Origin of the sequence: Longimicrobium sp. (genome assembly GCA_036377595.1) — a bacterium.
Classification (GTDB): Bacteria; Gemmatimonadota; Gemmatimonadetes; order Longimicrobiales; family Longimicrobiaceae; genus Longimicrobium.
On sequence record DASUYB010000150.1, the window covers coordinates 1 to 56,678 of the forward strand.

Genomic DNA, 56,678 nt, shown 5'->3' on the forward strand with positions numbered 1-56,678 from the left:
AATCGGATCGGATATCGGATGTCATTCCGAGTGGCGCCGCCGCTCCGGATCTTCAACCGCGCGGATGCCGGGCGGCGCCCGAGGAATCTGTAGCCTGCGTCCGAGCGACAGGCGACCTGTGGCTCGGAAGCCGGCCACAGAGTCCTCGGGCGCCACGGCTTCGGCATGAAAGACAGGGCGGCGCAGCGCCTTCGGAATGACATTCCTTCCCGGCAATGCACAGTCGATCCGGAGATTCAGCATCACACCCGGAGCGGCTCGCGTTCGATGGGCTCGCGGCCGACCGGCTCGAGATCCGGCTCGTAGTCGTCCGGCGGGGGCGGCGGGGGCGGCGCGCCCTGCGCCGCCGCGGCCGCCGCGCCGATCGCCTGGAAGGAGAGCTTCACCGAGCTGTGGTTCTGGAAGTGCACCGTCCCCGGCCGCGCGAACGCGTGCTTCAGCACCCGGTACGCCCAGTTGTCGAGGTCGTTGCGCGCCCGCTCGGTGCCGATGGACACCACCTCGTCGTAGCCCAGCGTGGTGCGCACCTGCCCGTCGCGCCGATACAGGGTGACCTTCGTTCCCGACGTGCCCGGGTACGTCTGCGGCGCGTCGAGGACGGCGTCGGTGGAGAAGACCAGCGCCTTGCCGCGGTGTCGGCCACCGTGCTCGGTGACGCGCGCCTGGATGCTGTCGCGGTCGTAGCGCGGCAGGTGCGTGGTGCCGCAGTGCGCCTCGCCCACGCTCCCCGCGGGGTAGCCGGTGAGGCCGTGGTAGGAGATGGCGTCGAGCTCCGCGTACCCGGCCAGCTCGCCGCGCGCGGCCCAGGTGTCCACGTCCAGCGCGGCGCCGTCCACCGGCGGCGCGGCGTTGGCGGAGATCAGCGGCCGCCAGTCGTTCCCGTTCCGCGCGCACCAGTCGGTGATCCACCCCGTGGCCAGGTTCAGCCACCGGGCCTGGTACACGCCCGGGTCGGGCGCCGCGGGATGCGCCGTGTCGGCAAGCAGCTGCGGCTCGTTGATCAGCTCCACGATCACGTTGCCGTACGGCTTCACCGCGGCCAGCACCTTCTCCACGATCCGCTTCTGCACCGCCATCAGCCCGAGCCGGCCGGTGTTCAGGAAGTCCTGGCTGCGCAGGCGCGCCTTCATCCTCTCGTCGAGCCCCTGCCCCTCGGTGTTCACGCTCACCAGGTTCGCCTTCCCCCACTCGGGCGCGTCGATCTGCGCCGGGTTCCACCACGAGTGCGGCCAGTAGCTGAAGGTGACCGGCTGCGGCGTGTTCCTCATGTCGTGGAAGGAGAAGAGGCAGAGCTGCAGCGCCACGCCGCGCGCGTCGGCGTCGGCCACGAACGAGCGCAGCCGGTCGAACCAGGGCTGCGACCAGGCGGTGGGGTCGTTGTCGCGGATGGCCGCGGCCACGCGCCAGGCGCCGTTCGCCCGCGCGAACGGGTACAGCCCCGTCACGGCGCCGTTGGCGAGGGTAACGCCGTTGGAGAGGAAGACGCGCAGCAGGTTGCACCCGTACGCCTTGAGCGCGTCGAGCATGGCCGTGCGGCTGCGCCAGGCACGCGGCAGGAGCTGGGGAGACGTGTGGTCGCGAAAGCACCCATCGGGGTTGGGATCGGCGCCGGGCTGCGGAAAGGTCACCACGAAGGGCTGCACGCCGTTCTCCAGCAGCTGCCCCCAGTACTCGAGGATGCTTCCGAAGGGGCTGGCCGCTCCGCCGCACAGCACGATCGACGTGCCGTTGTCGCGGATGGTTCCGGTCGAGCGTTCGCGCGTGAGCAGCATGGCCATGGTCGTCGCTCCATCTTTGAGGTGAGATGATGAGGGGACCTGCAAAGGTCCTGCACGCGCCGTCGCAGGCAAGCGCTGCGCCGTACGCGGAGTGATATCGTAAGCCATGAAGTGACAAAGAGTTGGGTGATGAATGGGAGGACTGGAGGAGTGCGATGACTGGGACGCGCATACCCGGCACTGCGGCGCCCCCGCCGCATCCCGCGCCGTCCCCACCGACGTCAATGGTCCGCGAGGTACACGGCCGCGCACGGCGGCGAAGATGGCCTCACGCGAAGACGCGGAAGACGGAACGGAGTTCTCCGCGTCTTGGCGTGAGGCCGAACCGGTCCTGCATCAGATGACCAGGGGAGCAGGGGGAGCGATGCGTCGTCCCCCTGCGCTGCGCTTTCAATCCTTTGATTTTTCTCATGCAGAGTTAGCAGTTGAACAGCTGTTTTAAACTGCTGACCCTGCCAACTCTGCGTCACGGCCCTTTTATTTGACGCGGCCCCAGTGCGGTGGAGTGTACATCTTTGTCAGCCATGATTCTAAACTTGGTTAATTGCGCCTCGTATTGCCGAGCGACGGCGATTTTCGATACGTTTCACCACGTCACGCGCAATCTCCGCGACTTCTGTAGCCACATCAACGTGATCACCGATCAGATAATGGATTGCAACAACGAGCGGCTCAAACGTTTCGGCCTGACCAGTTGACTGAATAATTTCGAGAACCTCAGCTTGGTGGCCGACTGCCACAGCATCGATCAAAAAGTCGATACTCTCATCCAAAGAGTCGCTCAAAAAACGTTCGTCTCTCAAGAATACTGTTGCCTGTTGAAGCGCATCTCCCCACTTGCCCTGTCTTCCTAAGATACTCGCATACGTATGACAAAACGACCCATTGGTATCCAATTCCTCCACAGCATGTCGTGCCCATGTTTCGGCTTCTGAAAGGTCGTCATCATAGCCAAGCACAAATACTGCCCATGCTAGGTCATTAAGCAGATCAGGGGACACCCCGTCTTGTCCAGCAAACTGTCGCGCCGCATGCATGGCATCGTCGTGACGACCTGTTTCGAACAGAAGTTCAACCAACGCATTTTTCGCGTTCGAGTCCGGCAAGTCCAGCGCAATAGCCTCCCTAAAGTCTTCTTCGGCATTCTCCATCCTATGGAATTGGCGGTGCAGCAAGCCGCGCGCGAGCAGTATTGCTGAGGATCTCGGGTACCGCGAAAGCGCCTTGTCAAACGAATCGAAAGCCTCTTGTGCTCTCCCGAGATGTGCGAACGTGGTTCCCATTCTGATCCAAGCATCAGCATCATCTGCATTCAATTCTGACGCACGAATATAGGATTCCACTGCATCCTCTTTGCGTCCGAGGCCTAGGAGCGCATCGCCTCTCAGGCGCCATATGGTTGAACTGTTCGGATTTATGGCAAGCGCACGCTCATACGAAGATAATGCATCACCATTGCGCCCCAAGTCGCTGAGGGCGTCTCCCATGCCGCGCCAAACAACTGAATCTGCTCGGTCAAGAGCCAAGCAACGCTCGAATGATCCCAGTGCCTCCTCTGCACGCCCGAGTAGGATTAGCGTAAACCCTCGGACAACCCATCCCCCAGCATCGTTCGGATTAAGATTCAGCCCACGGTCATAAGACTCGAGCGCAGCCGCTTCACGTCCGAGTTCGCTGAGCAGAACTCCCCTAATGAACCATCCAGCAGCTTCCTGAGAATTCAATTGCAGAGCGCGGTCGTAGGCCTCGAGTGCTTCTTTGTCACGCTCCAAGCTACGTAGCGTATTCCCCTTCATGAACCAGCCATAAGAATTCTCTGGCTCAAGGGCAAGTGCCCGATCATACGACTCTAGCGCCATATGATGACGATCCATATGATCAAGCGTATAACCTCGAGCCAGCCATGCTTCTGGATCGTTGGAGTTCAGAATCAGCGCATGCTCAAAGGATTCTAGCGCTTCTTCGAAAGAGCTTAAACTATTCAGCGCTTTACCCCTGTTAACCCAGGCATCGACCATGTCCGAATGTAGAGATAGTGAATGGTCGTACGCCTCGACTGCTTCCACGTAGCGTCCTAGGTTAGCAAGGGCGCCACCTTTGTTGAACCATGTATCCGCATCCTCCGAGTCTAGAGCAATCGCATGTTCAAACGAATCGACAGCCTCTTCATAACGAGCTAAATCTGCCAATATAATACCCCGATTGCTCCAAGCTTGAGTCGCGTTTGCATCCAGCACCAACGCTCGATCAAATGATTCGAGCGCTTCTGCATTACGATCAAGGAAACTCAGCGAAACACCTCTGTTGACCCAAGCGCTACACATCTGTGGACTGAGAAGCAGTGCACGCTCAAAGGAATTTAGTGCCTCCTCAAAGCGGCCCAGTAGACCGAGTACTGTTCCTCGATCATGCCACACCTCGGCATCGTCTGGATTGAGAGCAAGCGCATCATCATACGCCTTCAGAGCTAGCTCGCTGCCGGTGCCGCTATGGTTGCTGGACGGCGCAGCTTCCACTTCGAGATTCAGGAGCTTCAGCAGTGATGCAGGCACGTCGGGCATTGTCTTGAATGCATACCGAGTTACCTCAACGATCTTTTGAGTTACCTGTACCTTTCCAACCATTTGCACGATCGCTTCATAAGCAGCAAAGTGTTCCCGCCGCTGGCCTGCCGTGAGCCGACGCGCCTCCTCAACAAGTGACCTTGTGGTCTGCACCAGTTCTTCACCTCGGTACAAGCTCACCATAAACCGCACGACGGCGTGCACTCGGCTAGCGCTCGGCCCTCTGCGACGCATCAGGTGGTAAACGTTGTACATCCGCTCTGCAACTTGATAAAATTGGGTTCGACCGCGTTTGTATGGTGCAGTCACAGCCCCCCGTTCGGTCAGACGCTTCAGAAGGGCACTGGCGATGTTGACATCCACTCGCGCCGCTCCGGCAACCGTCCGCGCTGTCGACGGATCCCAGAGGTCTGCTAAAACGACGAACACCTTTCGTTCTTGGGGGGGGAGGTTGTCGAGGTGGTGCTTGAAATATTCCGTGTGCGCGTCCACCAGATGGGTTAGGTCGTCCATCAGAGAACGGAACGACGTCTTCGCAGCAAATTCCGAGAGGATACGGATGAGACGGGGGTTGCCCCCGGTGAGAATCTGTAGCGGACGAATGCGGTTGATATGAGCTTTCTGTCCTGTGTTGGAGGCCCACAAAGCCTGCGTCTCTTCCTGTTCGAGCGGTTGGAGCTCGATAATCCGGAACAGTTCATACAGTGCTTGGTTGTAGTCATCAATCGCGTCAAAACGGCTTGTGGCGGTTCCTAATAGCATCAGGCGCGGCTCATTCATCAGCGCCTGCCGCAAAGCCCATGCATCGTTCTCGCTGATCTGAGCCCCAATCAGCATGTTCAGGTTTTCCACTATCAGCAGCAGGCGTTTCCCTTGCTCGTCTGCGAAGTCCATCAGTTGCGCGATGGCTCGCGCCCGCAGCCGCACTTCATCACCTTCCTGAAGCAATTCCTCGTAAGCCTGCTTCCAGCGTGGCTCGCCGGTCTGCTCACCAAGGTGGAAGAGTGCTTCCAACCAGAACTCCCCTGGCGTGCTGACCTGGTAAGTCTCCTCGCCAAACACTACAGGATACCACGCCGCACTCAGGATCGGGTCGATGCGCGTCTCCGCGGCAGACCTGAGCACGAGTGTCGTCTTGCCGATCCCCCTTGGACCGATGACGAGTACGTGCTGATTCGAAACGCCGGTGTTCTCCCGGAGCACCTCCAAAATCCGGTCGAGATCCGAATTCCGAGCTACGAACGTCCGGATGAGTGTCTCGTCGTCGAGAAACGCCGGGTTGTACTTCATCGAGTTCGGAAGCATGGCTCAGGCTCCTCTCTCCAGGGCCGGCGTGAACCCGAACGCGCCGAACCGGCGGCACCACCAGTCCCGCAACAGACGGGAGACGAAGGTGAACTCGCCGGGTCCGTCCTGCAGGTATCCATCGTGGGTGAGGATCTCCAGCACCTCACGCGTCTGGTCCATTCCCTCGCGCCCGTCCAGCCCGAACTCCTGCCGGAGAACCGCGATCGCGTCCGGCGTGAGACGGCCCACCACCGCAGTCTCGGTGATCAGGTCCAGCACGAACGGAAGGATGGCCGTGCCCACCATCAGCTTCAGCCGTTCCTCGAAGGTGCTCAGCTCGGCATGCCCGCGGGTGCTCAGCATCCGCTCCTCGTAAACACGATCCACAACTTCCGTCGAACAGGTCAGATTGCCGCGTCTGGTGCACATCTCGTGGATGTGCCCGAAGAACATCTGCACGTGGTGGGGAATGCAGGAGCCGAGACGCTCCACCACGCGCTCGGATGCGCCGGGGAGGAACTCGACCCTGTAGTTCGCCGCGAGCGCGTTTAGGCATCCGATCGCGGTCGCCGGCTCCCAGGGCTCCAGTGGAAATGCGCGGAAGTTGTTGATGGTCGCGCTCAAGCCCGCTTGGCGAAGAATCGGCTCGAATCCGATGGAGCCGGTGACGACAAAGCGGATCTTGCCGTTGTGACAGATGCTCTGCGCGCGGAGCCACGACATGAAGGCTTCCGTCGCCGCCGCGCGCTCGGGCGTGATCTCGAGCGCATTGACGTCGGTGCCCTTCAGGATTCGGTTTACGAGGATTGGGACTTCGTCCATGAACAGGACCACCGGTCGGTCGGAGGCAGCCAGCCCTGCCAGCAGCTGCGCTCCCTTCGCCTCCCAGTTCCCGTGGACGAGGCCTTCCCGGATCTTCAGCTGCAACTCGCTGATCTGGAGCGTGTCGATCGCTTCGGCGGCGGCGCCGAGCACGTTGCCGAACACCTCCCGCGTCTTCGTCCACAGGGATTTGTGCGGATGTGTGGCTGCGCTGAGCGCGGCGATGAAGTCGGGAGCGGAACTCGCATCCTGGAGATCGAGGTGCAGGCATGTGTAGCGGTCGCCGATCCGTCGCGACACCTCGCGCATGAGGCTGGTCTTGCCGATCCGGCGTTGCGCCACCAGGTACATGCTGGCGCCCTCGTCCAGATACTGCGTGAAGAGCGCAATCTCCGCGTCGCGATTCCAGAACCGGTCCGCGCCCGCCACCCAGTTGCCGTGTGCCTGCTTGAGAGTCGCCATCACTCCTCCTCACTGATTGCCAACAAATCTGTTGACAACAATTTTGTTGGTGATCTCCCGGACTGTCAAGGTTGGGCAGATGTGAAGAGAGGCCCCGCCGCGAGATCGACTCGCGGCGGGGCCTCCTTCATCCCCTCGGTCACCACCCGGCGCTAGTAGCCGGGGTTCTGGGTGAGGTTGGGGTTCACGTCGATGGCCGCCTGCGGGATCGGGTAGAACAGGAAGTGGTCGTCGAGCGTCAGCGTGACCTTGGGCACGCTGCTGTCGCGGGATGCAGTTGCTGCAGCCGCTGGATGGACGACCACGTCGGCGAGGTCGCGTGGGACTCGATGTCGAGCGTGGACGGCGCGGGAACGCGCTGATGGTACCGCCCCGGGAGCGCGCGCTTCTTCGAGCACGGCACCACCGGCCCTGGCGCGCTCACCAGCCCCAACCGCCGCCTCCTCAGCAACGGCGACGCGCAGGCGTACACCGTCGAGCGGGTGCTGGAGGGGTGGCGGCCGGGGTCATGAGCCGGCTCCGCGAGAAAGCGCAGGGGCAGCGGAGCGAAGTGCTCCGCTACCCCTGCTTGTTCCGGCCCCCAGTGTCCCGGCTGTCCTGGAGGATGATCGCGGGCTACAGGTCGGCGCCAGGGTTGTCGGTGGGCAACGGAGGATCCATCGGCAGAGCGCCGCCCGCGATGGGAAGCGGCACCGACTGGGAGCTGTTGCCGCCCGAAACGATGATCGGGGGATCGGACTGTGCCATAACGGGCCTCCTTGAAGAGCGGGTAGCTGCGCGCTGAAGCGAGACATCCAGCGCATGAGGGAGAAACGGTTCGTTACGGCTAAGCTTATTCCGCCTCACTTCAGGTCACAAGCTCTTTCTGCAGCGCAGTCCCCGGGGGATGGAAGCCGCGATCGCAACCGGTTGTTGGCGAATGAATTCGCAGCAACAACCACACGAAGTCCGCCTTCGCGGACTACAGGCGACGGTGCGGACGTGGGATCGGCGCGCGCGACAGGTTTCTCTGGACGGTGAAGATTCGGTTCCAGCGTCAGGTGTTCCGGCGGCACGAGACTAGCGGGCGGGCGGGCCGGTTCGCGTCCACGCAGTTCGTGGACGATGTGGAATCCACTCGCCCGGAGGTTGTTGCAGTGAGAAAGATCCGCCTGATGCTGGACGAGCTTCGCGTCGAATCCTTCGCGACGGATGCCGCCGGGCACGCGCGCGGCACCGTGCACGCGCACGACGATGCCAGCGGCCCGTCGTGCCCCTACGCCTGCACGCTCGACGAGCCGACGTGCAACGGCCCGGCGTGCGTCACCATCCCCGTGCTCACCTGCCTCTGCTGAGAGCGGCTGCGTGGACGGTATCAGAGGCCACGGAAGGACTGTAGATTCGGTCCTCCGTGGCCTCTGTGCCCTCTGTGAGAGACTTCTGTTTGTAGAATTGTCGGGAGGATGAGTGGACGGGACGAGGGTGGAGACGAACGGGCGGGCGGACGGCGGGCCGCTCTGGCGCGCGCCGTCGCAGGAGGAGCGGCTGGCGGAGCTGACGGCGCTCGACGAGGGGAAGAAGGAGGCGCCGCTCCGCCGCGACGTGCGCTCGCTCGGCATCCTCCTCGGCCGCGTGCTGCGCGAGCAGGAGGGCGAGGCGCTCTACGCCGCCGTCGAGGAGCTGCGCGGCCTGCTGATCCGCAGCCGCGGCGAATCGCCCGAGCGCGACGCATCGCCGCCCGCGCCGTCGCCCGCGGGGACGGACCGCGCGTCGGAGATCGTCGCCGCGCTCGACGTGGGACAGGCGTACCGGCTCACCAAGGCCTTCTCCACCTACTTCGAGCTCACCAACCTGGCCGAGACCGCGCACCGCGGCCGCCGCCGCCGCGCCGCCGAGGTGCACGCCGAGCGCCCGCCGCAGCCCGGCACCTTCCACGGCACCCTCCTCCGCCTCCGCGACGCCGGCCTCGGCCGCGACGAGATCCTCGCGCGCCTGGCCGACGTCTGCGTGATCCCCGTCTTCACCGCGCACCCCACCGAGGTGGCGCGGCGCACGGTGCTGTTCAAGCGCGCCCGCATCGCCCGCGCGCTGGAACGCCTCGACCGGCTGCCGCTGACCGACGCCGAGGCCGCGCGGCAGGAAGAGGCCATCGCCGCGGAGATCACCGCGCTCTGGCAGACCGACGAGGTGCGCCGCAGCCGCCCGTCGGTGCGCGACGAGATCCAGATGGGGCTGGACTACTATCGCCGCGTGCTGGTGGAGACGGTCCCCGGCCTCTACGCGGGGCTCGCGGACGGATTCCGCGCCGCGTTCGGCGATCCCGTCTCCCCCGCCGAGCTGCCGCAGGTCGTGCGCTTCGGCAGCTGGATCGGCGGCGACCGCGACGGCAACCCCTTCGTCACCCCCGGCGTCACCCGCGACGCGCTGCAGGCCGCGCGCGAGACCATCCTCGACCGCTACGTCACCGCGCTCGAGCAGCTGGTCGAGCGCCTCAGCACCTCCACGCTGCAGACCCCCGTCTCCCCCGCGCTGGCGGCCGCATTGGAGCGGTACGCGGAGACCGGGTGGACGCTCGACCCCGTCCCCGAGCGGCGGTCGCAGACCGAGCTGTACCGCCGCTTCCTGGGGTACATGGGTGCCCGGCTCCGCGCCGCGCGCGACGATCCCCATCACCCCCACGCCTATCCGGTCGCCGCGGACTTCGCGGCGGACCTGCGGCTGGTCCGCGAGTCGCTTGCGTCGAACCGCGGCGGTCGGCTCGCCGCGCTGCTGATCGATCCGCTCCTGCGGCAGGTGGAGACGTTCGGCTTCCATCTCCACACCCTCGACGTCCGCCAGCACGCGCGCCTGCACGCCCGCGCCCGCGACGAGCTGCTCGTCTCCACCGACGACGGTCTCCCCACGCCGCCGGGCGACGACACGCGGATGGTGCTCGACACCATGCGCGCGGTGGCCGATCTCAAGCGCACCTATCCCCCCGAGGCCGTACAGGCGTACGTGATCAGCGGCGCGACCAGCGTCGACGACGTGCTCACCGTGGTCCGCCTGGCCGAGGCGTGCGGCGTCCGCGTCGCCGCGCAGGGGGGCGATCCGGGGCTGATGCCGGTGCCGCTCTTCGAGTCGATCGACGACCTGCGCGCCTGCCCGGAGATCTGCCGCGAGCTGTGGACGCGCGGCGACTACGCGCGGCTGCTGGACAGCTGGGGGCGGCGGCAGGAGGTGATGCTGGGGTATTCCGACAGCAACAAGGACGGCGGGATGCTCACCAGCACCTGGGAGATCTACAAGGCGCACCGCGCGCTGCACGACGTGGCGCGGGAGACGCGCGTCACGCTGCGCCTCTTCCACGGCCGCGGGGGGACGGTGGGCCGCGGCGGCGGGCCCACGCACCGCGCCATCACCAGCCAGCCGCCCGGCGCGTTCACCGGCGTCTTCCGCCTGACCGAGCAGGGCGAGGTGCTGAACTGGAAGTACAGCGACACCGTGCTGGCCGAGCGCAACCTGGAGCTGATGGTGGCCGCCGCGCTCGACATGCTGGCCAACCCGTCGCGACCCGATCCCGCCCGCGCGGAGGTGTGGGACCGCGCGATGGAGGAGATGTCGGCCGACGCCTACGCCTTCTACCGCGCGCGCATCGCCGACAACCCCGACATCCTCGCCTACTTCGAGCAGGCCACGCCGGTGGGAGAGCTGGAGCACGCCCGCATCGGCTCGCGCCCCGCGCGTCGCGGCCGCAGCACGGGGCTGGGCGACCTGCGCGCCATCCCCTGGGTGTTCGGGTGGATGCAGAGCCGGCACGTGCTCCCCGCCTGGTTCGGCGTGGGGCACGCGCTGGAGCGCTTCGCCGCGCGCGGGCGCGAGGAAGCGGAGCTGCTGGCGGAGATGGCGCGCACCTTTCCGCTCTTCAACGACCTGGTGCGCAACGTCGAGGTGGGGCTGGCGAAGGCGGACCTGGCCATCGCGCGGCGCTACGCCGGGCTGGTGGACGACGAGGCGCTGCGCGGGCGGGTGTTCGGGATGGTGGAGGAGGAGTTCGCGCGCACCCGCGACGCGGTGCTGCGGGTGACCGGACAGGCGCGGCTGCTGGAGGAGAACCAGGTGCTGGCGAGCTCGATCCGCCTGCGCAACCCGTACGTCGACCCCATGAGCCTGATCCAGGTCGACCTCCTCCGCCGCAAACGCGCCGGCGAGGAGAGCGACGAGCTGAACTACGCCCTGGCGGCCACGATCAACGGCATCTCCGCGGGGCTGCGCAACACGGGATGATGGGGATCACCCCTGCAGGAGGAAGTGCGTCCGCCACTCGGCGAGCCACGCCTCCCCGAACTGCGCGCGGAGCGCCGGCCGCGCGCCGACGCGGGTGGCGAGCGCGCCCAGCGAGCAGAGCCGGTCTCCCCACCCCAGCGCCACGCCCGCCCGGATCGAGGCCTTGTCGGGCGAGCAGAGCAGCCATGCATCGCCGCCGCGGCAGTACGCATGCGCGAACAGGTCGCGCTCGCCATCGTCCATCCCGTCGGCGCCGGCGTAGCCCAGCGCGAACGCCGCCTGCACGGTCGCGGTGACGCGGTGCACGCGCGCCAGCCGGCGCAGGTGATCGTCGCAGATCGCGACGTACCCCGGCCGTCCCGGACTCCCCGTCCGCGCCTTCGCGCAGCACGTCTCCACCGTCTCCACCGCCAGACCGCCGGTGATCGCGGCCCAGCAACCGGTGCGCACCGCCTCGATGATGACGTTGGTGTCGGCCAGCACCACGCGGGATCCGCCTCCGGCCATCGCTCAGACTTCGTAAGAGAGCGAGAGCCCGTACGAGCGGCAGATCTCCGCGAAATCCGCAACATCGATGTCGAGCAGCCGCGCCGCGCGGCGCAGCGACAGGCGCCCGGCCTCCACCGCCGTGTGCACGCGCGAGATGAACTCGCGGCTGAACAGCGGCGGAAGCGGGTCCCGCGTCCGCCATGTGCCTCCGGACGCGAGCCGTCCCTGGACCACCGCCTCGTTCTTCGTGATGAACCCCAGGTTGTGCAGGCGCCACACGACGGCCGGGCCGCTCACCCGGAGCGCCGTCGCGCTGGCGTTCACCCACTCCGCGAGGTCCGCCGTGCCGCGCGACTTCCATCGCGCGGCTATCATCGCGGCCGGCATCAGCAGCGCGGCCGCGAAGTTCTCCGCCAGCTCCTCGACGCGCTTGCCCTTGGTCGCGCGCGGCTCCCACGGCTCGACGCGCTGGGGCGGCATCGCATCCCAGGTCAGGACGTGGAAAAGCTCGTGCCCAAGGTCGTACGAGCGGCGGCCGACCGGCTCGCGGCGGTTGATGAGGATCGCGTGCAGCCCGGGCAGCTGCGACGCCGCGCCGGAGAGCCCCTCCGGCGCGTCGACGTTCAGGACGAGCGCGCCGAGCTCCCGCTGGATCGCGTCGCCGAGCGCCGCCGCGGGAACGTCGCCCAGGCTCCACCGCGAGTGAAGCTCCTCGGCACAGGCGTGCGCATCCTCGTACGACGAGCGGTCCGAGAGCTCCAGCTTGGTCCCGATTCGCGGCTGGGGCAGCCCCTCCTGCGCACCGAGCTCGCGGTACATCGCGATCCACCGCCCGGCCCGTTCCTCGAACGCATCGAGCGCGGCGGGATCGATGTTTTTCGCCCGGAACGAGAACCTCGCCTCGCCGTCCAGCCGGAAGGCATCGGTGAAGTAGTCGACTGCCACGCCGAGCACCTCGGCGGCGCGCGCCAGCTCATCGGCCGAGATCCGGCGCTCGCCGGCTTCGATCGCGGCCAGCGTCTGACGATCCTTAAAGCCGAGCTCCGCCGAGAGCTGCTGCTGCGTCAGTCCGCTGCGTTCGCGCGCTTCCTTCAGCCGCCGCGCGACGCGAAGGAGATGAGGATTTGCCATTCCAGGATGATAATCTTGCAAATTGGACTATGCAAGATGCACTTAGGTAGATTGGGGAGATCGACGAACGAGTGTGATTTGCGGCGGCCTCCAGTAATGCGGTATGGTCCTGAAAGCCGCGACGACTCCTCACCCAGATCGTAATTGATGGCGCGCGAACGATCCCTGGCCCTCCTCGCCGGGCCGGATGCGATGGCGATCCTCCGCGAGCGCGGGCTGCGCGCGGAGGACGTGGACATCGTCCCCGGCGCGTCGGGCGGGCCCAAGTGGCTGGTGCTGGAGGGGCTCGACCGCTTCCTCTTCGGCGAGTTCCTGCAGCAGCCGCGCGAGCGCCCGCTGCACCTGGTCGGCTCGTCCATCGGCAGCTGGCGGATGGCGTGCCTGGCGCAGCGCGACCCCGCCGCGGCCGTCGCGCGCCTGCGCGAGGGTTACATCGGGCAGCGCTACACAAAGAGGCCGCGGCCGGCCGAAGTTACGCGCGTCATCGCCGCCATCCTGGACCGCATGCTGGGCGACACGGGCGCGGACGAGATCCTGTCGCACCCGTGGGCGCGGCTGCACGTGATCACCGCCGAGTGCCGCGGGCTGGCCGGGAGCGAGCGGATGCCGCTGCAGATGGTGGCGATGGCGGCCGCCGCGGCGGGGAACCTGGTCAGCCGCCGCACGCTGGCGCTCCAGATGCGCCGCGTGATCTTCCACACGGCGGGCGACGACACGCCGTTCCGCGGCCTGGCCGATCTCCCCACCGCGCACCTGCCGCTCACGCGCGAGAATCTGCGGCCGGCCCTGCTCGCGTCGGGATCGATCCCGCTCGTGCTCGAAGGCGTGCGCATCCCCGGTGCGCCGCGTGGGATGCACCGCGACGGCGGCACCGTCGACTACCACCTGGACTTCGACTACGGGCCGGGCACGGGGCTCGTCCTCTATCCCCACTTCTACCCACACATCGTCCCCGGCTGGTTCGACAAGGCGCTCCGCTGGCGCCGCGCGCGCGGCGAAAACTTCCGGCGCGCGCTGATCCTGGCGCCTACGGCGGACTTCGTCGCGCGGCTCCCCGGCGGAAAGATCCCCGACCGCAACGACTTCTACCGCATGCCCGACACGCAGCGCGAGGCCGCGTGGCGCAAGGTGGTCGCCGCGAGCGAGGAGCTGGCGAACGAGCTGCGCGAGCTGCTGGCATCCGGCCTCATCACCGACGCGGTGCGGCCGCTCTGATGGAGACGCATGGAGCAAGGAGATGAGCGACAACCTGTGGACGTCCGACGATTCCGCTGCGTGGCAGGCCGCATTGGATCGCTACGAGGACGTGATCGAGGCGCAGACTTCGAAGGTGCTGCCGGAGCTGGACCGCTGGTACCGTGACGAGCTGCCGGGGCTGATCGCCGCGCGGAAGCGGCCGCACGTGACGCATGCGGAGCTGGTGAAGGTGACGGAGTGGAAGATGGCGCGCGGGATCTGGCGCCCGCGCAACCTGCAGCTGGTGCGCGGCAACGATGCGGATCTGGTCGAGCGCACCAGCGGCGACGCGCTCGCGAAGATCCCGCACGCCAGCGAGCCGATCGCGGTCCTGTCGAAGCTCGACGGCGTCGGCCCCGCGACGGCTTCGGCGGTGGTGTCGGCCGCTGCGCCCGACATCTATCCGTTCTTCGACGAGCTCGTCGCCGCGAAGATCCCGGAGCTCGGGCAGGTCGCCTTCACCCCGCGCGAGTACGCGAAGTACGCCGAGGCGCTCCGCGATCGCGCGAAACGCCTCGGCAAGCGCTGGACGCCGGTGATGGTCGAGCGCGCCGTCTGGGCCAGCGTCGGCGGCAAGGCGGGAACGAAGCGCCGCTGATGGTTCGTTCGAGACGTGGGTGCCGCTACGGAACACTCCTACGGTTGTCATCCTGAGGGCGCGGGCGCGAAACTCTCGCCGTGACCGGCGTTTACCGCGCCCGAAGGATCTACTTTCCACCGAGCGAGGCACGCTTTCGCGCGATTTCGCCGGCCTCGGCTCACGCCGGCAGTAGATCCTTCGGTCGGCGCCAAACCACGGTGCGGTCGAGAGTTGAGCGCGGCGCCTCCCTCAGGATGACATCGGGGAGGTGTCCGTGAGGAGCAATCTCATATCACACGTTCGCGCCCAGCGACTCCCACAGGTGGAGCGCCGCGTAGGCGCGCCAGGGGCGCCACCGCTCGGCGCGTTCGCGCACCTCGGCAGGGCGCTCGATCCCCTCGCGGCGCATCGCCTTGATGATGCCGAGGTCGGATACAGGAAAGGCATCGCGGTCGCCAAAGGCGCGCATGCGCAGGTAGGCCGCCGTCCAGGGGCCGACGCCGCGGATGCTCGTCAGCCGCGCGTCCGCCTCTTCCGCGGACATCCCGCGCAGCGACTCCAGGTCCATCCGCGACGCGGCGACCGCAGCCGCGAGCACGGACTCCGATTTCGCGCGCGTGAGGCCGATCCCGCGTAGCGCATCCATCGGCGTGGCCGAGAGCATCTCGGGCAGCGGAAAAGCGAGAAAGACATCGCCGTCCAGCCCCCGCGCGGGCGCGGCGACGAGCCGCACCAGCCGATCCGCCATCGTCGCGGCGGCGGCGACGCTCACCTGCTGGCCGAGGATGGCACGGATCAGCGCCTCGAACGGATCGCCGTACTGCGGCAGGCGGATGTGTGGCTGCCGCGCGACGAGCGGCGCCAGGATCGCATCGCCGGCCGCAAGGGAGCGGAACGCCTCGACGTTCGCCGTCAGGTCGAACATGCGCCGGGCGAGCGCGCGCAGCTCCTCCGGCGCCAGCGCGGGCGACGAACGCACCAGCAGCGCGGGCGCCGGCGCTTCGCGCAGGGTGACGGCGAGCGTCACCGCGCGGCCGTCCACGCGCAGGCTGCGGCGGTACTCGCCGGCGGCGATCCGCTCGATCGACAACACCGCGCGCGGGCCGAGGAATCCCACCGCCCACGCAAAATCGAATCGCTCCGGCACCTCCACGACCACCGCATCGTTCACAGACCCCGCCTGCGTCATCTCCATCGATCTCCCATGGTGATCGGCATCGCCCACCCCGAGCCCGCGCGAAGCTACGCTGCGAGCGCGCCGGCGGCGACCCGTTTGTTGCGCATCCATGACCGGCGAGTGGACCAATTCATCTGCGCATCTGCGGCCCAAAGCGCGCGGATCTGGTGTGACAGGCTCATCGTGCCGAGAATCCCACGCGAACCATCTGCCGATCATGGAGACGAGATGGAGACGAGCGACTTGATGGCCCTGGGCGAGGCGGCGCTCGCGTCGCAGCCGTTCAGCCGCTTCCTCGGCGCGGAGCTGCACGCGTTCGCGCCGGGAAGCGCGGAGCTGCGGCTGCCCGTGCGGCCCGAGCTGCTGCAGCAGCACGGGTTCGTGCACGGCGGCGTGCTCGGCTACCTGGCCGACAACGCGCTGACCTTCGCGGGCGGCTCGGCGCTCGGGCCCGCCGTGGTGACGGCGGAGTACGTGATGAGCTACCTGCGCCCCGCGCGCGGCGAGACGCTGGTCGCGCGGGCGACGGTGCTGTCCGCGGGAAAGCGCCGCGCCGTATGCCGCTGCGACGTGTTCGCCGTCGCCGGCGGCGAGGAGACGCTGTGCGCGGCCGCGCAGGGAACCATCGCGCGGCTGGGGGAGGAGAGCGGCGAGTGAGCGGCGGCGCGGAACGAGCGCAGGTCCGCGCCAGTTACGACGCGCTCGCGGACGAGTACGCGCGGCACGTCGCCGGCGAGCTGGAGCACAAGCCGTTCGACCGCGCGTTCCTGGACCGCTTCGCCGCGCGGATGGGCGGTGCGGGGCCGGTGGTGGACGTCGGCTGCGGCCCCGGGCACGTCGCCGCGTACCTGCACGCGCGCGGGCTCGAAGTGCGCGGGATCGACCTGTCGCCGGAGATGGTGGAGCAGGCGCGCGCCCGCTTCCCCGCCGTCCCCTTCAACGCGGGCGACGTCACCGCGCTCGACGCGCCCGATGCGAGCTGGGCCGCCGCCGTCGCCTTCTACTCGCTGATCCATCTCCGTGCCGGTGAGATGGCCGTCGCGTTGCGCGAGCTGCGGCGGGTGCTGCGGCCGGGCGGCCTCCTCCTCGTGGCCTTCCACGTCGGCGAGGAGACGCGCCACTTCGACGAGCTGTGGGGCGTTCGCATCGACCTCGACTTCCGCTTCTTCACGTCCGCGGAGATGGAGGGCTGGCTGCGCGCCGCCGGATTCGACGTCGAGAGCCTCGAGGAGCGCGATCCCTATCCCGACGTCGAAGCCCAGACGCGCCGGTGCTATATCGTCGCGCGGCCGGCGCCAACGAATCTCGGTGAATGAGCCGGCCGGCTGATCAGCGATCCAGCGTCTCCGTCGGAGCGGCGTAGTGGTCGGCGCCGAGGAAGTGGAGGGAGACGTACGGCTCGTCGCCGATCACCCAGCTGTCGTGCGGCTCGGGCGGGACGTAAAAGAGCGAGCCGGCGCGCAGCTCCGCCGTGCGCCCGTCCGCGAACGAGACGCCCGCCGCGCCCGAGATCACCATCCCCACGTGCTCCACCGAGCAGCGCTCCGCGCCCACGCCGGGCCCCACGTGCTCGGACCAGCGCCACCCCGGCTCGTACGTCGCCCGCCCGATGGTCATCCCGTGCAGGCGCACGATCTCGAACCGCCCCTTCTCCATCCGCCGCACCTCGTCCGGCCGTTCGAAGCGCTTCAGGATCACGCCGGTGTCGGTCATCTCCATGGCTCGTAAGGGTTGGGGGTGATCGGAAGATCGTCGCGGAAGGCTGCCATTCCGAGGTGAGGCTGCCCATCCCGAGGAGATTGTCATTCCGAGCGGCGCCGCTGCACCGAACCGTCGCCCGCGCTGATGTCATGCGGCGCCCGAGGAATCTTTGACCGGCTTCCGCGCCAGAGCCAGGCTGTCGCTCGGCCGCAGGCTATAGATTCCTCAGGCGCAACGGCTTAGGCACGAGACGACAGTTCGGCGAAGCGCCCTCGGAATGACAGATTGGGCTCCGCCACTTATTCCCGCCGATTCGCCTCGGCCATCTCCTGCGTGAAGCGCTCGGAGGCGCCGCGGGGGATGCTGAGCGTCTTCCACGCGCCGCCGGCGTAGTGCTTGGCCAGCAGCACGATCATCCCCACGTGGTTGGCGATGTGCGCAACCTGGCGGTTCAGTGCGCCGATGACGGTGTGCGGCTCGCCGCGGATGTAGACGGTGTGCAGAACATCGTCCGGCGTGAGCGAGGCCAGCGCGCCCTCCAGCAGCGCCCATCCCTGCCGCCATCCCTCCTCGACGGCCGCGCGCGTCTCGTTCGGAGCGATCACGAACTCGGACTCGCGGTCGCGGTCGGGCTTCTCGCCGTCGCTGGTCAGGAAATCGGTGAAGCGCGAGCGCAGGTTGCCGCCCACGTGCTTCAGGTTGATGGCGATGCTGTTCGTCTCCGGGTCCGGCTGGGCGAAGAACGCTTCGTCGTCCACCTGCGCGACGGCGCGCTCGGCGGTCTGGCGCAGCGTGCGCAGCCGCTCGGCCACGTCGCGCAGGTACTCGCTCCCGATGTCCATCCCGGGCTCCCTCCGGTGGATGATGGCGATGCGTCCCGCGAGCCGTGGCGCGGCAGGAGCACGCCGCGACCATCTCGCGCTCAAGCCGGCACCAGGCGCGCGGCCGTGCCCAGCAGCGCGTCGTACGTGCCCTGCTCGCGCACCTCGATGGCGGCGTCACGCGCGGCGCGGAGGGCGCAGCGCAGCCACCCCGTCCCCACGCTGATCCGCCGCACGCCCAGCTCCGCCAGCTCGGCCACGGTGGGGACGCCGGGGACGACGAGCACGTTGACGGGAAGCGTAGATCCGGCCACCAGCGCGCGGATCTCCTCCGCCTCGCGCACGCCGGCGGGGAACGCGCAGCTCGCGCCGGCCTGCGCGTAGATGCCAGCGCGCTCGAGCGCCGCCTCCACCCGCCCCGCGGGGTCGCCGATGCGGTGCAGGAAGACGTCGATGCGCGCGTTGATCACCGCGTCGGGGACGCCCGCGGCGATGCAGGCCTCGCGCTCGGCACGCAGCCGCTCGGCCTGCTCGTGCGCATCGCGGATGCCGTCGCTCCCGATGCCGTCTTCCAGGTTGAAGCCGACGGCACCGGCCTCCAGCGCCAGCCGCACCGTCTCGGCCACGTCTGCAGGCGTGGCGCCGAAGCCCGCCTCCAGGTCGGCCGTCAGCGGCAGCCGCGTCACGCGCGCGATCCGGGCGACGGCGGCGATCACCTCGTCGCGCGGGATGTGCTCGCCGTCGTCGAAGCCGTGCGCCGCCGCCACCCCGCCGCTGGTGGTGGCGATGCAGCGGAAGCCGAGCTCCTGCACGAGCATGGCGCTGGCGGCGTCCCACGCGTTCATCACCAGCAGCGGCTCGTCCCGATGATGGAGCCGCAGCAGCTCCGTCGCGAGCGCGGGTCTCACCGGCATGGGTGCCATCCTTTCGCGTGTGGAGATTGGACCATCACGGGGGCGAGATTAGCCGCGGCGCGTGCCGGGCGGTAGCGCCAAGCGATGGGGATCGGGAATGGTCCAAATCCGCGGAGACCCCTCCCCGCGATCCGGACGGAAGCCTTGCTCCACGGCGCAAACGCTGACACGGCGCTGAGTTCTCCCCTCCCCTGCGAAGCGGGGGAGGGGCCGGGGGAGGGGGCCGACCCGCGCCGCGCCAGCGCACGCTGCCCGTGCAGGCGATCTCACCGCGTTGGCCGCGCCGTCACCGCGCACCTGCTCCCGTCAGCGCAGGAGCCCGCACCCGCTTCCCCGGCCGATACGCCTCCTCCGGGATCTCCGCCAGGCGCGAGTGGCCGGCGCGCTCGCCCAGGCCGTAGAGCTGCTGGAAGCTCATGATCAGCGGCCGCCAGCGGTCCGGGTCGATGCGGTTGGGGTGCCCGTCCATGCGAATCGACTCGTGCACGTGGACGCGGACGATGCGCACCTCGAGCGCCACCAGCCCGCCGCGCCGCTCGTCGTCGCGCACGGCCATCGGGTGCACGGCCTCGAGCGTGGCCTCGAGGCTCACCGGGCACTCGAGCACGCGCGGCGGCAGCACCAGGTCCGCGGGCGCCGCCGTCAATCCCGCCGCGCCGAACTTGTCGCGCTCGTGGCGGTAGCCCATGGCCTGCTTGTGCGGCGGCACGGGGTCCGAGCCCGTCGTCTTCGCCAGGCGGTTCACCGCGGCGGCCAGTTCGGCCGATGGCAGGTTCAGCACGCACTCGCCGGTGCGCAGGATGTTCTGCGGGGTGTGCGAGCGCGAGCCGAAGCCCAACATACAGCTCTTTCCCAGCCACCACGCAGACGACATCGGCGCCAGGTTGGGCGTGTCGTCGGCATTCAGCGAGCTGACCAGCACCACCGGGGTGCCGAAGTAGAGGATCGCGGGGTCGATGACGGTGTGCACGGGTCCGTTCCGGTCCGGGGTTCGCCCCGCCGGTGGGACGCCGGCGGTGTGCATCCAAGCTCGCCTTGGGGCGCCCGCGCCTCCACCCGGATGTTGCGGACTTCGCGCCGCTACTCCGCGATGGGGGTGAGGTGGAGCGCCGCCAGCCGCCATCCCCCGTCGCCATCCACCCATACCTGGGTGCCACGGCAACGGTCCTCCACGCGCCAGCCGGCGTGCGTCCCCGCCACCTCCTGCCGCCCGACGACGATGGCCGACTCGCCGAAGACGCGGATCGTCTCCGCCATCCAGCCGAAGCGGTCCCAGCGCAGACGGCCGGCCTCGATCCGCTCGATCCACTCTGCGCGCTCCACCACCCGCCCGCGCGCCTCCACGCAGGCGAAGTCGTCGGCCAGGAGCGCGTCGAGCCGCGCCGCGTCGCCGCGCAGCTCGGCGGCGGCCCAGTCGTCCGCCAGCCCGGCGATCTCCGTTTCCGCGATCTCCATGTCCATCCAGTGCGTCATCCGCCCCCGCTCCCGCGCTGAGGGTGAGCTCCGCCGCGGATCTCCATCCCTCGTCATCCGACGGTGTACGGCTCCGAACCGATCAATGTGGCCGGAGGATCGAACCATCCTCCAGTGCCAAATCTCCATCGACCCACTGGTCCATCTCCGTTTTCTTGCGGACTTCTCCAGAGGACTGGCGCGGGGGGATTCGGATCGCTACGGTAGGGGGCGGTTGGATCAAGAGATTGGGCCAATCACCTGGACCGGCGCTGGTCCAAGTACGCGGGAGACGCGGATGGCCGAAGCACCTTCGCTGTTGATCCCCATCGCCCCCGACGCGCGCGAGCCGCTGCAGGAGCAGATCTACCGTGGCCTGCGCGACGCGATCCTCACCGGCCGCCTGGCGCCCGGCGCGCGGCTGCCGTCCACGCGCACCCTGGCGGCCGACCTCGAGGTCGCGCGCAACACCGTCGTCCCCGTCTACGAGCAGCTGCGCGCCGAAGGGCTGATCGCGGGGCGCGCGGGCGGCGGCACGCGCGTGGTCGCCGTCCTCCCCGACGCGTTCCTTCGCGTGTACGGAACGGACGGGCACCGCACGGGCGCGCGGCGGCCGAACGGAAACGGCCACGGCACGAACGGAAACGGCAGCGGGAACGGGAAGCGGATCCGCCTGAACATCCCCTCGACTGGAGCCGCAACCGGCGGGACGATGGCGCCGCCGCGCGTCTCCGCCGCCGCGCTGGCCGTGGGCGGGGTGGAGATGGGATGCTGGAAGCCGGGCCCGCCGCGCACCTTCCGCCTGGGAGTGCCGGACCACGACGCGTTCCCGGCGGAGCTGTGGGGATCGCTGCTGGCGCGGCGGTGGCGGCGCTCCGGGCGCGACCTGCTGGCGGCGGGCGATCCCCGTGGATTCGCGCCGCTGCGCGAGGCCATCGCCGAGTACGTGGCCGCCGCGCGCGCGGTGCGCTGCACGCCCGAGCAGGTGATCGTGACCGGCGGCGCGCAGCCGGCGCTCTCGCTGGCCGCCCGCGCGCTGCTCAACCCGGGCGACCTGGCGTGGGTGGAGGAGCCCGGCTACGGCGCGGTGAAGGCCGCGTTCCTGGGCGTGGGCGCGCGCCTCGTCCCCGTTCCCGTCGGCCCCGGCGGCATCCGCGTGGACGAGGGGATGAAGCTGGCGCCGTCGGCCCGCCTGGCCTGCGTCACCCCGTCGAACCAGCACCCGCTGGGCGGGGCGATGGACCTGCCGACGCGGATCGCGCTGCTGGAGTGGGCGGGGCGCCACGACGCGTGGATCATCGAGGACGACTACGACAGCGAGTTCCGCTACACCGGCCGCCCGCTGCCGTCGCTGCAGGGGCTGGATCCGTGCGAGCGCGTGGTGTACGTGGGGACGTTCAGCAAGACGCTGAGCCCGGCGCTGCGGCTGGGCTTCATGGTGGTGCCGAAGGCGCTGGCGGGGGTGATCGCGGGGCTGCGGAGCGGAATCGACCGTTATCCGCCGTCGCTGGAGCAGGCGGTGCTGGCCGACTTCATCGGCGAGGGGCACTTCGCGCGGCACGTGCGGCGGATGCGCGCCATCTACAGCCAGCGCGTGACCCTCTTCCGCGAGATCGCCGCGCAGGAGCTCTCCGGCCTGCTGGAGGTGCCGCCGATCGAGGCGGGATTGCGGCTGCTCGGCTGGCTTCCCGAGGGCGTGAGCGACCTGCGCGTGCGCGACGAGGCGCTGCGCCGCGGGGTGGAGGTGGAGGCGCTGTCGGTGCACCGCTCCGAACCGGCCGGCCGCGACGGGCTGCTGCTGGGCTTCGCCGGCTACAACGGCCACGCCACGCGCCGCGGGATGCAGGAGCTGGCGGCGGCGATCCGGGCGTGCCTGTGACGGGGGAGTGTGCCCGGCTCGCCCTTCCCGGCTCGCTTAGGCTCGCCACCCCTCCCGTACCGGGAGGGGTAGGGGTGAGGACGCCTGCGCCGGTGGCGGGAATTCTCGCGGCGCGGAGTGGCCCCTCCCCCGGCGGAGAGAACCTCAGCGTTGGGACTAGCATCCGGCCGCACTGAAGATTCGAACCCAAGCCAGAGTCAGCAGGGTGGTGGGATGCTTGTGTGGCCCCCCTCTCCCGGTACGGGAGAGGGCGAGCGCTCTAAGGCGCGGGGAGAGGGCGGACCGTTGCAGGCGCAACGCACCGTGCTGACCCACGACCATCGTTTCTGCAGGATTCCCAGCCACTGGAGATGAGGATGAGCGGACGCGCGCATCGCTACGAGGTGAAGCTGGAGTGGACGGGGAACAATGGGACGGGGACGTCGGGATACCGCGCGTACGAGCGCAGCCACGAGCTCTCCGCGGGTGACAAGCCGCCGATCCCGGGCTCGTCCGACCCGGTCTTCCGCGGCGATCCGAAGCGCTGGAACCCCGAGGAGCTGCTGATCGCGGCGCTCTCGGCGTGCCACCAGCTCGCGTACCTCCACCTCTGCGCCGACGCGAAGATCGTCGTCACCGCGTACGAGGACCGTGCGGACGGGGTGATGGTGGAGGACGACAAGGGCGGCGGCCGCTTCGAGCGCGCCACCCTGCGCCCGGTCGTGACCATCGCGCCGGGCGGCGATGCCGAGCTCGCGCGCGAGCTGCACCACGTGGCGCACGAGCGCTGCTTCATCGCCTGCTCGGTCAACTTCCCCGTCGCCAACGAGCCGGAGATCCGCGTCGCGGAGGCGGCGGAGACGGCGGAGACGGCGGGAGTCTGATCCGGGAAAAGAACGAACGATCCTCACGCGGAGACGCGGAGGCGCGGAGAACTCATCGACGAGGTTGGTTCTCCGTGTTCTCCGCGTCTCCTGTTAGACACGCATGTTTGGTTGCGGCGGCCGACCCATCCCGCCGATCTTTGCCGCTGGGTTGATGAGCCACCATTCAAGGAGAGACGAAGATGGCCGCGTTCACCGTCTACAAGGACACCGCGGGCGAGTGGAGATGGACGCTCACCGCCGGCAACAACCAGAAGATCGCCAACTCCGGCGAGGGCTACCGGGACCGCGGCGACTGCATGGCCGCGATCGAGCTCGTGAAGCGCGACGCGCCTTCCGCGCCCGTCGACACGTCGTCGTAGCCGGACGCAAGCCGGGGAGCCCGACCGCGGGCCCCCCGGCTTCCCCTCCCCCGCCCCACCTCCCCCCATCAATCGCCCGGCCGCCGCGCCCGGTAGAACGCCATGCTCGCGGCCCACGTGTCGCGCGTGCCGACGACGCGCGCGTCCCCGAATCCCGCCGCGCGCAGGTAATCGAGCACGCGCGCCTGGGCGTTGTCGCGCATCATCTTGCCCCCGTGGATCTTCCGCGCGATGAAGCTGCCGTGGGCCACGCTCGGCCCGTCGAAGTCCAGCAGGTGGAAGCGGCCCCCGGGCTTCAGCACGCGCCGCACCTCGCGCAGCGTGGGCTCGCGCGCATCGCGGGGGAGATGGTGGAACATGAGCGACGACGTCACGTGGTCGAACGACGCGTCCGGGTACGGCAGCTCGTCCGCGAAGCCCTGGTCGAAGGCGATGGCGGCGCCCGCGCGCTCCGCCTTCCGCCGCGCGATGGCCAGCGCGCCGGGATCGGGATCGAGCCCGACGACCTCCACGCCGGGTTGCCGCGCGATCTCCACCGCCAGTGTGCCGGTGCCGCAGCCGATGTCCAGCACGCGCTCGCCGGGACGGATCTCCGCGTGCTCCAGCAGCACGCGCCGCGCGCCGTCCGCGCCCAGCAGCCGGGCGACGAGGTCGTAGAACGGCAGCCGCCAGTGCTTTCCCGCCGCGGGCAGGTACTCCCTCTGCGCGTGAGCCATCATCCTCATCCGCCGAGTTGAAGTGATGCTTCCGCCCGCCGCCGGCGCAGCATGCGGTAGAGATGCATCGCCGCCAGCGTCGCCGGAAGTGCCTGCAGGACGCCGGTGATCTCGAAGAACACGTCGTCCGGCACGAACGGCGCGAGGCTCCAATGGCTAGAGGTGGCGCGGGTGATGGCCTGTCGCTCGATAACCGACCCCCCAGCCTGCGCAGCAGGCTTCCCAGTGTTCCAGCCGCGGGTTCACCCGCCCGGGCCCGCGCGAGGCCCGGGATGACCCCGGTCCGGACCCGCGCCGAGGGCGAGCGCGTCGGCCCACTCCGGCAGGCGCGAGGCGGCGGCGAGGGTGAGCGGCTCGCGCGGCGGCGAATCCTCGTCACCGAGGGGGAGTTGCATCCAGAGCACGTCGCGCCACGCGCCGGCCTTGTAGCCGATGCGGCGGAAGACGCCGAGCTCCTCGAACCCGAGCGCGCGGTGCAGCGCCACGCTCGCCGGGTTCGGCAGCGCGATTCCCGCGAACGCGCCGCGATAGCCCTGCAGCGCGATCACGCGCAGGAGCGCGCGGTACAGCACGCGGCCGATCCCCCGCCCGCGCGCGGCCTCGCCCACGTAGATCGACGTCTCCGCCGACCAGCGGTACGCCGCGCGCGCCCGGTGCCGGCTGGCGGACGCGTACGCGAGCGGCTCGCCGCCGTCCTCGTAGACCAGCCACGGATGCCCGCCCGCGAGCCCCTCCTCGATCCTCCCGCGGATCTCCGCCACGCTCGGCGGCGCCCACTCGAAGGAGATGTGCGTCTCCGCGACGATGGGGGCGTAGATGGCGTGCATCGCGGCGGCGTCGCCTCCCGTCGCCAGGCGGATGCGCGGCATCGTCACGACGCGGACCCGGAGGGCGCCAGCCGCACCTCGTAGTGCGCGGACTTCGCGTCGAAGCGGGCCAGGAGCGCGCGGGCGGCGTCGGGAACCACACCGTGCTCGTAGTTCTCGCCCGCGAACACTTTTACAGCGTCCATCGAGTCGAACAGCATGGTGGTGACGAACTCCACCTCCTCACCGACGTCGCGGCGATGGAGCCACGCGCCGTGGTAGCCGGCGATCCCGCGCGCCTGGATCCCCGGCAGGATCGTCGTCACCAGCAGGCGCTCGTACGCGTCGGCGTTCTCGCGCGTCGTCCATCCGTGCCACACGCGGCTGATCATCGTCCCCCTTCCTTTCCCGATCGCATGCGATCGCTGTCACATTCCGCATCGCGTCCTCGTCTCCAATCCGGACCCTGCGGAATCGTCGTGGAACCTGGCCGGCGGAGATGATAGGATGCGGCGTGTGCGTGGATCAACGATCGTGGAGATTGGACCAGCGAACGGCGTGCGTTTTGGCGCTGGATCGGGGACTGTCCAGCTCCATCTTCATGGCGCAGCCCGTCCGCACGCGCGGACGATCCCTTCGCCCTGATCCGGGGTCCGCACATGGTCCAGTTCGCCAGCCCACGGGCCTTTCTCCGCTTCCGCGACGCCACCGCGGTGTGCGGCGTCCGCTGGTTCCACGAGCCCGGTGCGTGGGTGGAGCGCGCGCCACGCCGCCCGGCCGACGCGCCGCCCGGCGACGCCACCCCGACCCATCCCAACCTGCGACTGCGATGGACGCGGAACGGCTGAGACATTCCGAGGTGCACCCGTGAGCGCGCGCGACCCGCTGCGCGCGCCGCGGTGGATCTTCCGCGCGGCGGCGATCTACGGCGTGCTGGTGATCGCCCCGCAGTACTTCCTGGAGGCGCGCATCGGCCGCGACAACCCGCCGCCGATCACGCATCCCGAGTACTTCTACGGCTTCCTGGGGGTGACGCTGGCGTGGCAGATCGCCTTCTTCGTCATCTCCGCCAACCCCGTGCGCCTGCGGCCGCTGATGCCGGTGGCGGTGCTGGAGAAGCTGGCGTTCGGCCCGGCCGCGCTGATCCTGTGGGCGATGGGGCACGCGGCGGGAACGACGGCGGCGTTCGGATGCGTGGACATGCTGCTCGGCGCGCTCTTCCTGCTCGCGTGGCGAATGACCCCCGACGTGGAGCACCGATCATGATCGAGATGGACCATCCCGCTGCGGCCATCCTGCGCCCGCTGGTGATCGCCGGCGAGGCGCCGGTGCGCGAGGCGGTGACCGACGAGGACATCCTGGCCACGCGCGAGGTGATGCTGCAGTTGCGCCCGCACATCGCGCCCGACGACTACCTGCCGCGCGTGCGGCGGATGATGGAGACGGACGGCTACCACCTGGCCGCGGGCGTCGAGGACGGCGTGGTGCGGGCCGTGGCCGGGTTCCGGCTGATGGAGATGCTGTACTGCGGCCGCATCCTGTACGTCGACGACCTGGTCACGGACGAGGCGGCGCGGTCGGCGGGGTGGGGCGAGCGGATGCTGGAGTGGCTGCGGTGGCGCGCCGCGGGGGAGGGGTGCGACGCGCTGCACCTGGACAGCGGCACGCACCGCAACCGCGCGCACCGCTTCTACTTCCGCCAGGGGATGACGATCACCGCCTTCCACTTTGCCGATCAGCTGTAGGGGGCGGGGATCGACCGGCGGCTGCAGCCGCGGCGATCGACACAGTACGACAAACGCGACCCACACCGACGTCATCCTGAGGGAGGCGCCGCACCGAACCGGCGTCCGCGCAAGCGGTTGGCGCCGCCCGAAGGATCTATGGCCGGCATCCGAGCGAGAGTCCGACTGTCGCTCGGATGCCGGCTAGTCGTCCAATGCGCGCTCGGCTGACGATCGTGCGGACGAGAGTAAAGATCCTTCGGCCTGCAAGCACTTGCGCAGACGCCTGTTACGGTCTGGCCGGCCTCAGGATGACGTCGGGCGGGCGACGGCGCGGGATTCCCATGCATGCACCGGGATGACGTCGGGCGGGTGACGGCGCGGATTCCCATGCATCCACCGGGACGACGTCGGAGTGGCTTGAGGCGCGACACCCATACTTCCGTGCGGCCGAGCCTGTCATCCGCGCCGCGGCAGGATGAGGTGCAGGTCGCCGAACTCGTGCCAGAGGTAGCGGCGGCGCAGGGCGGCATCGTACGCGCGCGCCAGGTGCACGCGGCCGGCGATGGCCTCGAGCATCGCGAGGTGGGATGCGCGGGGGGCGTGCAGGCCGGTGAGGAGGGCATCGACGGCGCGCACGCCGCGCTCGGGCGTCACCACGAGGTCCGTCCACCCCGCGCCCGCGCGCACGGTGCCGCCCGCGTTCGCGACGGTCTCCAGCGCGCGCACGACGGTCGTCCCCACCGCGACGATGCGGCCACCGGCGGCACGCGCCCGGTTCACCGCCTCCGCCGTCGCGGCGGGGACGCGGTAGCGCTCGGGGTACGGCGGCTCGTCGGCCTCCAGGCTGGCGACGCCGGCGTGCAGCACCAGCGGCGCGATCCCGATCCCCTTCGCCCGCAGCGCGCGGACGGTCTCGTGCGTGAACGCGCGGCCCGCGGACGGCATCTCCGCGCTCCCCGGCTCGGCGGCGAACACCGTCTGGTAGTACGCGAGCGGCCATGCGCGCGGCACGTAGCGGTAGCGGATCGGCTCGCCGTGCGCCGCGAGGTATGCGTCCGCGCCGCCGGGCATCTCCATCTCCGCCACCCACAGCCGCACCCGCCCGGCGGCCGTATCTCCATCAGGCGGGAGATACGGCGCGGCCAGCGTCGCCGCGCCGCCGCCGCGCAAGTAGATGCGCTCGCCGGCGCGCGCGTCGAGGAGCGGCTCGTTGCCGTCGGCCGTCGCGCGGCGCAACTCGATCACCCATCGCCCATCCTCCAGCGGCGTCGAGAGATGCACGAGGATGGGCGCGTCTCCATCCCCCGTCTTGCGAATCCCCTCGAGCGCGGTGGCGAGGGTGGCGCTGGCGTTCACCACGACGAGGTCGCCGGGCGACAGGAAGCGCGGGAGATCGCGAAAATGTGCGTGCGTCACCCGCTCGCCGTCGCCCTCCGTCACCAGCAGGCGGACGGCGTCGCGCGGGAGGCCGCGCGCCTCGGGCGGCTCGCGCGCGGAGAGTTCGTCGGGGAGATCGAAATCCAGCGTGTCGAGCGCCGGCGCCGTCTCGACCGTCCCGCGTGCCCGCGCAGCCGACGGCGGCGGCGCATGGCTTCGCCGGATGCGCGGCGGCGCGGCGAGGGCGGCGTATCCCCGCGCGCTCATGCGGCCTCCAGCGCGGCGGGGGCGAGGTCGGGGACGACGTAGCGCCCGCCCGGCAGGTCCCCCTCCAGCAGCGCGACGAAGCCGGGAACGCGCTCCTCCGGCAGCGGACGGTCGGAGATGTCCTCGCCCGGGTACGCGGCCTGGTGCATGTCGGTGCGCATGTCGCCGGGGTCGGCCCAATACACGCGCAGCCCGGGGTTCTCCGCCGCCAGCACGGCCGAAAGCTGCTCCAGGGCGGCCTTGCTGGCCCCGTAGCCGCCCCAGCCCTCGTACGCGTTCACGGCCGCGTCGCTGGTGACGTTGACGACGGCCGCGCCCGGCTTCAGCTCGCCGCGCACGGCCTGCAGCAGCGCCAGCGGGGCGAGCACGTTGGCGCGGAAGACGTCCGCCAGCGCGTCGAGGGGATAGTCCAGCAGCGGCAGAAGGGGACTGGGCCCCAGCGCGCCCGCGTTGTTGACGACTGCGTCCAGCCCGGCGTGCCCGCGGGCGAGCACGGCCAGCGCGCGGCGATGCTCGGGGTCGGTCACGTCGCCCGCCAGCGCGGCGACGTGCGTCACCTCGGCCAGCTCGTCGCGGACTGCGCGCAGCCGCGCGGCGTCGCGCGCGGTGATGATCAGGTTCCAGCCGCGCTCGGCCAGCCCCCACGCAAGCGCGAGCCCCAGCCCGCGCGAAGCGCCCGTGACGAGCGCCGTCTTCCCGTTGTTCCCGGGCGTCATCGGTTCCTCCGTTGGATGGCGATTTCCAGCCAACGAAGGATACCCGGCGCCGTCATCCCCCTGAATCGGGCAGGCGTCGGGCGCGAGGTCGGATCATCGTCCAGCATCTCCCCTGTACGATCGGGCAGGATCGCGGCAAATCCGTGGCGCGCCTGGCCGTCAATCCGCTACCATTCGCCGCGGATGCGAATCCGATCTTCCGCGCGAGGCGGGTTGGGACAGGCGGTTCGGTACTCGGTCGTGACGGACGGATCGGGACGGGCGGGTAAACCCGCGGCTGGAACATTGGGAAGCCTGCTGCGCAGGCTGCGTGAACGCACTCACGCACTTTCGCACTTTCGCACTTTCGCACTTTCGCACTTTCGCACTTTCGCACTTTCGCACTTTCGCACTCGTGATCTCCGACCTCGCCGCCCTCACCGCCCTCGCGCAGGCGCTCAGCCGCAGCGCGGACCTCGCCGAGTCGCTCGACGCGGCGCTGGCGACGGTCGCGGAGGTGCTGGGGCTGGAGACGGGGTGGGTGTGGCTGCTGGAGGAGGGCGATCCCGAGCCGCGGCTGGCGGCGGCGCGCGCGCTCCCGCCCGCGCTGCGCGACCATCCGCAGGCGATGCACGGCGACTGCTACTGCCTCTCCACCTTCCGCAAGGGCGATTTGCGCGGCGCGGCGAACGTCAACGTCGTCTGGTGCAGTCGCCTGGAGAAGGTGGTGGAGTGCGACCTCGGGCTCGCCTGCCACGCGAGCGTGCCGCTGGCCGTGGGCGACCGGCACCTGGGGATGCTGAACGTGGCCGCGCCCGACTGGCGCGTGCTCTCCGACGAGGAGCTGAACCTGCTCACCACCGCGGGCGCGCTCGTCAGCCTCGCGGTCGAGCGGCAGCGGCTGGAGGCGGCGTCCGCGCGCGCGGCGGCCGCGGAGGAGCGCAACCTCCTCGCCCGCGAGATCCACGACACGCTGGCGCAGGGCCTCGCCGCGCTGACCATGCAGCTCGAGGTGGCCGACGCGCTCGCCGCCGGTGACGCACGGCTGGGCGAGGTGGTCGCGCGCTCGCTGTCGCTGGCGCGATCGACGCTGCACGAGGCGCGGCGCTCGGTGCTGGACCTGCGCGCCGCGCCGCTCGACGGCCGCACCCTCCCCGACGCGCTGCGCGACCTGGCCGCGTCCGCCGCGCGCGAGGCGGAGGACGCGCCGGAGATCGTGGTCGACGCCGACGGGTTCACGGCGGCGACCTCCGCGCTCCCGCCGGCCGTCGAGGCGGGCGTCTACCGCATCGCGCAGCAGGCGCTGGCTAACGCGGCGCGGCACGCGCGGGCGCGAAGCATCACCCTGCGGCTGGCGCGGACGGCGGACGGGCTGGAGCTGGCCGTGCGCGACGATGGCGTGGGTTTCGACGTGACCGCGGTGCCGCCCGGCCGCTTCGGGCTGGTGGGGATGAGCGAGCGCGCGCGGCTCCTCGGCGGCACCTTCGAGGTCGACAGCGCACCCGGCGCGGGAACGGCCGTGCACGTGCGCGTCCCCCTGCACGCGGCCGGGAGATCGGGAGATGAGTGATCTCGATGCGATGAAGGGAGATGGCGCGATCCGCGTCGCCGTGGCGGACGACCACCCGGTGGTGCGCGAAGGGCTCGTCGCGATGCTGCGGACGCAGCGCGATTTCGACGTCGTCGGCGAGGCGGGGACGGGCGGTGAGGCGCTGGCGCTGGCCGCATCGGCGCGGCCGGACGTGCTGCTGCTGGACCTGGAGATGCCGGGGATGGACGGCGTGGGCGTGCTGCGCGGCCTGCAGGCGGCGCGGTCGCCGACGCGCGCGATCGTCTTCACCGTGTTCGACACCGACGACCGTATCATCGCGGCGGTAGAGGCGGGCGCCGCGGGCTACCTGCTGAAGGGCGCCCCGCGCGCCGAGGTGTTCGCTGCGGTGCGCACGGTGGCGGCGGGCGGGTCGCTGCTGGCGCCCGTGGCCGCCTCGGCGGTGATGCGGCGGGTGCGCGGCGGCGGCCCCGCGCTGACCGCGCGCGAGCGCGAGGTGCTGGACCAGCTCGCGCGCGGGATGGGGAACAAGCGCATCGCCGCCACGCTCGGCATCGCGGAGCGCACGGTCAAGTTCCACCTGGGCTCCATCTTCGCCAAGCTGGGCGCCCGCAACCGCACCGACGCCCTCGCCCGCGCAGCCGAAGCCGGCCTCATCGCCCTCCGCGCGGGGTGAAGCGGTACAATCGCCACTGGATCCGAAAACGATTCTCACGCGGAGACGCGGAGGCGCGGAGACAACCTCAAGCAGTTCTCCGCGCCTCCGCGTCTCCGCGTGAGAAATTCTGTTCCGTCTTGAAATCACCCGGACGCTACCGCCAGCCCAGGCGCAGCACGCGCCGCGCGTTGCCGCCCAGCACGGCGTCGGCATCGGCGGTGGAGAGGTTGCGGTGCAGCATGTCGACCACGCGGGGGAGCTTCGACGCGTTGTCGACGTCGTCGGGCGGGTCGGTGAGGCCGTCGAAGTCGGTGCCGATGGCCACCACGCCCCAGCCGCCGCCCCACTCGGCGAGCTTGCTCATCGTCCTCCAGATCACGTCGAGCCCCTTCTTGGGATCGTGGCGGTCCAGCCAGTGCGGCATGAAGATCACCCCCACCAGGCCGCCCGTCGCCGCGATCGCCTGCACCTCCTCGCGGATCAGGTTGTAGCTCACCGGGTTCAGCGCCTGCACGCCGGTGTGCGTCACCACCAGCGGAACCTTGTTCTCCACGATCTGGAAGACCTGCCGCCGCGCCGCCCGCGTGCAGTGCGTCAGGTCGGGGACCATCTTCAGCTCCATCATCTTCCGTACGACCGCCTCGCCGATGACCGACAACCCGCGGCAGTCGTCCACCTTCGTATCCAGCGAGCAGAGCGGGAGCTGGTGGAGGGCCTCCTCGATGGCCTCCACGTGCCCGGCCAGCTCGGTGGGGAAGATGTGCGTCAGCGTGAGCGAGGCCACGCCGCGGCTGGCCAGCTCCTCGAGCCGCGCCAGTCGCCCGGCGATGTCGTGCGGCGCCAGCCCGGCGCCCAGCACGTGGCCGCCCTCCACCGTGTGGACGAAGGCGCGCCGCCCCGACGCCACCACCGCGTCGAGCTCGGCGTTGGAGTGCGCCATCGCCATCTGGAAGCGGTCGCCGGCGCGCGCCACCTGCCGCTCCATCCCCTCCAGCATGTCGATCACCACCTCCCACGCGTTCAGGCGCAGGATCTTGCGGCCGCCGCGGGTGAAGTGCGCGGCGAAGCGGGCGATCCGGCAGTCCAGGAACTCCTTCTCGGGCACGTGCAGCACCGACCAGAGCACGCGCACGTTCCCCTTCTTCAGCATGGGGAAGTCGGTGAGGCTGGCCAGCGGGTTGAAGGTGCGCCCCGACATGTAGTGCCGCCGCAGGTCGCGGTCGAAGAAGTACGCGTTCATCGCCGGGTGCGCGTGGATGTCGGTCAGCCCGGGCGACGGATCGGGCGCGGGGGCCGGCGGCTCGGCCCCGGCCGCGGCGCCGCCCATCGGCCGCGGGGCGGGCGCGCCCCACAGCCCGAAGCGCTCGCGCCAGTAGGCGGTCAGGAAGAGGTTGTTGGGATCCATCCGCTCGCGCAGCGCCAGGAAGTCGTCCCAGCGCGGATACTGCGCGCGGAAAAACGCCACCCACCCCTCGGGGTCGCCCTGCGGGATCACCGGCTGGTACTTCCCCCAGTGCAGCCGGAAGGGGACGCCCGCGTCGCGCAGCAGCCGCCAGAGCGCGGGCCAGAAGCTCTCCGCGGGGTTGGTCGGGTTCCCCTCGAACCAGTACGGGTCCACCCGCACCACCCCGTCCTTCCACTCGTCCGCCCCGTCGGTGTACGCCGGGTTCAGCCAGAACGGGCTGGGCGGCGACCCGTACAGCTCCCAGGTGTAGGTCCCGGTGCGGTCCAGCGCCTCGCGCGGGGTGGCGGCCCCCTCGAAGTAGCCGCGCAGCAGCACGGCCACTTCCCTGGCGCGCCCGATGGGGATCCAGCACTCGGTGAAGCCGGTGGGAACGAGGTCGTCGTCCGCCTCGTAGTCCATCGGCAGCCCGCGCCAAGCGTGGTCCTGGAAGGTCTCCGCCTTCCCCTTGTCCAGCGGCGCGAAGATCCCCAGCACCCGCACGAAGAGCCCGGGGAGGCGCCGCTCCAGCGACCCCGCGAACGGCCGGAGGAGGAGCGTCACCAGGCCGACGAGGAGCCGCGCGAGGAAGGCCACCACCGGCGCGATGAGCTTCCCCGCGGAGGCGCCCAGGCGGCGGCAGGCGGGGCGCAGCTTGCGGCGCGCGGCGCCCAGGTCGCGCAGGTTGCCCGTCACCGTGTAGAACACGCCGGCCAGGAACTGCGTCAGCACCGGGCTCTTCCCGAACTGCCGGTACGGCTTCGGCTTGAAGTGGGGATCGAAGGGGATGCGGTGCGCCTCCCACGTCTCCAGCCGCTCGCCTCCGCGCTGCGGCCACCACTCGACGCGCGCGTACTGCCGCGTCTTCAGCCACTCCTCCAGCGACGGCCGGCTCCCGTCGCCCGGGCCGAAGACGTCGACCGGGCAGGCGTCGTAGGTGGTCACGCGCTCCTCGCCCACGATGTGGAACGCGGGCTCGCACTGCAGGATGAGGGTGGAGACCACGCCCAGCAGCCCCATCGCCGGCGCCATGGCGAAGAAGGTGTCGGGGTCCGCGTCGTCGCGGGTGAATTCGTGCACGTCGCCGCGCCCGTCGATCACCCGGAAGCCGTAGAGGTTGTGCGTGGCCGAGAAGGTCAGCGACCCGCCCGCCGACCCCGTGGCGACGAACCCGCTCACCGTCTGGTGGGTGATGCCGCCCAGCGCGGAGAGCGACCATCCCCGCGCGAAGAGCGCGCGCAGCAGGCCCTGGCTCGCGCCCGCGGAGTGCGTGGGGTCCGACGGGTCCACGTCCAGGTGGATCCCCGCCTCGGCCTCGACCAGGCGGCGGGCCTCGTCGCGCACGCGCCAGCAGCGCAGCCGGTCCAGCATCACGTTGATGTGCGCGCCCCGGGGCGGCTCCTGGCGGCTGACGCGGTTCTCGCGGTCGGACAACGGGTCGGTGTAGAGCGCGCGCACCACCGAGTGCGCCGCGCCGCGCACCCGCAGCTGCAGCCCGTGCGCGTACGCGTGCCGCACCAGCGCAACCAGCTCGCGTTCGCTGGCGGGATGATGGTAGCCGTCCGGCTCCAGCTCGATGCCTTCGATGCTCATGGCCGTGCGGGGGCAAGGGTGGGCGGGCGAGGGGGATCGGGAGGGAGAAGCGGTTTCAGTGTGATGGCTTCGGGTCGAGCTCATGTGGCGGCGGACCTGGATAGTCCGCGGTGGAAGATGTCACGGCGGCGAGGAGATGGATGGCCGTCTCCTCTGATTTGGCGCGCTGGTGCTCTCCGGATGATCCGGCAATTCACGGCGAGCCGTCCGCCGCGGATCGACACGATCGCCGCGCCGCGTCAGGAGCTCGTCATCTCCCGCGCGGCGAGGAGGTAGCTGCGCACGAAGAACACGGCGAGCCCCACGTTCGCGATCCCCGCCAGCACGAAGCCGATGCGGCCCAGCGTGGTCATGTGGTCCGCCGCCAGCATCCACGAATGGTCAGCGAAGATCTCGCTCATCGGCATGCCCGCCACGATCGCCAGCCAGTACGGGCGCGACCGCCAGACGAACCACGCGACCAGGTGGAAGAGCGCGAAGGTGAGCCACACCACGCCCGTGCGCGTGAGGATGTGCTCCGGATCGACGCGGGGAACGCCGTGCGCCAGGCGGAACCACAGGTCCGGCCAGAGCAGCGCCAGCGCCGCCAGCCCCAGGTCTCCCACCACGGAGACCATCAGCAGCGTGGAGATCAGATTTCGGCGTGAGGGCGTCATGGCGCGGATCCGAGGTCACCGCGGGTGGGCCCGGCCGTTCGCGCGGGCGGTGAGGAATCTCAGGCGGGGTGGCGGAGCGGGAGCATCAAGATCTGCGGAAGAACGGCCAACGTGTCCGGCATCCGTCACGTTCTGCATGATAAAAACGGGCGGGACGGCGCACCATGCTTTTCGCGTGGTGCACCGTCCCGTGATCGCCCGTTCGCTCAGCACCAGGCCGTCAGCGGATCGCAGATGTGCGGACGGGTGGCGTCGGCGGCGGGGACCGCGCGCTCGCCGCGCATCTCCGCCGCGGCGAAGGACTGCACGCGCAGCGTCTCGACGTTCAGCGCCAGCTTCTTCATCTGATCACCTCGACGTTGGAGTTGGATGCGATGCGTCCTCAGCCGCCGACGATCACGCCGGCGACGACCGGCTGGTCCACCGCGTAGCACTCGCCCAAGCAGCTGTAGTGGCAGAGCGTGCGCGCGGTGCAGTCGGCCCCCTGGCAGGTCTTCCAGTCGGTCACGGTGATGAAGGCCGCCTCGCAGTCACCCGTGTCGCCCGAGCGCGCGTGCACGGTCCCGCGCGGCGAGCCGGACGACGCGGTGTTGAACGACTCCACCTGCAGCGCGTCGACGTCGAGCTTCATCTTGGCCATGCCCACCTCCCGGGGTGTGGGGGAACACGCACCCCGACGGGGCGGGCACCGGTGCGGCTCGTCCGTGCGGGGGCTCGACCCACGATGCGGGCAGACGATTCCGATGTCAACGAAAGCGTCCGAAGATGGGAGGGGATGGAACGCAAGGGCCGAAACGTCGCGCTACCCGGACTGCCAGCGGAGAACGGAGATGTCATTCCGAAGGCGCCGCACCGCCCTGTCCTTCCCTGCCGATCCGTGGCGCCTGAGGAATCTGTGGCCGGCTCCCGAGCCACAGGCCGCCCATCGCTCGGACGCATGCCGTGGATTCCTCGGGCACCACCTCTCACCGCACCGGCTGCCCCATCCCCAGGAGATTGCCCTCGCTGTCCCTGAACCACGCCCGGGTGATGATCTCTCGCTCGGCCAGCCGTGCTCCGGTCGAACGTCGACCGCACCGTTGCGCTCTCCCTCCTTCTCCCGCCTGCCGGTACGAAGGCTGCCAGCTGCCGTAAGCACCGCCAGCACGACTGCGATTACATCCACGGTGGCTCATGAAACGGCACTTCATCATAGTTCCCGGGCCCGACGGCCAGCCCGAGCTTCACCCGATGAAGCGTTGGCTGCACGCGCATCGCGCCGAGCTCCCCCCTGATTTCCCTCCTGATGGCACGTCGCACCAGCTCCGCGGAGCGCTTCGCCGGCTCGGCTGGATCGTGCGCGAAGGCGAGGAGGACGTGCGCGTCTACCGGCCGGGAGACCAGGCCGCCGCGCAAGCCGCCACGCCATTGCCGGCCACCACCCGCCAGAAAGCGGCGACGGCCCTCACGGGTGAGCGCACGTGGGTACGCGGACTCGTGCCGCAACTTCAGGCGGCACTCGGCGAGGCCGATCCCGCGCTGGAGGTCCGTGAGGGGTATCGGCTGCCGTACACGCGCCAGATCGTGAGCTACTACGGGGCGGAGCCGCACCACCAGACCGACATGCGCTACGAGACCGATCTCCTGATCGTGGAGCGGCTCTCCGGCGCATGGATTCCGCGCGTGGTCGTCGAGGCCAAGCTGGGCTCCGTCACCACGCACGACGCCATCACCTACAGCCAGAAGGCGGCCACCCACAAGCACGTGCATCCGTACCTCCGTTACGGGATCTTCCTCGGCCGGCGTGCTCACCACCCCCTCCCCGGCAGGCTCTTCCGCCACGGCACGCATTTCGACTTCATGCTGTCGTGGACGGGACTTGAGCCCAGCGCGGAGGAGTTCGAGCAGTTCAGAACCCTGTTGCTGGAAGAAGTCGATGCATCGCGCCTACTCCAGGACTTGATGTTCAACACCCGGAGGCGGGCTCGCGCGCGCTTCTCGTTTCTGCGGCGGCCCCTCGTCGTCCAGTAAAGACCACGGCCGTCCGCGCGAGTGCGAACGGCCGTCTCGTCGAGGGTGCCAGCGCGCAGGCTCCTACGGCCCGTCCTCCTCGGCCGGCTTCTCGCGGGCGGCGCGGGCGGCGGACGGGGTGCGGCTGACCAGCGCGTGGAGGAGCTGCTCGTCCGACTCGTAGAGATCGCGCCGGAACTGCACCGCGCCCGCATCGTCCACCCACGCGGTGCGGTAGAAGATGTAGACGGGGATCGGCGCGGCCAGCGCCACGCCGCGCTCCTTCTCCCGCCCGGCCACCGCCTCCACCGAATCGCGCGACCACCCGTTCCGCGCCAGCGCCCACATCGCCAGCTCGAGCGGCTTCTCCACCCGCACGCACCCGTGGCTGAACGCGCGCTCGTCGCGCTGGAAGAGCGACGGCGACGACGTGTCGTGCAGGTACACGTTGTAGGGGTTGGGGAAGAGGAACTTCACCTCGCCCAGCGGGTTGCGCGCGCCCGGCACCTGCCGGTAGCGCACGCCCGCGCCGTCGCGCACCGCCTCGATCCCCTCGCGCGCGAAGTACGACGGGTCGCGCCGCTGCCGCGGCAGCACCTCTCTGGCCAGGATGCTCGGGGGGATGTTCCAGTAGGGGTTGAAGACGACGGTGGTCATCGCCGCGCCGAAGATGGGCGTGCGCCAGTCGTCCTTCCCCGCGATCACCCGGCTCTCCAGCGCCACCTCCCCGTCCTCGATCGCGCGCAGCTCGAACGCGGGGATGAAGACCGCCACGAAGCGGTCGCCCAGCGCGGCGGGGAGCCAGCGCTCGCGCTCCAGCGACGCGCGCAGCTGCTCGACGCGCTTCTCGGCGGCGACGTTCAGCGCCGCGCGCGTCGCGGGCCCCACCACGCCGTCGTCGCTGTAGCCGAAGCGGCGCTGGAAACCCTTCACCACCTCCACCATCGCGCTGTCGTAGGTCACCACGCCCGCGTCGCCGGGGACCGCCGCTTCGGCCGCCAGCCGCGCGCGCAGCACGCCGATCTCGTCGCCCTCGTCGCCCGGGTGCAGCGTGCGGGTGGAGAGCGATGGCCATCCCCCCTGCTGCACCACCTGGCGATACCGCGCCAGCGCCTGCCGCAGCCGCCCGTACTGCGCCGTCTGCGGCCGTTGCGCCACCAGCGCGCCGGCGATGCGCCCGCTGCGCAGCGCCTGCGCGAGAGCCGCCGGCAGGTCGGCGTCGCGCCCGGGCGTGGTCCATGCGGGGTGGACGGCGCGCGGCGGCACGCGCCCGGCCACCAGGTCGTGCCCGATGGAGAGGAACGCGTCCGTGAGCAGCAGGTCCAGCTCGGCGCGGTCCTCCGGCGACAGCCGCCGCCGCCGCTCGTCGAGGAGGCGGCGGAGCGGGCGGGCATGGTAGTCGTCCGGCTCCAGCCCGTCGGAGGTGATCCCGTCCACGAACGCCGCCATCGCCCCCGCCACGGGGAGCGCCGCGGTCGGCGCGCTCCACGCCGGGCGGTACGCCGCCGACGCGTAGAACTGCCGGACGGCGGCGGGCGAATGCAGCTCCTCGCCGCCCGCGGAGAGCGTCCCCTGCCGCTCGACGCGCGCGCGGATCAGCACGCCCGCCGTGTCTCCCTGCGCGCGCGCCTCCCCGCCCCCGCCCACCATCGCGGCGATCACGAGCAGGGCGGCGGCGATGCGGCGCGCGCATCGCGCGTCGGCGGCGCTGCGTGTACCGGCTACGGTGTGGCTCATCGTCTCGGTGGGTGGATGGGGCGGCGGGGCGGGATGGGCAGCGGGTCCTCTCCCGATCAGCCCTCTGGAAGGATGCTCACGGGGTCGCCGCATGGCTGTGGGGGGATCGCTGCAGCCGCTGTCGGCAAGGAAATGTACGACAAAGGGGGAGATGGGAAAAAGCCGCGCCGATCCGCCTCTCGCCCCATTGGACAAAATGGTACGTCGGGGGATGTCGATCCGTCCGAAACTCGTTCGTCGCCCCTGTAGAAGTCGGGGAGACGGGCACCGGTCACGACGACCGGACCGCCGGCCGAGAACCCAGGGAACGGAGAGACGACGATGTCGACGATGACGCTGACCCGGCGCGAGCGGAAGATAAACGCGATCCTGTGGACGGTGCAGGTGCTGCTGGCGGCGCTCTTCCTGTTCGCCGGCGGGATGAAGCTGGTGGCGCCCCCCGAGATGCTGAAGGGCCCGGGGATCCAGTTCCCGCTGGAGTTCCTCCGCTTCATCGGCGTGTGCGAGTTCGCAGGCGGGCTCGGGCTGATCCTTCCCGGCCTGCTGCGCATCCGCACCGGCCTGACGCCGCTGGCCGCCGCGGGGCTGGTGATCATCATGATCGGCGCGGTGTCCACCACGCTGATCGGCGGGCTGGGCGCGGCGGGCGCGACCGTCCCGTTCGTCACCGGCGTCCTGGCCGCCTCGGTGGCGTACGGCCGCACGCGCCGGGTGCCGCTGCGCACCTCGCCGCGCCGCCGCCTGGCCCTCCAGCCGGCCGCCTGATCTCCCGGATCTGCAAAACAGACAGGCTCACGCAAAGTCAGCAGGGTCAGCAGAGAGACCAGCGTCAGTTCTCTGCTGACCCTGCTTGCCTTGGCCTTTGCGCTCGGAATTCTGTCGCCCAACTGCCGCACGCCCCGATGGTCGCGCGATGTTGACGCGCCCAGCCGGAGGCGTGGGAGAACACAAGCGTTCGTCTGAATACGTGGGCGATCTGGCAGATGAATCCAAGAAAAAATTGAATTCCGAATTGCAGCAGGAGGCGTTCGTGCGTATATTAATCGCCCCTTTAGAGAAGATCTATACAACCGCGCGCGAGGCCGTCACAATGCGCATCTCACGGAAGATCATCCTCCTCGCCACCCTCTCGGCGGCTCTCGCCGCCTGCTCGGACACGACGCCGAACCCGGTTACACCACAATCGCAAGTCATGAGGCGCCCGAGCTTTACGCACTCGGATGCAGGACGGACAGCCTATACATACATCGAGGTGAAGAAAAACGGCCGGGCGAAGTTGTACCGGGTGAAGATCAAGAGGGGCACAAGATCGATCGAGTTCGAAACGGTCGCTGAGGAGACGAACACGACCAGTTCCGTGGGATCGACCTGCGATGACCCCACTCTGCCTGGCTGTGAGACCAACCCGGAAGATCCAAGTGGGAGCACCGGCATCATTACAGGCGAACTGGATATTGATGGCATTGTCACGGACACGGTCGATACAGGCCTGCCATGGAATCCGTCTTATAGCAGTGCCGGTTGGGATGGGACAGGATTCCACTGTAAGAGCACGATCGACGGTATGCATTTCAACTGGAAAAATCACTATTTCGAAACCGAAGGCGAAAGTCAGTACATGGGCAGGATTCCTTCCAGCATCGCTGGCGTAGTCAAAGGCCGCTACTCGTTGCCGAACGGGCCATGGCTCTCAACGGATGGCCGGGCGCGGATCTGGTCCGGCACCGTCGATGCGAACTGTTATTTTGAGTATGCCCAGTCCGGGTTTTTCCTCATCGAAGCTGGTTTCATTGTCGTGTACAGGTTCAACGGCGATTATGAGGAGCTCGGCAGCGATGCGACCTTCGCCTCGCACGAGGGCGGCTCGGAATACGGTGGAGAGGTCTACCACAGCCTCGACGCGCTCCGATCTGGTGACCCGGCAGCGTATGCGGTTGTGAGATCGTATCTGGATACCGGTAACTGCACGGAAGGTTGGGTCATTGTCATCGACGGAGTGCGAGTATGCTGACACTCGCGGCTTGCTTCGCATGCGTCGTGGCGCTGGACACGACTCCCAGGCCAGCGCTGCGGATCTCGCCCACTGACCCGAAAGAGGACACGGCCACCGTGGCGGATACGCTGCCTTCCGGGAATCGATTCAGCCTCCCGTTTACGCGAGAGGAGTTCAAGCGTTCGCTACAGTTCATGATGACCGCGGATGAGGCCGAGGTTCGCACCCGCATCCTGTATGAGCCTGACCGCGAAGCGATCGGGATCTGGATCGCAGACCTGAACCTCCTCCTGCTCGCTGCGCTCAGCGACGACGTGGCACAGCGGGTAATCGCGTATCGTCCTGAACTGCGAGACGCTGTGCTGCGGGTGAGAGAGAATCCAGAGGCGTTTACAGCGGCTTTCCGAAGAAACCCGCCATCGCCGTAAATCGGAGGCATATGGCCGCACCGTCACCTGGCGCTCCAGATCGAAAAACAGACAGGGTCACGCAGAGTCAGCAGGGTCAGCAGAGAACCGCTTCAGTTTCTCTGCTGACCCTGCTGACTCTGCGTGAGCCGAATTCTCTTACGTACTTATCCCACCACGCCGGGGACGTGGACCACGGCGGGGCCGGAGGTGTGATGCGCGCCGCCGTTGATCCGCAGCACCAGCGTGGCCGTGCCGTTGGGCCGCAGCTCGTCGACGCCGGTGGACACGTTCGCGCGCACGTCCATCCCCCGCTCCACCGACACCTCGAACGCCGTGGCCGGATCCAGCAGCCAGTCGCGCACCTGGGCGCAGAGGGCGTCGGCGGCCAGCCGCCGCTGCTCGGGCGATAGCGCACTGGGATCGATCATCGCGGTTGCCTCCGGGCTGCGGCTCCCTCTCCACCCTCTCCGCCCCGCACCACCGCAAGCTCCGTTCGCGCCCACCGCCGGGTGACGCGCCAATGGGCAGAAGTGCCCATGCGTCCGCCTCCCCGACGGGGCATCGTGGAGGGCCGCGCACTCGCGCGGCTGCCCGCGCGCGCCCATCTCCCGCGGCGCGCTGGATCCCGCCCCTTCGATCGCGACAGGCCTCCTCATGCTGCACACCTTCATCGCGCTCACGCTGGCCGCTTCGGTGCCGGCGCCGCCGTCCCGCATCCCCATCTCCCATCATCCCGTACTCGACACCACCGACACGCGGCCGGGGGTGGCGGTGCTGCCGTTCTTCAACGGCGGCTCACTCGGCGGGAGGACGCAGGAGGACCTGTCGGCGCTGGAGGTGGGGGTGCAGCAGATGCTGATGACCGAGCTGGAGCAGAACTCGGCGCTGCGCATCGTGGACCGCGCCGTGCTGCGGCAGATCCTGGAGGAGCAGAACCTGGCCACCGCCGGCCGCGTGGATGCGGCCACGGCCGCGCGGGTGGGGAGGCTGGTAGGCGCGCGCTACGTGATCAAGGGCTCGTTCATGAACCTGGACGGCCAGTTCCGGCTGGACGGTCACGTGGTGGACACGGAGACGAGCGAGCTGGTGAAGGCGCAGCAGGTGTACGGCCGCCGGCGCGACCTCTTCCATCTGCTGGTGGACCTGGCGGGGATGATCACGCGCGACGTGCGCCTCCCGCCGCTGCCGCGCGACGTCGCCACCGCGCGGGCGCGGCTCTACGTGCCCAACGAGGCCGCGCTGAAGTACTCGCAGGCGCTGCGGCTGGCGGAGAGCGGCCGCAACCGCGAGGCGATGGAGCTCTATCGCGAGATCGTGCGGCGCTTCCCGGACTACACGCCGGCGGGCGTCAGGCTGCAGCAGTTGGAGAGCGCCGCGCGGTGATCCAGGATCTCCGGATCAACTGTGCATCAGAAGAAGGAGTGTCATTCCGAAGGCGCTGCGCCGTCCTGTGCTCCATGCCGTATTCGTGGCGCCTGAGGAATCTGTGGCATGCGTCCGAGCGAAAGGCGGCCTTTCGCTCGGACGCATGCCACAGATTCCTCGGGCGCCGCCCGGCATCAGCGCGGTTGAAGGTTCGGAGCAGCGGCGCCACTGAATAGAAAATAAATCGCCGAAGCCGTTGCGGTGCAGGCGATTATAATTTTCATCCTCCGTGGTCGCGCGCAGCGCGGTGTATGACTCGGAATGACATCCGATCAGAATGCACGATCAATGGGTGGCAGCCGGTATGGTACCAGGCGCGGGGTGAAGGATTGGTGCGTCCCGCCGAATCTCGTGCTGCCGCGATGATAGATCCTTCGGCCTGCAACCGCTTGCTCGGACGCTGATTACGGTCTGGCCGGCCTCAGGATGACGTCAGCGCGGGACTGGGTCCAGGGGGAACCGACCCGATCCGCCCCCCTCACCGGCCCAGCAGGCGCGCCACCGCGTCAGCGGAGATGCCGAGGAGGAGCGGCCGTTCGGCCCGCGGGGCGCCGCCGTAGAGCACCGCGATCACCTGCCCGTCGGCGTCGAACACGGGGCTGCCGCTGGCGCCGGCGGCCGAGCGCGCGAACACCTCCACGCGTCCTCCCCGAACCGCGGCCAGCGTGGCGGGCGTCAGCACCAGGCGCGCCGCCTGGCCCCGCACCGGGTCGCCCGCGCCGGGAAAGCCGGCCACCATCAGGGGCGCGCCGGCGGGTAGGGTGTCGGGGCGCAGGTTCAGGCCGCGCACGGTGGGCACCGCGCCCTCGATCCCCTCCACCCGCACCAGCGCCAGGTCCGCCTCGTCCGACGCGGCGGCCAGGCGCGCCGGCCACCTCTGCGACGACGCCGCGAACTGCACCGCGATCTGCCGCGGCGTCCCCCGTCCGTTCCCGCCCGTCACCACGTGGCGGCTGGTAACCAGCAGGGCGTCGCCGCGCACCGCGAACGCCGTCCCCGTCACCACCACGCCGTCCTCGTCCTCCACGAAGATCCGCGCCACCGCCAGCCGGTTGCCCCGCCCCACGTCCACCACGCGCGGCACCGCGGCCGTGCTCTCCGCCGCCGTCGCCATGAGGGGGGATGAAGATGGAGACGCGGGTGATGCGGCCGATGGCGCAGCGTCCGGCGGGCGATGCGTCCGCGGCGTCCGTCCGCGCGGGGATGCGGATCGTGCGGCGGGGGGATCGGACGAAGATGGGAGATCGGTGAGGGACGGCGCTCCCGCCGGCGGCGATCCGGCGAGCGCGGGCGCTGGCGGCGGGGATGGCGCGGCTCCGCGCTGCGGCGCGAGACGGATCGCCGCCGCGCCCGCCAGCGTCGCGAAGATGGCCCCCGCGGCGAAGGCGGCGGGCACGCCCATGCGGCGGCGTCCACCCTCCCGCGGCGGCCGCGCGGCGGCGGGGCGGCGCGCGCCGGCCATGCGGAACTCCAGCACCGGCCCCGCGGGGCCCAGGGTGATGCGGTCGCCGTCGCGAAGCCGCGCGGGCGAGGAGACGCGGCGGCCGTTGAGCCAGGTGCCGTTGGTGCTGGCCAGGTCGCGCAGCCTCCACCCGCCGCCGTCGCGCTCGACGCGGGCGTGGTGCGCCGACACCGCGGCGTCCGACGGCCCGGCGAAGCGCAGCGCAGCGTCGGGGTGGCGGCCCACGGTGCAATCCGCGCCGGTGAGCCGCAGCACCACGCCCGCGCGCTCGCCGGTCAGCACGTGCAGCTCGGCGGCCAAGGAGGGTTTCGTCGCAGGAGGGAATCGAAGACCAGGAATCGTCCCGGATCCGGATAAAGGCATCAGGAGTCCGAAACCCCTCCCGGTGTCATCCTGAGGGAGGCGCCGCGCCGTACCATGGTGCGAGCCGAATTCTGGCGCCGACCGAAGGATCTACTCGCCGCGCGGACAAAGTCTGTTTCTTCGAGCGAATCTCCAGCCCGCCATGCAAGATCCTTCGGGCGCGCGGAGCTCGGCGAGTACGCGGTTGCGGTGCTCCGCGCCCTCAGGATGACACCGCTGGGGTGCCTCACACGATTCGCAACGTTTCACCCCGGGTGATACGGGGCCCAGCCGACGGTGTCGCCGGGCTGCGGGACGTCGAGGCCCGCGCCGTCGACGCGGATGGCGAGCACGGTGACGTTGTCGGGGCCGCCGCGGTCGTTGGCGGCGTCGACCAGCACGCGGCAGAGGTCGGCCGTGTCGTGCCAGCGCGCGGCGGCCGCGGCGATCTCGTCCGGCGCCACCGCGCGGAACAGCCCGTCGGAGCAGAGCACCAGCACGTCGCCGCGGCGCAGCTGCTGCCAGGTGAGGTCGACGGTGACGTCGGGCCGGGGCCCCAGCGCCTGCAGCAGCACGCTGGCCTGGCCGCTCCGCTCCGCCTCTTCGGCCGTGAGCGCGCCCCTGTCCATCAGCTGCTGCACCAGCGACTGGTCGCGCGTGAGCTGCGCCGCGCGCCCGCCGCGCACCAAGTACGCGCGCGAGTCGCCCACCTGCGCCAGGAACGCGCACCCGTCCAGCACCCCGGCGGCGGTGGCGGTCGTCCCCATCCCGTCGCAGGCGGGGTCGCGCCGCGCGTGGCGATGGATGGCGCCGTTCGCGTCTTCCAGCGCCTCGCGCAGCAGCGCCGCGAAGCGCGCGGGGCTGCCGTCGCGCGAGGCGGTCCACCGGTTGGAGAGCGCCGCGTAGATCGAGGCCACGGCCAGGCGGCTGGCCAGCGCGCCCGCGGCCGCGCCGCCCATCCCGTCGGCCACCACCGCCAGCAGCCCGTGCTCGCCCAGCGTGAAGCGGCGCGCCGGCTCGTCCCCGTCCGTCCCCACGCGCCAGGGGCCCTCGTCCACCGGCGCGCCCAGGTCGGCGATCAGGAACGAGTCCTGGTTCTCCCGCCGCCGCTGGCCGGGATGCGTGTGCCCGTACGCCTCGGCGTGGACGGCGCGGCCGACGGCGTAGGGGATCACGGCGCGCCCCGGCTGCACTCGTCCAGCAGGAGCGACGCGGACTCCCTCGCGACCAGCGCGAGGGAGCTCCGGGCCCACTGCACGCAGCTTTCCGCGTCGCCCAGCCGGCTGGACGCTATCGCCGCCACGTACGCCGCGTCCGCGCGCAATCTCCGCGACGCGCCGCGGCGGTACACGCCCACCGCCTGGCCGCGGATCCGCTCCAGCTCTCCCGGCCCCGCCGATCCCACCTCGTCCCCCAGCCGGTCGACCAGCGCGCGCGCAGCCACGTCCGGGTCCACCGGCGGCGGAGGAGGCGGAGGAGGCGGAGGAGGCGGGGGAGGAGGCGCGGGCGCGACCGCGACGGGGATCGGCGCTGAAGCGGAAGGCGCCGGCGCGGGCGTGGACGGGCCGGCCGTGGTGACGACCTCTCCCTGCGGCGCATCCACCGTCGCGGGCGAGGACGGCGGAGGTGCCGCGGCCACGGGCGCAGCCGCGGGCGCAACCGGCGAATCCGCGGACGCGATGGGCCCGCCTGCCCCGGCGCGCGAGCCGAGCACGCGGGGCGCGCCCCAGGCCAGCATCCCCACCGCCGCCACGCCGCCGATCGCGAACGACGTCCACCGCGCGAGAACGCGGAGCCGCGTGCCGGGCGTCGTCTCCCCCCGCCGCGCGGGGGCGGGGGTGACCACGGTGGGGGCGACGGAGACGGGATCGCCCGCGCAGATGCGGCTGATCCCCGTCAGCGGCCCGGCGGCGGCGGGCGCGGACGCCGCGGCGACGAGGGTGTCCGCGAACTCGTCCGCGCTGGCGAAGCGCTCCTCGGCGCGGCGCCGGAGCGCGCGGTCGAGCACCGCCTGCAGCGCGGGGGGCACGGAGACGCCGGGATAGACGGCGTCCAGCGGCATGGGGTCCACCGTCAGCCGCAGCTCCAGCAGCGAGGTGGTCGTCGTGGCGCGCCAGGGCTGCCCCCCGGCCAGCATCCGGTAGATGACCAGTGCCAGCGCGTACACGTCGCTGCGCCCGTCCAGCGGCGCGTTCAGCAGCTGCTCGGGGCTCATGTACTCGGGGGTGCCGATCACGAACTCGTGCCGGGTCAGGTCGCCCGCCACGCCCTCGGCCGAGCCCTTGGCGATGTCGAAGTCCACCACCTTCACCCGGTCCTCGCCGCGCGGGCCGGGCGAGATCATCACGTTCCCCGGCTTCAGGTCGCGGTGCACGATCCCCGCGTCGTGGGCGGCCTGCAGCGCCGCCGCCACCTGCCGCGCGATCTCCACCGCGCGCCCCAGCCCCAGGCGCCCCTCGCGCTCCAGCAGCTCGGCCAGCGTGCACCCCGGCACGTACTCCATCGCCAAAAAGCGCGTCCCGTCGCCCGTGTCGCCGAAGTCGTAGACGGTGCATACGTTGGGATGGAGGATGCGCGAGACGTTGCGCACGCCGCGCTCGAAGCGCGCCGCGGCCTCGGCGTCTGACTCCAGCTGCGGGCGCAGCACCTTGATGGCGTCGCGCCGGCCGATGTGCAGGTGCTCGCCGAGATAGACGGCGCCCATCGCCCCCTCGCCCAGCTTCTGGACGATGCGGTAGCGCCCGGCCAGCACGGTGCCGACCCGCGACGTCGCCGCCGCCTCGCCGGCGGCGGGCGGCACGGGCGCGGTCACCGCCGCCCCCCGCGCGCGGCGCGGTCACTCACGGCCACACCCCTCGCCCTGCTCGCGGCGCTCCACGAAGCGCACCTGCCCCTCGTAGCGCGGCACGCGCACCAGCTGCACGGGAAAGACCGGGGTGGCGAAGGTGCGGCACCCCTGCGTGGTCAGCACGAGGACGGAGAGCACCTCGCGCATCTTCCCGTCGGCGCCGGGCTCCTTGCGCACCCCCACGCTGTCCACGCGGATGCGGTCGTTGGCGCTCATCCGCCCGGCGGCCACCGCCAGCACCATCTCCCTGCGGAAGTCCACCTGCGGCGGCGGAAGCGGCGCGCTCTGCCCGCGGGTGGCGTTGCGCCAGAGCGAGCCCAGCGCCGCGGCGTCGCGCACCACCAGCCGCAGCGAGTCGCGCACGCCGCCCGCGTCGTCGTCGTACACCACCGCCGCCTGGGGCACCGGCTTCAGCGCCGGCTTCCCCTTCCCGCACGCGGCGGAGATCGCGGCGGCGAAGAGGAAGAGGGGGATGAACAGCGGTCGGGGGATGGGGATGGAAGAAGGCCGGCTCATGAGACCATCCTCGAGACGCAGGAAAGGCCGCGGAGGAACGACGGATCGAAGACGGGAACGCCGCGGGCGAAGGTGACGTCGAGCACCAGCGGCTGCTGCGCGCCGGGAACGCGCCAGCGCACCAGCCAGTGCCCGTCGCCCGCGGCCTGCCACTGCCCCTGGGCGAACAGGCGGAAGGGGGCCCACCCCCCCGCCGCCTGGGCCACGACCACCTCGGCCCCGCCCACCAGGGCGGTGACCTGCGCGTCGCCCGCGCCGCCGTGCCACTCGAACGGCTCCGACGCGGCGAAGGTGCGGGTGAAGCGGCGGGTGCGCCCCTCGAAGGTCACCCCCACCTCGGGGATCTCGGGCGAGGTCTGCGGGCGCACGCGGAAGACGACCTCGGGCCCGGCGCCGGAGGGGTCGTACAGCGCGCCGGAGAAGTCGGTGGCCGCGCCCAGGAAGCGGCGGAAGGCCGCCGTCGGCGGCGGGTCCGCGCCCATCTTCGGCTCCCACCGCCGCCCCTGCCTCACCACCACGCCGGAGACGTTGCCCAGCAGCTCGACCAGCGCGCTGTTCCCCGGCTGGAACACCGCGGCCACGTCGTCGAGCTCCGCCTCGCGCCCGGCGGAGGGCGAGAAGGGATACAGGTCCGCCAGCGCGGCGAAGCCGCGGCAGAAATGCGCGGCGGCCGCGTTGGGGTCGGGCGGGGGGCGGCCGTCGGCGCCGAGGGTCGGCACCTCGCCCTTCGCCTTGTCGATCACCCCCTGCGCGTACTGGATGGGCGCGCGCAGCAGCGCCTGCACCGCCGTGGCCGAGCTCCCCGCCACGGCGTCGGTGCGGAACTCCTGCGCCAGCTTGCGCGCCTCGGCCTCGGCCGCGCCGGCGGCCGTTCCCGCGTCGTTCAGCGCCTGGCCCTTCTGCGCCAGCGGCGCGGTGACGGCCTGCTGCAGCGCCGAGCGCAGGTTCCCCAGCGCCAGCAGGTACCCGGCGGTGGCATCTCCCGCCACGCGGTCGGTGAGGGTGGGCGGCACGGCGGCGTGCACGGGCTGGAAGTGGACGCCCACCTGCGCCGAATCCACCGCCGTGTGCTTCGAGACCAGGGAGAGCAGCTGCAGGATCGGCGAGTTGTTCCCCGACAGCGGCTCCAGCCGCGCCACCGCGTCCTCCAGGCCGGCGAAGGGAAGGACGCGGCCGTTGCCGAGGAACGAGCGCCAGTGGCCCACGTAGTCTTCCAGGTAGCGCGCCTGCAGCTCGCGCTCGAGCCGGGCGCGGTCGCCGGGGGACACCGTCTGCGGACCCAGCACCCAGTCCTCGCGCTTCAGCAGCCGCTCCACGTCCCCCACATGCCCGCGCACGTAGGCCCACCCGTCGCGGGTGAAGGGCCCCGGCACCTCGTACAGGTCGGCCACCACGCGCCCGGCCAGCGGGAACTCGCGCCCGAAGCTCACGTTCTGCGAATGCGCGGCGGCCTCGGACAGGAGGATGCGGTAGATGGCGTCGGAGCGCGCGAACTTCCCCAGGAACTCGCGGCTGGCGGCCACGCGGCGGTCGTCGAGCGTGGGCTGGAAGGGATTCCCCCGCGGCAGCTCGGCGCCGAAGAAGGCGAACTGGCGCCGGGCCACCTCCAGGCGCGCGGCGTCGACCGCCGACGCGGGGGCCCAGTGGCGCGCCAGCACGGTGTCCATGAACTCGGCCGTGCCGTGCTGCGGGTGGCTGGTGGTGATGAGGTACGCCTTCAGGTCGTCGTAGGTGCGCGTGTACTCCGACGCCTCGTTCGGCTCGGCGGGGAGATTGTCGAGCGCGGCGACCAGGGCGGAGCGGGTGCGCGTCCACAGCTGCCGGTCGAAGGTGGCGAAGTACACCCGCCGCAGGTGCGGGAAGGCGTCGTCGCCGGCGAACAATCCCCAGGTCAGCCACAGCGGGGCCCCCTCGCGCGTGTAGCGCCCGATCGTCGCCGCGTCGCCGCGGAGCGCGTCCAGCCGGCGCAGCGCATTGAGCGAGGCCAGCGCGGCGGGGTCCACCGGCGCGGCCTGCGCCTCGCGCGCCGCCTCCACCGACCGGGCCAGGAGCCCGCGGTTCTTGCTCCACGAGACGGTGAAGCCCACCGCCGCCACCAGCGCCGCGGCAGCCACCGACACGGCGAGCGTCCGCCGCAGCGCGTTCACCCGCGTCCCCCCCGCCGTGGCCGCCATGGCCGCGCGGTCGCGCAGGATCACGTCGCCGAACACGCGCGGGCCGAACGCCCACTCGGCCACCTCGCGCAGGGAGCCGCGCGCCACGGGCGCCGGCTGGGGCGCCAGCAGGCTGCGCTGGCCGAACACGCCGGAGGCGCCCAGCGCCACCTGCCCCGGGCCGGGAGCGGGGCCCGCCGCGTCCGCCTCGTCGCCCGCGGACGCGAGGACGGTGCGCACGCCGGAGAAGTAGAAGCCGCGCAGGAACGGGCTCACGTGCAGCGGGCTGGGGCGGCACACCTCCACCAGGAAGTGCGTGGCCAGCTCGGAGACCTTGCGCAGCTCGCGCGGGAACTCGTACGCGCCGCCGCGCGCCTCCTCTCGCGCCTCGCGGGGGAGGAGGTCGAGCTGCGCCAGCGCCAGCGAGCGCTGCATCGCCCGCAGCGCCTCGCCCGCGCGGCGCGCGGCGAACTCGGCGTACAGCCCGGCGGCGGGCGCGTCGGCCAGGGGGAAGGTGGCGCCCAGCACCTCGCGCGCCTCGTCCCGGGTCATCCCCCGCACGTAGTCGGCGAAGTAGGGGATGCGGTCGGCGCGGGTGAAGAGCACGTAGACCGGGAGGCGCACGCCCAGCTCCTGCGCCAGGCCGGCCAGCCGCGCGCGGATGCGGCGCGCGGCCGCGGGAACGGCGTCGGCGGCGCCGGGGCGCAGCAGCTCGTCGCAGGCGAAGCAGACCACGGCCGCGCGCGGCGCCTGCGCGCCCCGCGCCAGCGCGGCGGCCAGACGGCTGGGCTGGAGGTGGCGCACCAGCCGGGCCCAGCGCCCGTCGTCGTCCACCACCCCCGCGCCCGGCTCCAGGAAGAGGGTGTCGCGCGCGTACCAGACGTTGATCCCCTGCGTGGGCACCACCGCGCCGCCGCGCTCCACCTCGCCTGCCAGCAGCTCGGGCTCGGTGCCGGAGTGGACGACGGTCGAGGTCTTGGCGCTCCCCGCGGGCCCCATCACCAGCACCACGGGAAGCGAGGCGATGCGCGACGAGCCCGCCAGCGCCGACGACGCCAGGCGCGCCTCTGCCGCGGCCATGGCCTCGGCGATCTCGTCGGGCGCGTCCGGCGCGGCGGGCATGCGGCGGCTGCGCGCGGCCACGTAGAGGAAGATGAGGACGGCGGCCGCGATCCCCAGCACCGCCAGCCCGCCGCGCACGATCCACAGGTCGCGCCCCGCCACCTTCAGCCAGCCGGCCGACCACACGGCGGCGGCGAAGACGAGGAGCACCGTGAGCGCGGCCAGCCAGGCCTTCTTCTGCTTCATCGCTGCGCTGCGGGTTGAAGGAATCTTGATCGGGTCCTGCGATTCAGTCGCCCATCGAATGTCCGTCCCGACGTCCTAAGTCCTAAGTCCTGAGTCCTAAGTCCTAAGTGCTGAGAAGCGCAGTCTCACCCCGGCCCGCCGGCCAGCCGCGCGATCTCGCGCACCCACGACGACAGGTTCAGGGTGGCGGCGACGTAGAGCACCACCGCCAGCACCGCCAGGGCCAGCGCGGCCAGCCAGAGGCGGCGCACCCACGGGTCGCGCGCGGCGGGGACGGCCTCGTCCACCGGCAGCGTCCACGCGGGCGACAGCGCGCCGCGCGGGCCGCGGACGCGCGCCACCTTCTCGCGCGCGGCGCGCAGCCGCGCGTCCAGGCTGCCGCGGTCGGCCACGGCGTAGCGCCCGCGGAAGCCCAGCAGCAGGCAGAGGATGAACACCTCCAGCACGTCGGCCGTCTCCTCCGAGTCCTGCCGCCCCAACAGCTCGTCCAGCCGGGTGAAGAAGGTCTCGCCGGCCATGTGGTCGCCGAACACCTCTTCCTGCAGCGACTGGCTGGCCCATCCCGCCAGCGCCGGCTCGCCCGAGTTCAGCACCGACTCGTCGATCAGCGCAATGCTGGCGAAGGTCGCCATCTCCAGCGACGAGCGGTCGTAGCCGGCGCGCGCGCCCTCGCGGTCGGCGGCGGCCAGCAGGTGCTTGATCTGCGCGCGGAAGGCGCCGGCGTCGGCCACGCGGCTGCGGTGGGCGCGCAGCCGCACGGCCGCGGTGAACACCTCCTGCAGCGCCATGGCCAGCTCGCCGCGGCGGGCGCGGGCGCCGGACGGGGCGGCGGTCGGTGCGGCCTGGATCGGGGGCTCGAGCGTGGTGACCATCGGCAGGATCAGGCGGGAGAATGAACGGACGGCGTACGGCGAAAGGGCCGCGAGTGCTCTTCGCGCCAGTCTACCGGGCCGGGAGATGCCGGTCATGGGCAGTTCTGCCCATTTGCCGCGCCTGGCGCGATCGGCCGTGCATTTCGAGATCGATCAAAAGCAGGTTTTCACACGGAGGGAACGGAGGAAACGGAGGACGGAGGGCAGTTCTCCCATTCCTCCGTTCCCTCCGTGTGATTCCTGTCGGTGGATTTTTCTGATACGCACGGCGATGAGCCCTACGCCTCGGTGACGATGGCCAGCTCCAACTCGGCGTCGGGGATGGCGGCGGGGGCGTAGACGCCGATCTCGCCGGATTCGGCGATCGACGCCCAGCAGGGGCCCTGCGGGCGGATGCGGAAGTAGTGCGTCCCCGGCCGCGGGCTGATGGCGCCCGGCGGCGCGCCCTCGTGCTCCAGCGGCAGCCCGGGGAAGGCCTCGCGCACCAGCCGCTCGATGTGCTTGGCCGAGCACACCTTCACCCGCTTGGGCACCTCGCCGATCACCACCGCCGCGCTGGCCGGCGAGCGCACGCCCAGGTACCAGTGCGCGCGCTCGAAGCAGCGGCGGTCGGCCACCTTTCCCGCGTGGTACCACTCGGCCGTGCGCTCCAGCGGCACCCGCACCCCGCGCGTGGGGATCACGATCTCCAGGTGGTCCAGGATGTGGCGCTCCAGCGCGCCGAAGCTGGCGTCCAGCGCGTCGTGGTCGTACAGCGGCAGCGTGCGCGGATCGGAGGTGAGCGAGAAGGTGCAGAGCGCGCCCGCCAGCCGCGACAGCTCGGCGAACAGCTGCTCGGGATGTGCGCCGCGGGCCTGGCGCAGGTGCTCGAGCGGCGCGCGGCTGGAGTGCAGCGCGTGCGCCAGCCACAGCCCCGCGGCCTCGTCGGGCCCCGCGGCGGCGACGCCGGCCGAGCCCGCGCGCAGGGCGCCGGCCTTGGCGTCCAGCATCTCCGTCAGCCGCGCGGCCAGCTCCAGCAGCCGCTCGCTGGCGCCGATCTGCAGGCAGGGCGGAACGTAGCCGGCGTCGTAGACGAAGTGCCCCGCCCCGTCGCGCCGCACGCGGGCGATCGGCAGCGCGACGCGCTCGCCGCCGTCCGGCGCGGCGTCGCCGGTCTCCAGCTCCAGGCGGAAGTTCTTGCGGCCGACGGTCACCGGCTGCTCGTCGCCGCCGGCGGTCTCGTCGGCCACGGGGCGCGTCTCGGCCAGCCAGCGCGCGCCGGCACGGGCGCCGTTCGCGCTCGCATCGGCCACCAGCGCGCGGCCGGGGAGCTCGCGCGGGAGGGTGAGGAGGACGCGGTGGCTCTCCTGCACCGGCGAGAAGAGCTCGCGGATGTCGAGCGGGTCGGGCGGTGGGTCGTCGGGAAAGCGGAAGGGGAGCCCGTCGGGCATGATGCCGCGGGCGTGGCGGAGGACCACGGTGCCGTTCAGCAGCGCCTCGCCGTCCATCTCCACCCCCGCCACGCCGTACGGCGCGAAGAACAGCTGCCGCAGGGTGAACGCGGCCAGCCCCTCGAACCAGCGGCTCTGCGCCTGGAAGTGGTGCTGCGACAGGTGCATCCCCTCGCTCCACACCACCCGCGCGGGAATCGTCATCGCGCGCTCCCCTGACGTGCGTCCATCCCCATCCTCCTGGAGTGCCTGGCTTCGGTCGTGTCCTTGGCGCCCTCCGGCGTCATCCTGAGGGAGGCGCCGCGCCGAAGGCTCGTCCACACAGGTCTCTCGCGCCGACCGAAGGATCTACTCGCCCACGCGACTGGCTGCTCCGTCGAGCGGACGTCCAGCCCGCCCTGCAAGATCCTTCGGGCGCGCTGGGTATCACGTGCACGCGGCTTCGGTGCGCCGCGCCCTCAGGATGACACCCGACGGGTGTCCCGCGGCCTCACTTCAGCGCGAACCAGAGCACCAGCACAACCGCCAGCACGACCACCACGACCAGGGCGATCAGCAGTGCGGTGCCGGAGCCGGCTTTTCCGCCCGCCGGGAGAGGCGGAGCCGGCGCCGGCGCCACGGCCGGCGCGGGATACGCGGGCGGCGGCGCGGCGAACGCGGGCGGAAGCGGAGGCAGCGGCATCGCGGGCACGTCGGCGGGGACGGCGGACGGCACGGGGTCGAGCGGCTCCGACGTGGCGTACAGCCGGTCGAGGTAGCTGTCGCTGCGCGGCGTGGCCGGACGCGCGAACGACAGCGGCGGCTCGCGCGGAGGGTCGTCGTACGGGAACGGATCGGGCGGCGGCGCGGGCCGCGGCGCGCCGAGCGGCTCCGCCGTCTCCGGCAGCTCCAGCCGCCGGAAGAGCCGGCTGAAGTCGCCGCCCGCGGGCGCGCCCGTCACCGGCGCCGGCCACGGCCCCGGCACCGGCGCGGGCGGCGGGGATTCGGCGACCACGGGCCGCGGCGCGGGCACGTCCATCACGAACAGCTCAGGCGGTTCGATCACCGGCGGCACGGGCTCGTCGACCACGACCGGCGCGGTCTCGTCGATGACCGGTGGCGCGAGATCGATCGCCGGCTCCGGCGCTGCGGCGATCGCCGGCGGCGGATCGGGCTCCGCGACGGGCGGCGGCTCGATGGTCGCCTCGGGCGATGCGGCTTCCATCGCCAGGAACTGTTTCGTGAACTCGCCCGGCGGACGCGCGGGCGGCGCAGCGTCGGCGCTCGCGGGGGATGGATCCGCGGGCGGCGTGGATTCGGTCTTCGGCGCCGCCTCGGACGCCGATGCGGCCGCGGTCAGGTCGCCCAGGCGGAAGAGGCGGGTGAACTCGCCCATCGGCCGCTCGGCGGGCGGCTCCCCCTCCGTCGTTGCAGGGGATTCGGGGAGGGGCGATCCGGGGGATTCGGGGCTCGTCATCTCACCCGTCCTGCGGAAGGAGGATCACCAGGTCCATCTCCGGCTGCGGGAAGTCGGAGGAAGGCGCGTACACGGCCAGGTTCCGCGCCTTGCGCACCGTCTCCCACTCGGCCCCGGCGCGGTCGAGCAGGAAGTAGCTCCACCCCAGCTTGGCGGGGAGGAGGGACGGAGGCTGCGGCGCGTGGCGAATCGCCATCCCCGGCAGGGCGCGGCGGATCAGCCCTTCGATCTTGTCCGCCGAGCTGACCTTGAGCAGCTGTGGCGCCTTCTTCAGCAGCTCGGCCGTCTTCATCTCCGCCTTTATCCCCAGGTACATCTCCGGCGCCGCCAGCCAGCGGTCCTGCTCCAGGGCGGCGGCGTACACCATCGGCCCGCTGGCCTTCAGCGGCAGGGTGACGGCGTTCTCGGGGACCGCCGTCTCCAGCAGCCCGCGCAGCAGCTCGTCGAGCCGGGTGAAGCAATCCCCCAGCTCCGCGTGGTCGTACGCGGGGAGGTCGCGCGGGTGCACGGTGGGCGAGAAGGCGGTCAGCGCGCCGGCCAGCGCCAGCATGGCGCTCCACAGCTCGCCCGGGTGGCCGCGGCGCACCTCCAGCAGGTGGCGGAAGCGGGGGAGATGGGTGTTGACGGAGTAGAGGAGCCAGAAGTGCGCGGCGTCGGCGCGCCCGAAGTCCGCCAGCCCCTGGTTGCGCTGCCGCCGCGTGGCCGAGAGCGCGCCGCCCCGCGCCGCCAGCAGCTCCACCAGGCGCCGGGCGATGCTCGTCAGGTAGCCGCTCGCCGACAGGTCCAGCAGCGGGGGGACGAAGCGGGGGTCGAGCCCCCAGGTGCCCGTCGCCGCGCACACTACGCGGGCGGCGCGGAGCACTGAGTGCCCGGCCAGCGACTCGCCCGAGGCCAGCAGCCGCACGTTCTGCCGGGCGAGCTGGATGGGCTTCTCGCCCGCGCCGGTGTTCTCGTCCGCGCGCGTGGCCACCTCGGCGCTGTAGCGCGCGGCCGCGTCGCCGCCGGCGAGGGAGACGTTGCTGCCGCCCGGCCGGTGCTCGGGGATGGCCAGATGGAGATCGAGCCACTGCGCGTCCGGCTGCCACGCGCCGTCCAGCGGCCGCGGCGGCGGAAGCGGCCCCCCGGCGGGAAGGTCGAACGGCGTGCCGTCGGGGAAGAGCCCCGCGGCGGCGGTAAGCGCCAGGGTGCCGCCGGCCAGCGCCTCGGGGTCGATCTCCAGCCGCCCGAAGCCCCAGGGAAAGAAGCTCAGCGCGGAGAGCTGGAAGCCGACCAGGTCTTCCAGGAAGCGGTCCTGCGCCTGCAGGTGCTGGGGGGTCAGCAGCGTGCCCCGGGTCCACAGCACCTTCTGCATCTGCCGCATGGCGGGTCCGGTGGAGGATTCGAGTGGAGTCCTGGGGCCTGAGTCCTGAGTCCCGAGTCCTGATTACCACGTCCGGGGTGAAGCATTGGGTGCGTCCGACGAATCTCGTGCTGACGCGGTGATAGATCC

At 70.9% G+C, this 56,678-nt stretch carries 52 protein-coding genes; 19 read left to right on the plus strand and 33 right to left on the minus strand.

The window, feature by feature from the left end; translation table 11 throughout:
* Positions 1-242: 242 nt before the first annotated feature.
* The 4 genes from VF092_26280 to VF092_26295 all read right to left on the minus strand — a co-directional run bounded on the left by VF092_26280 (position 243) and on the right by VF092_26295 (position 7,170).
* Positions 243-1,778: a hypothetical protein gene (locus VF092_26280; GenBank protein HEX6750822.1), complete on the minus strand. Its 1,536-nt coding sequence runs from the start codon at positions 1,776-1,778 to the stop codon at positions 243-245.
* A 530-nt stretch (positions 1,779-2,308) separates the two neighbouring features.
* Positions 2,309-5,647, minus strand: coding sequence for a tetratricopeptide repeat protein (locus tag VF092_26285; protein ID HEX6750823.1), 3,339 nt, complete (start codon positions 5,645-5,647; stop codon positions 2,309-2,311).
* Positions 5,648-5,650: 3 nt separating this feature from the next.
* Positions 5,651-6,913 carry a hypothetical protein gene (locus tag VF092_26290; GenBank protein ID HEX6750824.1) on the minus strand — a complete coding sequence of 421 codons (1,263 nt, stop codon included), beginning with the start codon at positions 6,911-6,913 and terminating at the stop codon, positions 5,651-5,653.
* Positions 6,914-7,065: 152 nt separating this feature from the next.
* Positions 7,066-7,170, minus strand: coding sequence for a RagB/SusD family nutrient uptake outer membrane protein (locus VF092_26295; protein HEX6750825.1), 105 nt, complete (start codon positions 7,168-7,170; stop codon positions 7,066-7,068).
* Between the two features lie 879 nt (positions 7,171-8,049).
* Here VF092_26295 and VF092_26300 point away from each other — a divergent pair.
* Together VF092_26300 and VF092_26305 are read left to right on the plus strand one after the other, a co-directional pair.
* Positions 8,050-8,247 (plus strand): hypothetical protein, encoded by a 198-nt coding sequence (locus tag VF092_26300; GenBank protein ID HEX6750826.1) that lies wholly within the window; start codon positions 8,050-8,052, stop codon positions 8,245-8,247.
* 112 nt (positions 8,248-8,359) lie between these two features.
* Positions 8,360-11,158 (plus strand): phosphoenolpyruvate carboxylase, encoded by a 2,799-nt coding sequence (locus tag VF092_26305; protein HEX6750827.1) that lies wholly within the window; start codon positions 8,360-8,362, stop codon positions 11,156-11,158.
* A 6-nt stretch (positions 11,159-11,164) separates the two neighbouring features.
* Here VF092_26305 and VF092_26310 read toward each other — a convergent pair whose 3' ends face one another.
* Together VF092_26310 and VF092_26315 are read right to left on the minus strand one after the other, a co-directional pair.
* Complete coding sequence (locus tag VF092_26310; GenBank protein ID HEX6750828.1) at positions 11,165-11,665, minus strand: hypothetical protein; 501 nt, start codon at positions 11,663-11,665, stop codon at positions 11,165-11,167.
* Between the two features lie 3 nt (positions 11,666-11,668).
* Positions 11,669-12,778: a helix-turn-helix transcriptional regulator gene (locus VF092_26315; protein ID HEX6750829.1), complete on the minus strand. Its 1,110-nt coding sequence runs from the start codon at positions 12,776-12,778 to the stop codon at positions 11,669-11,671.
* A 147-nt stretch (positions 12,779-12,925) separates the two neighbouring features.
* Between VF092_26315 and VF092_26320 the strand changes: the two genes are divergently transcribed.
* Together VF092_26320 and VF092_26325 are read left to right on the plus strand one after the other, a co-directional pair.
* The gene (locus VF092_26320) at positions 12,926-13,993 is read left to right on the plus strand and encodes a hypothetical protein (GenBank protein ID HEX6750830.1); all 1,068 of its coding nucleotides are present in this window, start codon (positions 12,926-12,928) and stop codon (positions 13,991-13,993) included.
* A gap of 22 nt (positions 13,994-14,015) precedes the next feature.
* Positions 14,016-14,612 carry a hypothetical protein gene (locus VF092_26325; GenBank protein HEX6750831.1) on the plus strand — a complete coding sequence of 199 codons (597 nt, stop codon included), beginning with the start codon at positions 14,016-14,018 and terminating at the stop codon, positions 14,610-14,612.
* A gap of 274 nt (positions 14,613-14,886) precedes the next feature.
* Here the strand turns inward: VF092_26325 and VF092_26330 are convergent, their stop codons facing one another.
* Entirely contained in the window at positions 14,887-15,900 is a 1,014-nt protein-coding gene (locus VF092_26330) for a DNA-3-methyladenine glycosylase (GenBank protein ID HEX6750832.1), read from the minus strand.
* Positions 15,901-15,999: 99 nt separating this feature from the next.
* On the opposite strand from VF092_26330, the gene VF092_26335 reads away from it, so the two are divergent.
* Both VF092_26335 and VF092_26340 read left to right on the plus strand, forming a co-directional pair.
* Positions 16,000-16,428: a PaaI family thioesterase gene (locus VF092_26335; protein ID HEX6750833.1), complete on the plus strand. Its 429-nt coding sequence runs from the start codon at positions 16,000-16,002 to the stop codon at positions 16,426-16,428.
* Entirely contained in the window at positions 16,425-17,087 is a 663-nt protein-coding gene (locus tag VF092_26340) for a class I SAM-dependent methyltransferase (GenBank protein ID HEX6750834.1), read from the plus strand. Before VF092_26335 ends, VF092_26340 begins: the two co-directional genes overlap by 4 nt.
* A gap of 13 nt (positions 17,088-17,100) precedes the next feature.
* On the opposite strand, the gene VF092_26345 is transcribed toward VF092_26340, so the two are convergent.
* The 5 genes from VF092_26345 to VF092_26365 all read right to left on the minus strand — a co-directional run bounded on the left by VF092_26345 (position 17,101) and on the right by VF092_26365 (position 20,680).
* Positions 17,101-17,490, minus strand: coding sequence for a cupin domain-containing protein (locus tag VF092_26345; protein ID HEX6750835.1), 390 nt, complete (start codon positions 17,488-17,490; stop codon positions 17,101-17,103).
* A 281-nt stretch (positions 17,491-17,771) separates the two neighbouring features.
* Positions 17,772-18,314, minus strand: coding sequence for a DUF1572 family protein (locus VF092_26350; protein HEX6750836.1), 543 nt, complete (start codon positions 18,312-18,314; stop codon positions 17,772-17,774).
* Positions 18,315-18,394: 80 nt separating this feature from the next.
* Positions 18,395-19,207 (minus strand): isocitrate lyase/phosphoenolpyruvate mutase family protein, encoded by an 813-nt coding sequence (locus VF092_26355; protein ID HEX6750837.1) that lies wholly within the window; start codon positions 19,205-19,207, stop codon positions 18,395-18,397.
* A gap of 286 nt (positions 19,208-19,493) precedes the next feature.
* Entirely contained in the window at positions 19,494-20,177 is a 684-nt protein-coding gene (locus VF092_26360; GenBank protein ID HEX6750838.1) for a flavin reductase family protein, read from the minus strand.
* 110 nt (positions 20,178-20,287) lie between these two features.
* Complete coding sequence (locus VF092_26365; protein HEX6750839.1) at positions 20,288-20,680, minus strand: nuclear transport factor 2 family protein; 393 nt, start codon at positions 20,678-20,680, stop codon at positions 20,288-20,290.
* Between the two features lie 277 nt (positions 20,681-20,957).
* On the opposite strand from VF092_26365, the gene VF092_26370 reads away from it, so the two are divergent.
* The 3 genes from VF092_26370 to VF092_26380 all read left to right on the plus strand — a co-directional run bounded on the left by VF092_26370 (position 20,958) and on the right by VF092_26380 (position 23,763).
* Positions 20,958-22,538: a PLP-dependent aminotransferase family protein gene (locus VF092_26370; GenBank protein HEX6750840.1), complete on the plus strand. Its 1,581-nt coding sequence runs from the start codon at positions 20,958-20,960 to the stop codon at positions 22,536-22,538.
* A gap of 356 nt (positions 22,539-22,894) precedes the next feature.
* Complete coding sequence (locus VF092_26375; GenBank protein HEX6750841.1) at positions 22,895-23,401, plus strand: OsmC family protein; 507 nt, start codon at positions 22,895-22,897, stop codon at positions 23,399-23,401.
* A 182-nt stretch (positions 23,402-23,583) separates the two neighbouring features.
* Positions 23,584-23,763 (plus strand): DUF1508 domain-containing protein, encoded by a 180-nt coding sequence (locus tag VF092_26380; GenBank protein ID HEX6750842.1) that lies wholly within the window; start codon positions 23,584-23,586, stop codon positions 23,761-23,763.
* 68 nt (positions 23,764-23,831) lie between these two features.
* On the opposite strand, the gene VF092_26385 is transcribed toward VF092_26380, so the two are convergent.
* From VF092_26385 to VF092_26400, 4 genes are all read right to left on the minus strand, one after another.
* Positions 23,832-24,479 carry a class I SAM-dependent methyltransferase gene (locus VF092_26385; protein HEX6750843.1) on the minus strand — a complete coding sequence of 216 codons (648 nt, stop codon included), beginning with the start codon at positions 24,477-24,479 and terminating at the stop codon, positions 23,832-23,834.
* A 5-nt stretch (positions 24,480-24,484) separates the two neighbouring features.
* Positions 24,485-24,613, minus strand: a complete 129-nt coding sequence (locus tag VF092_26390; protein ID HEX6750844.1) for a hypothetical protein — start codon at positions 24,611-24,613, stop codon at positions 24,485-24,487.
* 108 nt (positions 24,614-24,721) lie between these two features.
* The gene (locus VF092_26395) at positions 24,722-25,348 is read right to left on the minus strand and encodes a GNAT family N-acetyltransferase (GenBank protein ID HEX6750845.1); all 627 of its coding nucleotides are present in this window, start codon (positions 25,346-25,348) and stop codon (positions 24,722-24,724) included.
* A 2-nt stretch (positions 25,349-25,350) separates the two neighbouring features.
* Positions 25,351-25,677, minus strand: a complete 327-nt coding sequence (locus VF092_26400) for a hypothetical protein (protein ID HEX6750846.1) — start codon at positions 25,675-25,677, stop codon at positions 25,351-25,353.
* A gap of 267 nt (positions 25,678-25,944) precedes the next feature.
* Between VF092_26400 and VF092_26405 the strand changes: the two genes are divergently transcribed.
* Genes VF092_26405 through VF092_26415 form a run of 3 tightly spaced genes read left to right on the plus strand, consistent with a single transcriptional unit; the run spans position 25,945 to position 27,030 of the window.
* Positions 25,945-26,133, plus strand: a complete 189-nt coding sequence (locus VF092_26405; protein ID HEX6750847.1) for a hypothetical protein — start codon at positions 25,945-25,947, stop codon at positions 26,131-26,133.
* Positions 26,134-26,152: 19 nt separating this feature from the next.
* Complete coding sequence (locus VF092_26410; protein HEX6750848.1) at positions 26,153-26,551, plus strand: hypothetical protein; 399 nt, start codon at positions 26,153-26,155, stop codon at positions 26,549-26,551.
* Positions 26,548-27,030, plus strand: coding sequence for a GNAT family N-acetyltransferase (locus VF092_26415; GenBank protein HEX6750849.1), 483 nt, complete (start codon positions 26,548-26,550; stop codon positions 27,028-27,030). The genes VF092_26410 and VF092_26415 overlap by 4 nt, the downstream gene beginning before the upstream one ends.
* Positions 27,031-27,468: 438 nt before the next feature.
* On the opposite strand, the gene VF092_26420 is transcribed toward VF092_26415, so the two are convergent.
* Together VF092_26420 and VF092_26425 are read right to left on the minus strand one after the other, a co-directional pair.
* Positions 27,469-28,656 carry an S-adenosylmethionine:tRNA ribosyltransferase-isomerase gene (locus VF092_26420; protein HEX6750850.1) on the minus strand — a complete coding sequence of 396 codons (1,188 nt, stop codon included), beginning with the start codon at positions 28,654-28,656 and terminating at the stop codon, positions 27,469-27,471.
* The gene (locus VF092_26425; protein ID HEX6750851.1) at positions 28,653-29,372 is read right to left on the minus strand and encodes an SDR family oxidoreductase; all 720 of its coding nucleotides are present in this window, start codon (positions 29,370-29,372) and stop codon (positions 28,653-28,655) included. Before VF092_26425 ends, VF092_26420 begins: the two co-directional genes overlap by 4 nt.
* 394 nt (positions 29,373-29,766) lie before the next feature.
* On the opposite strand from VF092_26425, the gene VF092_26430 reads away from it, so the two are divergent.
* Complete coding sequence (locus VF092_26430) at positions 29,767-30,921, plus strand: GAF domain-containing protein (protein HEX6750852.1); 1,155 nt, start codon at positions 29,767-29,769, stop codon at positions 30,919-30,921.
* Positions 30,914-31,576, plus strand: a complete 663-nt coding sequence (locus VF092_26435) for a response regulator transcription factor (protein HEX6750853.1) — start codon at positions 30,914-30,916, stop codon at positions 31,574-31,576. Before VF092_26430 ends, VF092_26435 begins: the two co-directional genes overlap by 8 nt.
* A 136-nt stretch (positions 31,577-31,712) precedes the next feature.
* Here VF092_26435 and VF092_26440 read toward each other — a convergent pair whose 3' ends face one another.
* From VF092_26440 to VF092_26455, 4 genes are all read right to left on the minus strand, one after another.
* Positions 31,713-34,592: a membrane dipeptidase gene (locus VF092_26440; protein HEX6750854.1), complete on the minus strand. Its 2,880-nt coding sequence runs from the start codon at positions 34,590-34,592 to the stop codon at positions 31,713-31,715.
* 239 nt (positions 34,593-34,831) lie between these two features.
* A complete protein-coding gene (locus VF092_26445; protein ID HEX6750855.1) occupies positions 34,832-35,248 on the minus strand; it encodes a hypothetical protein in 417 nt (138 codons plus the stop codon).
* A gap of 206 nt (positions 35,249-35,454) precedes the next feature.
* On the minus strand, positions 35,455-35,592 hold the full coding sequence (locus VF092_26450; GenBank protein ID HEX6750856.1) for a hypothetical protein: 138 nt from the start codon (positions 35,590-35,592) through the stop codon (positions 35,455-35,457).
* A 38-nt stretch (positions 35,593-35,630) separates the two neighbouring features.
* Positions 35,631-35,888, minus strand: coding sequence for a hypothetical protein (locus tag VF092_26455; protein HEX6750857.1), 258 nt, complete (start codon positions 35,886-35,888; stop codon positions 35,631-35,633).
* Positions 35,889-36,478: 590 nt separating this feature from the next.
* Here VF092_26455 and VF092_26460 point away from each other — a divergent pair.
* Positions 36,479-37,258: a hypothetical protein gene (locus tag VF092_26460; protein ID HEX6750858.1), complete on the plus strand. Its 780-nt coding sequence runs from the start codon at positions 36,479-36,481 to the stop codon at positions 37,256-37,258.
* Positions 37,259-37,321: 63 nt separating this feature from the next.
* Here the strand turns inward: VF092_26460 and VF092_26465 are convergent, their stop codons facing one another.
* Positions 37,322-38,974 (minus strand): L,D-transpeptidase family protein, encoded by a 1,653-nt coding sequence (locus VF092_26465; GenBank protein ID HEX6750859.1) that lies wholly within the window; start codon positions 38,972-38,974, stop codon positions 37,322-37,324.
* A 321-nt stretch (positions 38,975-39,295) separates the two neighbouring features.
* On the opposite strand from VF092_26465, the gene VF092_26470 reads away from it, so the two are divergent.
* The 3 genes from VF092_26470 (at position 39,296) to VF092_26480 (ending at position 41,395) form a co-directional block, all read left to right on the plus strand.
* A complete protein-coding gene (locus VF092_26470) occupies positions 39,296-39,739 on the plus strand; it encodes a DoxX family protein (protein HEX6750860.1) in 444 nt (147 codons plus the stop codon).
* A gap of 172 nt (positions 39,740-39,911) precedes the next feature.
* On the plus strand, positions 39,912-40,985 hold the full coding sequence (locus tag VF092_26475) for a hypothetical protein (GenBank protein ID HEX6750861.1): 1,074 nt from the start codon (positions 39,912-39,914) through the stop codon (positions 40,983-40,985).
* A gap of 98 nt (positions 40,986-41,083) precedes the next feature.
* A complete protein-coding gene (locus VF092_26480) occupies positions 41,084-41,395 on the plus strand; it encodes a hypothetical protein (protein ID HEX6750862.1) in 312 nt (103 codons plus the stop codon).
* 146 nt (positions 41,396-41,541) lie between these two features.
* Here VF092_26480 and VF092_26485 read toward each other — a convergent pair whose 3' ends face one another.
* On the minus strand, positions 41,542-41,805 hold the full coding sequence (locus tag VF092_26485) for a hypothetical protein (GenBank protein HEX6750863.1): 264 nt from the start codon (positions 41,803-41,805) through the stop codon (positions 41,542-41,544).
* 226 nt (positions 41,806-42,031) lie between these two features.
* Here VF092_26485 and VF092_26490 point away from each other — a divergent pair, with 226 nt between their 5' ends.
* Entirely contained in the window at positions 42,032-42,760 is a 729-nt protein-coding gene (locus VF092_26490) for a CsgG/HfaB family protein (protein ID HEX6750864.1), read from the plus strand.
* Between the two features lie 520 nt (positions 42,761-43,280).
* Here VF092_26490 and VF092_26495 read toward each other — a convergent pair.
* From VF092_26495 to tssK (VF092_26535), 9 genes are all read right to left on the minus strand, one after another.
* Positions 43,281-44,564 carry an FHA domain-containing protein gene (locus VF092_26495; protein HEX6750865.1) on the minus strand — a complete coding sequence of 428 codons (1,284 nt, stop codon included), beginning with the start codon at positions 44,562-44,564 and terminating at the stop codon, positions 43,281-43,283.
* Between the two features lie 308 nt (positions 44,565-44,872).
* A complete protein-coding gene (locus tag VF092_26500) occupies positions 44,873-45,781 on the minus strand; it encodes a protein phosphatase 2C domain-containing protein (protein ID HEX6750866.1) in 909 nt (302 codons plus the stop codon).
* A complete protein-coding gene (locus VF092_26505; GenBank protein ID HEX6750867.1) occupies positions 45,778-47,418 on the minus strand; it encodes a serine/threonine-protein kinase in 1,641 nt (546 codons plus the stop codon). Before VF092_26505 ends, VF092_26500 begins: the two co-directional genes overlap by 4 nt.
* Before the next feature lie 24 nt (positions 47,419-47,442).
* Positions 47,443-47,970 (minus strand): hypothetical protein, encoded by a 528-nt coding sequence (locus VF092_26510; GenBank protein HEX6750868.1) that lies wholly within the window; start codon positions 47,968-47,970, stop codon positions 47,443-47,445.
* The gene (locus VF092_26515) at positions 47,967-51,431 is read right to left on the minus strand and encodes an ImcF-related family protein (GenBank protein HEX6750869.1); all 3,465 of its coding nucleotides are present in this window, start codon (positions 51,429-51,431) and stop codon (positions 47,967-47,969) included. Before VF092_26515 ends, VF092_26510 begins: the two co-directional genes overlap by 4 nt.
* A 125-nt stretch (positions 51,432-51,556) precedes the next feature.
* Entirely contained in the window at positions 51,557-52,303 is a 747-nt protein-coding gene (locus tag VF092_26520; protein HEX6750870.1) for a DotU family type IV/VI secretion system protein, read from the minus strand.
* A gap of 278 nt (positions 52,304-52,581) precedes the next feature.
* The gene (gene tssK / locus VF092_26525; GenBank protein ID HEX6750871.1) at positions 52,582-53,937 is read right to left on the minus strand and encodes a type VI secretion system baseplate subunit TssK; all 1,356 of its coding nucleotides are present in this window, start codon (positions 53,935-53,937) and stop codon (positions 52,582-52,584) included.
* Positions 53,938-54,223: 286 nt separating this feature from the next.
* The gene (locus tag VF092_26530) at positions 54,224-55,189 is read right to left on the minus strand and encodes a hypothetical protein (GenBank protein HEX6750872.1); all 966 of its coding nucleotides are present in this window, start codon (positions 55,187-55,189) and stop codon (positions 54,224-54,226) included.
* Between the two features lies 1 nt (position 55,190).
* Positions 55,191-56,549: a type VI secretion system baseplate subunit TssK gene (tssK, locus tag VF092_26535; protein HEX6750873.1), complete on the minus strand. Its 1,359-nt coding sequence runs from the start codon at positions 56,547-56,549 to the stop codon at positions 55,191-55,193.
* Between the last annotated feature and the right edge of the window lie 129 nt (positions 56,550-56,678).

Bases quoted from the DNA above. Each gene is read 5' to 3' on its own strand.
- VF092_26350 (HEX6750836.1), bottom strand. From the start codon at position 18,314: ATGGACATCGGGAGCGAGTACCTGCGCGACGTGGCCGAGCGGCTGCGC.
- tssK (HEX6750871.1), bottom strand. From the start codon at position 53,937: ATGACGATTCCCGCGCGGGTGGTGTGGAGCGAGGGGATGCACCTGTCG.
- VF092_26455 (HEX6750857.1), bottom strand. From the start codon at position 35,888: ATGGCCAAGATGAAGCTCGACGTCGACGCGCTGCAGGTGGAGTCGTTC.
- VF092_26510 (HEX6750868.1), bottom strand. From the start codon at position 47,970: ATGAGCCGGCCTTCTTCCATCCCCATCCCCCGACCGCTGTTCATCCCC.
- VF092_26280 (HEX6750822.1), bottom strand. From the start codon at position 1,778: ATGGCCATGCTGCTCACGCGCGAACGCTCGACCGGAACCATCCGCGAC.
- VF092_26335 (HEX6750833.1), top strand. From the start codon at position 16,000: ATGGAGACGAGCGACTTGATGGCCCTGGGCGAGGCGGCGCTCGCGTCG.
- VF092_26385 (HEX6750843.1), bottom strand. From the start codon at position 24,479: ATGGCTCACGCGCAGAGGGAGTACCTGCCCGCGGCGGGAAAGCACTGG.
- VF092_26520 (HEX6750870.1), bottom strand. From the start codon at position 52,303: ATGGTCACCACGCTCGAGCCCCCGATCCAGGCCGCACCGACCGCCGCC.
- VF092_26425 (HEX6750851.1), bottom strand. From the start codon at position 29,372: ATGACGCCCGGGAACAACGGGAAGACGGCGCTCGTCACGGGCGCTTCG.
- VF092_26420 (HEX6750850.1), bottom strand. From the start codon at position 28,656: ATGAGCGCGCGGGGATACGCCGCCCTCGCCGCGCCGCCGCGCATCCGG.
- VF092_26315 (HEX6750829.1), bottom strand. From the start codon at position 12,778: ATGGCAAATCCTCATCTCCTTCGCGTCGCGCGGCGGCTGAAGGAAGCG.
- VF092_26515 (HEX6750869.1), bottom strand. From the start codon at position 51,431: ATGAAGCAGAAGAAGGCCTGGCTGGCCGCGCTCACGGTGCTCCTCGTC.
- VF092_26400 (HEX6750846.1), bottom strand. From the start codon at position 25,677: ATGATCAGCCGCGTGTGGCACGGATGGACGACGCGCGAGAACGCCGAC.
- VF092_26325 (HEX6750831.1), top strand. From the start codon at position 14,016: ATGAGCGACAACCTGTGGACGTCCGACGATTCCGCTGCGTGGCAGGCC.
- VF092_26395 (HEX6750845.1), bottom strand. From the start codon at position 25,348: ATGCCGCGCATCCGCCTGGCGACGGGAGGCGACGCCGCCGCGATGCAC.
- VF092_26485 (HEX6750863.1), bottom strand. From the start codon at position 41,805: ATGATCGATCCCAGTGCGCTATCGCCCGAGCAGCGGCGGCTGGCCGCC.
- VF092_26290 (HEX6750824.1), bottom strand. From the start codon at position 6,913: ATGGCGACTCTCAAGCAGGCACACGGCAACTGGGTGGCGGGCGCGGAC.
- VF092_26370 (HEX6750840.1), top strand. From the start codon at position 20,958: ATGGCCGAAGCACCTTCGCTGTTGATCCCCATCGCCCCCGACGCGCGC.
- VF092_26345 (HEX6750835.1), bottom strand. From the start codon at position 17,490: ATGGAGATGACCGACACCGGCGTGATCCTGAAGCGCTTCGAACGGCCG.
- VF092_26405 (HEX6750847.1), top strand. From the start codon at position 25,945: ATGGTCCAGTTCGCCAGCCCACGGGCCTTTCTCCGCTTCCGCGACGCC.
- VF092_26465 (HEX6750859.1), bottom strand. From the start codon at position 38,974: ATGAGCCACACCGTAGCCGGTACACGCAGCGCCGCCGACGCGCGATGC.
- VF092_26470 (HEX6750860.1), top strand. From the start codon at position 39,296: ATGTCGACGATGACGCTGACCCGGCGCGAGCGGAAGATAAACGCGATC.
- VF092_26460 (HEX6750858.1), top strand. From the start codon at position 36,479: ATGAAGCGTTGGCTGCACGCGCATCGCGCCGAGCTCCCCCCTGATTTC.
- VF092_26285 (HEX6750823.1), bottom strand. From the start codon at position 5,647: ATGCTTCCGAACTCGATGAAGTACAACCCGGCGTTTCTCGACGACGAG.
- VF092_26490 (HEX6750864.1), top strand. From the start codon at position 42,032: ATGCTGCACACCTTCATCGCGCTCACGCTGGCCGCTTCGGTGCCGGCG.
- VF092_26365 (HEX6750839.1), bottom strand. From the start codon at position 20,680: ATGACGCACTGGATGGACATGGAGATCGCGGAAACGGAGATCGCCGGG.
- VF092_26415 (HEX6750849.1), top strand. From the start codon at position 26,548: ATGATCGAGATGGACCATCCCGCTGCGGCCATCCTGCGCCCGCTGGTG.
- VF092_26530 (HEX6750872.1), bottom strand. From the start codon at position 55,189: ATGACGAGCCCCGAATCCCCCGGATCGCCCCTCCCCGAATCCCCTGCA.
- VF092_26450 (HEX6750856.1), bottom strand. From the start codon at position 35,592: ATGAAGAAGCTGGCGCTGAACGTCGAGACGCTGCGCGTGCAGTCCTTC.
- VF092_26435 (HEX6750853.1), top strand. From the start codon at position 30,914: ATGAGTGATCTCGATGCGATGAAGGGAGATGGCGCGATCCGCGTCGCC.
- VF092_26380 (HEX6750842.1), top strand. From the start codon at position 23,584: ATGGCCGCGTTCACCGTCTACAAGGACACCGCGGGCGAGTGGAGATGG.
- VF092_26310 (HEX6750828.1), bottom strand. From the start codon at position 11,665: ATGGCCGGAGGCGGATCCCGCGTGGTGCTGGCCGACACCAACGTCATC.
- VF092_26320 (HEX6750830.1), top strand. From the start codon at position 12,926: ATGGCGCGCGAACGATCCCTGGCCCTCCTCGCCGGGCCGGATGCGATG.
- tssK (HEX6750873.1), bottom strand. From the start codon at position 56,549: ATGCGGCAGATGCAGAAGGTGCTGTGGACCCGGGGCACGCTGCTGACC.
- VF092_26375 (HEX6750841.1), top strand. From the start codon at position 22,895: ATGAGCGGACGCGCGCATCGCTACGAGGTGAAGCTGGAGTGGACGGGG.
- VF092_26440 (HEX6750854.1), bottom strand. From the start codon at position 34,592: ATGAGCATCGAAGGCATCGAGCTGGAGCCGGACGGCTACCATCATCCC.
- VF092_26445 (HEX6750855.1), bottom strand. From the start codon at position 35,248: ATGACGCCCTCACGCCGAAATCTGATCTCCACGCTGCTGATGGTCTCC.
- VF092_26355 (HEX6750837.1), bottom strand. From the start codon at position 19,207: ATGCCGGTGAGACCCGCGCTCGCGACGGAGCTGCTGCGGCTCCATCAT.